This window comes from Microcoleus sp. S13_C5, from assembly GCF_036700845.1.
Taxonomy (GTDB): Bacteria; Cyanobacteriota; Cyanobacteriia; order Cyanobacteriales; family Microcoleaceae; genus Microcoleus.
The window spans coordinates 1-57,671 of the sequence record NZ_JAUBPR010000007.1 but is presented as its reverse complement, the minus strand read 5'-3'; the positions used below and the strand labels follow the sequence as shown (position 1 = coordinate 57,671).

Below are 57,671 nucleotides of genomic sequence, written 5' to 3'. Positions count from 1 at the left end.
AAGCTTTGGCTGCGATTTTGGTGATAATGGCTGCGATTATTTTCCGAAGTTTACGCCAACTTTCCCCTCTGGCAATTTATGCCTGGGCTTGGAGTTTGGAGTTGTTGACAGCAGTGGGTTTGAGTTTTGTCGATCGTACTACGATTAATTTGGCAGTTGCTAATATCGCTCTCGGATTGTTTACTCAATTATTGGGTGATGTGTGGCGGCGCCGCCACCCCGATCCAACAATTTTACCTAGCATTCATTTTATACCTTTGGTTTACGGGGTATTGGGTTTGATTTTCCGATCGCACACTTTTGCGAATTGGACTGGTTTAACTGTGTTGGGTGCGTCTTTAATTGCGATCGGCATTGGCAGACGGGAGCAAGAATTCAAACCTGTGGTTTATTTAGGATTAATTGGCGTGTCGGTTGCTGCTTACGAATCGCTACTCTATCAACTTTTTCAAACACCAGGAGGAGTTTTTGGCGACGGCTTAATTGTCCTGGCCACTCTCGGCACAACTTTAACCTATATCTATCGCATTTTATCTCCTTGGCTGAGCAATTATTTACATTTAACCAATGCTGAACTAAAAATATTTACTCACCTGCACTGGGTTTTGAGCAGTTCGCTCCTGATTTGGGCTTCGGCAAATGATATTAAATCCGGCCTCAATTTAGGATTAGTCACTGGTGCCTTATTAATTCAATACGCTTTCTTGCAAGGGCGCAATAATGTCGATCGCCAATGGGCAGAAATTTGGATTTACTTGGGTTGGCTAGAAGCTTTTGCAATCCGGCTTTACTGGATCAATACGCCTTTAGTTAAGTATATTTCCGGGCCACTGGGGCCTTGGAAAGTTGCCCTCGCTTCTCTATTTGCTTATTTCATTTACATTTTGCCTTGGGACAACTGGGGTTGGTCAAAAAAACCTTGGCAGGTAATTGCTTCGCTGATTCCAATAGTTACTATTTTGGAAAGTCCGGCTAAGTTTTATCCTATTAGCTTGCTGATAGCTGCTACCTTCTATTTTTTCCTGGCTTGGGACAGGGAGGAAGTCCGTTTTAGCTATGTGAGTGTGGCGATAATTGACTGGATAATGCTGCGGTGGTTCTGGCAAATAGGATTGACTCAGCCAGAGTTTTATGTTACTCCTTTAGGACTTTCTTTACTTTACATTACTCAGTTCGATCGCACTCTGAAATTACCAGCAGAAAAACCGCTGCGCCACAATCTGCGGATGCTCGCCACTGCGCTGATTTGCGGGATACCTCTTTTTACTCAGCAAAGCCACGGTTTAGTTGCGGGAGCTTTTAGTTTAGTGGCTATTGCAGCGGGTTTGGCGCTGCGAGTTCGGGCGTTTTTGTTTGTGGGAACGGCAGTATTTTTAATCAATGTTTTCTATCAGTTGGTGGTTCTGATCTTCGATTATCCGCTGATAAAATCGGCGATTGGTTTGGCTTTTGGGATTGTGTTTATCTGGATTGCTGCTACTTTTGAAACTAGGCGCGATCGCATTTCTGCTTTCGTGCAGCATTGGGTTGTGCAATTACAATCCTGGGATTAGATTCATCGATAAGTTGCTTTTTTTACGGGTATTATTTAATTAAAAACCCGGTTTCTTAGAGAAACCGGGTTTTTAATCAACAGTATTTATCCGTTGGTAGAGTGCATTAATGGCTTAATGCGAACTCTGGCAATTTTGGCTCAGATGGACCATCGGGTACTACCTTAACCTGACCGTTTTCATCCACATCAACGATCGCCTTTTGGCCGTCTTTCAGCTTCCCAGACAGCATTTCCTCAGCCAGTACATCTTCCAACAACCGCATGATTGCGCGGCGCAAAGGTCGAGCACCGTAGCTGGGATTGTAGCCTTCTGTAACTAACAAGTCCTTGAACCGGTCTGTCACCGACAAAGTAATACCCTGTTCGGTTAAGCGGCTGAAGACTTGCTGCAACATAATGTCCGCAATCTGCTTCACTTCTTCCCTGTTCAACTGGCGGAAGACGATAATCTCATCCAAGCGGTTGATAAATTCAGGACGGAAAAACTGTTTCAGTTCTTCGTTTACCAGGCTGCGAACGCGGTTGTACTGCCCGTCTGCGGCACTTTCAGCAAACTCGAAACCAAGACCGCCGCCACCTTTTTCAATCACTCGCGAACCGATGTTTGAGGTCATGATCAGCAGCGTATTCTTAAAGTCAACTGTCCGACCTTTAGCATCAGTCAAGCGGCCGTCTTCCAAGATTTGCAGCATCATGTTGAAGACATCGGGGTGAGCTTTTTCGATTTCGTCGAACAAGATGACCGTGTAAGGACGGCGCCGGACTGCTTCTGTTAGTTGGCCGCCTTCATCGTAGCCAACGTAACCCGGAGGCGAACCGATGAGTTTAGAAACCGTGTGGCGTTCCATGAATTCGGACATATCTAACCGAATCATGGCTTCTTCGGAACCGAAGAAATAAGTTGCCAGGGCTTTTGTAAGTTCCGTTTTGCCGACGCCTGTGGGGCCGGAAAAGATGAAACTGGCGATCGGGCGATTAGGATTTTTCAAGCCAACGCGAGCGCGGCGGATGGCCCGAGAAACTGCGGTGACAGCTTCTTCTTGACCGATCAAGCGCTGGTGCAAAGTATCTTCCATGTGCAGCAGCAATTCCGATTCGGATTCTGTCAGCTTGCTGACTGGTACTCCCGTCCAATTAGCCACGATATGGGCGATGTCTTCTTCGGTGACGATAGGAGAAGTTTTGAGTTGGCTTTTGTTGATCGTAGCTTCGGCGATTTCGGCTTCAATTTCTAATTCGCGATCGCGCAATTTTCCAGCTTTGTCGAAGTCTTGCTCGCGCACTGCTGCATCTTTTTCTTTTGTTACTGCCGGCAGTTGCTTTTTGAGCTCTTTAACTTCAGGCGGGGTTTGTGAATTCATCACGCGGACGCGGGAACCTGCTTCGTCAATTAAGTCGATCGCCTTGTCTGGCAAAAACCGATCGTTAATGTATCTGTCTGACAGTGTAGCCGCTGCTTCTAAAGCTGCGTCGGAAATTGTCAGTCTGTGATGCTGTTCGTAAGCCGATCGCAACCCGTACAATATTTCTATTGTTTCAGCCACGCTCGGTTCACCGACTTTGATCGGTTGGAAGCGGCGTTCTAAGGCAGCGTCGCGCTCGATGTGCTTACGATATTCGTCCAAGGTAGTTGCGCCGACACACTGCAATTCGCCTCTAGCAAGGGCTGGTTTGAGCATATTGGATGCGTCCATGCTGCCTTGAATTGCGCCTGCACCGACTAAGGTGTGAATTTCATCAATTACCAGAATGATGTTGCCGGCAGCGCGAATTTCGGCCATGATTTTCGTCAGCCGTTCTTCAAATTCGCCTCGGAACTTTGTACCTGCAATCAGCGAACCCATATCGAGGCTGATTACTTGTTTGTCTTCTAAAATTTCCGGGACGTTTCTATTAACAATGCGCTGGGCTAGGCCTTCGGCGAGGGCTGTTTTGCCGACTCCCGGTTCGCCTACTAACACTGGATTGTTCTTCGTGCGGCGGCCGAGCACTTGGATCACGCGCTCGATTTCATTTTCGCGGCCCACTACGGGGTCGAGTTTGCCTGCTGCGGCTAACTTGGTCAGGTTTGTGCCGAATTCTTCTAAAGTCGGGGTTTTGCGATCGCCGCTATCTCCCCTACCTCCGGGTACCGCCGCGACTTCTCCCACGGCACGAATTACCTGCGTGCGGACTCTCTGGCGATCGATCCCCAAGTTTTGCAGCACCTTCGCCGCCACCCCTTCATCGTCCTGAATCAGCCCCAGCAAGATGTGCTCGGTGCCGATGTAATTGTGGCCTAACTGCCGCGCTTCGTTCAGCGCCGTCTCAAAAATGCGCTTGACGCGGGGCGTAAAAGGAATTTCCGGCGGGAGGAACCCGGAACCTCTACCGATGATATTTTCAATTTCATTGCGCGCCTCTTTCAAGTTGAGGCCCATATCCAGTAATACTTTTGCAGCGATGCCAGTGCCTTCGCCGACGAGTCCCAGAAGAATTTGCTCGGTGCCTACAAAATTGTGACCGAGGCGTCGCGCTTCCTCTTGGGCTAGCATGATTGCTTTAATGGCTTGTTCTGTAAAGCGTTCAAACATATTTTTTCTATCCTACTGTCTGGGCGAGGGCTGTATCGCTGCTGGTGAGGAGCGATTTGGAACACTACACAAATTATAGATGTAAATTTTTGTGTATTTCCTTCTCTAACAATGTATCTTGCTAAGGGAGGAGGGACAGTGGGGAGACCCGAATAGTAGGGGTGTGGTTGCCGTCCGCTGTCGATCGGATATTAATTGAGAATAATAGTAGCAAAATGGCTTGATTCCATGAATACTATCATTTTATCTATAAATAGATTCTTGTCCGAGTAAATAAAGCTTGATTTTTGTTGGCCTAAGTACATGGTTGAATAAAGCATATAACAGTTGCCATGTCAAGAGTTTTGACGGTTGAGGGTGGTCGTGCCGTCAGCTAACAGCCAACAGTCAACAGCAAACACCGACTAGAATCAGATATATTTTCAACTTTGAGCAGAACTCCATGCAATTTCTCTCGCAATACCAAATCCACTCCACTCTCCACGAAGGTATAGAAACGATTATTTATCGAGGAAAAATTCCCACCCAGCAGGAGACAACTGTACTCAAAATCCTGAAAGCTGAATATCCGACCCTCGATGCAATTACCCGGATCAAGCACGAGTATCGCATTCGCCAACATTTAAACCATCCGGGCCTAGTTAAAGTCATTAGCATAGAAACCTTTGATAATCGTCTCGGCTTGCTTTTAGAAGACTTTGAGGGCGAATCTCTCGATCGCCTGATGTCTCGACAAAAGCTCGAAGTCATCACCTGTTTGAGGTTTGGCATTCAACTCATAAAAACCTTAGAATATCTACACCTTCAAAAAATTATTCACAAAGATATTAAGCCGAGCAATATCATCATCAACAGCCAAACAGGAATTATTAAACTGACCGATTTCGGAATTGCTTCACGATTGTCCAAAGAAAATCCCCACATTAATAATATTAACTCGATAGTCGGTACTTTTGCTTATATGTCTCCCGAACAAACCGGGAGAATGAACCGCACCCTCGACTACCGCACCGACTTTTATTCCCTCGGAATTACCTTGTATGAAATGCTGACAGGTCAATTACCATTTATGAGTAACGACCCGTTAGAAATAGTTTACAGTCACATAGCCTCTCAAGCAATTTTACCGCATAAAATTAATTCAGACATTCCACCACCAATTTCACAAATTGTGATGAAATTGATGGCAAAAAATGCCGAAGATAGATATCAAACAGCCGGCGGATTGTTAGCCGATTTAGAAATTTGTTTAGATCAGTTAGAAAGTACAGGCAAGATAGTCGATTTTACGCCCGGAAACTTAGATATATTGAGTCAGTTGTTGATTCCTCAAAAATTGTACGGTCGGGAAACACAAGTCAGCGAACTATTGGCAGCATTTGAACGAGTAGCTAATCCTTGCGAGGAAAATTCTTCCCCTTCCCAAATTGAACTGATACTAGTGTCTGGTTATGCAGGTATAGGCAAATCGGCCGTAGTTAGCGAAATTCAAAAACCCATCACCAGACAGCGGGGTTATTTTATTTCAGGTAAATTTGACCAATTCAAGCGGAATATACCTTACGCATCTTTAATTCAAGCTTTTCAATCTTTGATCCAGCAGTTACTTGCGGAAAATAACGAAAAATTACAAGATTGGCAACATCAACTTTTAGCCGCCCTAGGCGATGCCGGGCAAGTAATTATTGACGTAATTCCCGAACTAGAATTGGTAATTGGCAAACAGCCTTCCGTTGCGGAACTTTCCCCCACAGAAGCACAAAACCGCTTTAACAGGCTATTCAAAGAATTTATCCATGTATTCGCGCAAAAAGAGCATCCATTAGTCATATTTATCGATGACTTGCAGTGGTCAGATTCAGCGACCTTGAAATTAATGGAATTGCTGGCGACTGACCCAGATACCAAATATTTACTATTAATTGGAGCCTATCGAGACCATGAAGTTAGCTCTACACATCCTTTAGTGCAAACAGTAGAGTACCTTCAAGAAACGGGGATTATTCTCAACAATTTAGTGTTGGAACCTCTTTCTTTAGCCCAGGTGACTGAGTTAATTTCTGAAACCTTGAATGACTCAGAAAGAATTCAACCTTTAGCGGAGTTAATTTGGAATAAGACTGGTGGAAATCCTTTTTTCTTGACGCAATTGCTCAACTCTCTTTATCAAGAAAAACTTTTGAAATTTGACTTTTCCCGGCTGCTGTCTCCCGGAAGAAGAGGGGAGTGGCAGTGGAATATTGAGGAGATTCACGCTATTGGCATCACAGATAAGAGTGTAGTTGAACTGGTAGCCAGTCGGATTCAACAATTGCCAGAGACTACACAACAAGTTTTAAAATTGGCGGCTTGTGTTGGGGACAAATTCACTTTAGATGTTCTCTCTACTGTCAACACAAAATCTCCATCAGTCACTGCGACTGAACTCTGGGATGCTTTGCAAGCGGGGTTAATACTTCCCTTGAATGAGAGTTACCTCATTCCTTTATTTTTAGATGGAGAAGCAGGAGCTAATTTAACTTTCGATTCTTCGCGAATCAGCTATAAATTTTTGCACGATCGTGTCCAGCAAGCTGCATATTCGCTGATTCCTGATGATCAAAAGAAAGCCACTCATCTTAGCATCGGTAAATTGCTGTTTGAAAATACGCCCGCCGATAAAGTAGAAGAGAAAATTTTTGATCTTATCAACCAGTTGAATGTAGGAATTGATTGTCTGCTCCTGCAATCAGAAAAAGATGAATTAGCAGGATTAAATTTAATCGCTGGACATAAGGCAAAAGCAGCTAACGCTTATGAACCCGCTGTTAAGTATTTGAATGTGGGAATTGCGTTATTAGCACCTGATAGCTGGGATCGCAACTATAGCATGACGCTGCGGTTGTATGTAGAGACGCTGGAAGCGGAATATTTAAACACCAACTTCGAGCAAGCAGAACATTTGGCGGAAGTGGTTTTGCGATCGGCTAAAAACCAGCTTGACATAGTGAAAGTGTATCAGCTAAAGATCCAATTTTATCAGGCTCAAAGCCAGATGCTAAAAGCTGTTGAAACAGGTTTAGAAGTGCTGGAAATGCTGGGAGTAAACCTATTAGATAGCCCAACCATTGCAGTGCCAAAATTGCCGCGAATTGAGGAATTAGAAAACCTGCCAGTTATGACAGATCCTTATCAACTGGCAGCTATGGAAATCCTGACAGCCCTCTATCCTCCTGCTTATATTGCCAAACCAGAAATTGTGTCGTCCCTCGTCTTGACTATGGTCAATCTTTGTATCGATCACGGTCATTCAGCATTAGCTACTTTTCCCTATACTCTTTATGGAATGATGCTGTGCGGCATCGAAGGCGACATCGAAGCTGGCTACTACGCTGGACTAATCGCTTTAAAGCTGCTCGAACAATTTAATGCTAGCCAACAGAAAGCTAAGGTTTATGTAATGTTTAATGGTCATATAAGAATCTGGAAAGAGTCTACTAAAAATACACTTGCTTCCTTTCTCGAAGGAAGGAATTTTGGTTTGGAAAGTGGTGACTTAGAATGGGCAATTTATAATTCTAAGCACTATATTACCAATTTGTTTTTGGTGGGAGAACCCCTAGAATATGTCAAAGAGAAACAAAGCATTTATATGGAATTTTTGGTAAAAAATAAACACGAATTTGCCATAGGTTATGCTAAAATTTGGCAAGTAATTGCTTTAAGCTTAAGAAGCCAAACAGCAGAGCAAGTACGATTAGTTAGCGACAGGTTGGATGAACCTGCTGTGATGTCGCGTTGGCAGAAAGAAAATAATCGAATGTCGCTGTTTGCAGCTTATGTTGCTAAATTGATGCTGCTTTATTTATTGAAAGATTATGCCGCGGCTGTTGCCTGCGGTAAATTAGCGGCAGAATACGCAGATGGGGCGATCGGCTTAATCACTGTTGGGGTACACAATTTCTACTATTCGCTGGCCCTCCTCGCTCACTATCCTGACAGTGACAATCAAGAAGCATACCTAGCTATTGTTAACTCTAATCAGCAAATTATGAAAAAGTGGGCCTACCATGCACCCATGAATTATCAGCACAAGTACGAGTTAGTTGAAGCTGAGAAAGCTCGACTTTTCAGCGAAAAACTTGCAGCAATGGATGATTATGACTTAGCTATTAAAGGAGCGGCTGCTAACGGTTACATCCAAGAAGAAGCATTAGCTTATGAATTAGCTGGAGAGTTTTATCAATCTTTGGATAAAGAGATAATTGCTCAATCTTATCTAACAAAAGCTTATTATGCCTACATCCGCTGGGGAGCTATAGCAAAAGTTAAATACTTAGAATCCCGCTATCATTATTTAGTCGATCGCAATCAAGGAGCAATATCTAAAAATGTTGAGCTCATGACTGCTACCACTACTGTTGACAATAGCTTGATGCTGGATTTACCAACTGTTGTCAAAGCATCTCAAGCTGTTTCGAGCGAAATAATTCTCAGCCGCTTGCTAGAGAAACTCGTACAGCTTGTGAAGGAAAACGCAGGCGCTCAAAAAGTATTATTTCTTGCCAAGACAGGTAATGAGTTATTCATAGAAGCTGGAATTACAGGTCAGTTTAATGATGTAACTCTCTTACAATCTCTCCCGATTGCCGAATCAGAAATTCTCCCAATTTCCTTAATTAACTATGTAGAAAGAACCCAAAAATACTTGGTTTTAGATGATGCTACGCGAGCCGAGCAATGCCAATTTGACCCTTATATTGCGGCAACTCAACCCCTATCTATCCTGGTATTGCCAATTATCCATCAAGGCCACCTTACGGGAATGTTTTATTTAGAAAATAATTTAACCAAAGGTGCTTTTACTAGCGACCGGCTAGAAATTTTGGGAATCCTGTCTGCACAAGCAGCTATTTCTCTAGAAAATGCCCGTTTTTATACTATTCTGGAAACGCGAGTAGCGCAAAGAACTGAGAAATTGCATAATGCATTGGAAGAACTTCGCCACACTCAATTGCAGCTAATTCAAAGTGAAAAAATGTCCAGTTTAGGGCAAGTGGTGGGGGGAATTGCTCACGAAATTAATAACCCGATTAACTTTATTTATGGAAATTTATATTACACCAATGAATACGCGGAAAACTTACTACATTTACTACGTTTATACCAAAATAATTACCCAAATCCAGTGGAAGAAATAGTCAATGAAACAGAGCAAATAGATTTAGATTTTTTGATGAATGATTTCACTAAAATGATAGATTCAATGAGAGTTGGTGCTGCGAGAGTTCGCGATATTGTGCTGTCGCTGCGAAACTTTTCTCGGCTAGATGAATCAGATAGAAAATGGGTTAATCTCCACGAAGGTATCGACAGCACGTTGATGATTTTATCTCAAAAATTAAGTGCCATTCAAGTGATGAAGGAGTACGGCAATTTGCCTTTAGTGAACTGCTATCCGGGAGAAATTAATCAGGTATTTATGAATGTACTTACCAATGCGATTGATGCTTTGTCTCGCGAAAGAGGGAGGGAAGTTGACTCGACAATTCAGATTTGGACTGAAGTCGCCGAAGGAAATCAAGTAGCGATTCGCATTGTAGATAATGGTGTGGGGATGAGTTCGGAGGTATTGGGTAAAATATTTGACCCGTTTTTTACTACTAAAGAGGTAGGTAAGGGGACGGGTTTGGGATTGTCTATCAGTTATCAAATTGTGGTAGAACAACATGGAGGAAAGTTAATTTGCAAGTCGGAACCTGGAGAGGGCAGCGAGTTTACTATACTGCTGCCGTATTGATGAATTACAGCCATCGTGAAAGCAACTGTTCAACTACTTTCACAAAGCCGATCGCAATTTGGATCAATGGCCAACCCACAAAACAAATTAACACCGCCCAGCGAGTTTGAATATCCAAACCTTGGCGAACCGCCACAATTACAGCTAGCAAACTCCACACAGATAATATCCGCTCTATTCCTTCTCCCAGCAAAGGAATTAGAGTTAAAAAATTCAGGACTTGGGGCGCGTAAGCAAACCCGATCGGAACCAACAACTCGCGATAAGTTACGTGCCCCGGCTTCAGCCACTCCCCGATTTTAAAGATAGTGAAAGTCCAAAAATAATAACCCCCTGCGACTGCCAAACCATCTATCCAAAGTGCTAAAAATAACACTGATAGCTCAGTTCGATTGATTAACAAAATGACAGCGCTGCCCAAAACGCGGGACAGCGCAGCTAAAATTACAATTGTTAAAGCTATCCCCTTAGTTCTGCGAGTGTACGGAGTTTTTTCGTAAAAATTGCCGTTCAAAGAAAGTGCGTTCCAAAGCGTTGCGCCCAAACCTGCAATTGAATCTTCTCCCTTCACTTTGAACTCCTGCGCCTCAAGATAGTTGACAACTTTTACAAAATAAGCTCTAATACAGCAGAATCACCGAACTAATTCTAGGTAATTAGGTAATTAATTGGCATTCTACCAGATTTTATTAAATGCTAAGATTGATTTTACGGATACTTGCATGGCTGCGCGGGGGAAGTTTAAATTTGTTGCTCATCGCAGGTGTAATTTTGATAATTTGGGGCATTCTTTCGCCGGTGGGGACTGTTATATGGTGGCTGAATCAAAGTGCCGAAACTTTTGGTATCAAGAAAAATCCGCCGACGATATTGCCCCCTAAGAAGGGCAATCTAGAAGCGCGTCAGTCTTCGCCACTCAATTGCTATATCATCTTTTTACCGGGAGTTGGCGATTTTTCAGGGGATGAATTAACCCCTGGTGAAGAGTTTTTTCTCAAGCGTTTAGTTAAAAGTCACCCGCAGTGCGTAGCAGTGGGCGATGTTTTTCCTTATTCAGCGTCTAACAAAAGTTTAGGAGGAGAGCGGTGGCTAGCTCCTTTTTGGCGGTTTGCAGAACAGGCAAAAAGCGGGCCGATTGCGGGGGATATATTCATCAAAATTCGCAATCTCTGGAGGTTTGCAATTTCTCTAGATTATCGCTACGGCTTTGCATACAATCAGGGAATTGCTAATGCAATTATCGATCGCATGAATGCTCAATCTCCCATTTCAGTTAATCCTCAAAAACCTTTGAAAGTTATTTTAATTGGCACTAGCGGCGGCGCACAAGTTGCTTTGGGTGCTACTCGCTATCTTAAAGAATGGCTGAAGGCAGAAATTACGGTTGTTTCGGTTGGGGGCGTGTTTTCGGGAGAAAATGGTTTTGCACAGGCCGATCGCATTTTCCACTTTCGCGGCACTCGCGATTCTATTGAGGATATCGGCGGCATAGTTTTTCCGACTCGCTGGTACTGGTACGCTACTTCTCCTTTCAATCAAGCTCGTTTGCAAGGCCGCTATGCAGAAGCTGTGAGCGGCCCTCACAAGCACGACGGCGATGAGGGATATTTTGGGGAAAATCTAGCAGCGGATGGTAAAAAGTATGTAGATATAACGCTGGACAAAATTAATCAATTGCCTGTTTGGTCTGAGGGCGCGCACGATTGATGAGTTCTTGCATATTCGATAGTCATTAGTTATTCATTGTGTCATTGTTGGTTGTGCGTCGCTTGAAGCTTGGCCTTGTTGCCTTTCAGTCTCTACCTCCAATTCCCGATGCCCGATGCCCAATTCCCCATTCCCCATTCCCTATTATAAATGTCTCGACCAACATTATATATTGCCATCACAAATCACGGATTCGGTCATGCTGTCCGAGTTGCGTCCGTAGCTGCAAAAATTCAAGAATTAAATCCAGATATCTTACTAATTATCACAACAACAGCACCTCGCTGGCTGCTAGAATGTTATATTGGTGGCGACTTTATCCACCGTCCCCGCGCTTTTGATGTGGGTGTGGTGCAAGCTGACAGTTTGAATATGGATAAAGACGCGACGCTGGAAAAATTGCGGGAAATCCGGAAAAAGCAAAATTCCCTAATTGCCAGCGAAGTTAATTTTATCAAGCAAAATCGGGTGGGTTTGGTGCTGGCAGATATTCCTCCTTTGGCAACGCGAATGGCGGCAGCGGCTGGGGTTCCCTGCTGGATGATGAGCAATTTCGGGTGGGATTTTATCTATCGCGAGTGGGGCGGGGAATTTGTAGAAATGGCAGATTGGATTGGTGAATGTTTCGGAATGTGCGATCGGCTTTTTCGTCTTCCTTTGCACGAACCGATGACAGCTTTCCCCAATATTCAAGATGTTGGCTTGACTGGCGGCAATCCTCGCTACAGTAACGAGAAAATTCGGGAAGTATTCGGAATTGAAACACCCCTGGAAAAAACTGTTTTGTTGACTTTCGGCGGATTGGGTTTAGAGGAAATTCCTTATCAAAATTTACAGCTATTTAGCGACTGGCAATTTATTACTTTTGATGCGGGAGCTCCCGATTTGCCGAATTTGATTAAAGTCAAAAATCAGGAGTTTGCAAAATCTCTCCCGATTTTACCCCGTCCGGTTGATATTATGCCTGTCTGCGGGCGCTTAGTTTCTAAACCGGGATACAGCACTTTTGCGGAAGCTTTGCGCTTGGAAATACCTGTCGTTTCTATAATGAGAGAAGGTTTTGCAGAAGCTGGGGTGTTGCTGGAAGGGATTCAAAATTATGCGGAACATCAAATCTTGACGGCGACGGAGTTTTTTGAGGGGGATTGGGAGTTTTTGCGGCAACCGCTGCATCCGCCCCGTTTGTCGGGTAAATTGGATAAAAATGGTACGGAGGATCTCGCCCAAGCTGTTGTAGACTATTTTTCATAAGTGCGATTAGAAATCGATCTTACACAAACAAAGTCTACCTCCGCCGACAGAAGACTTTTGCATCAGTCTCATCCAAAATCTAAAATCTAAAATCGAATGAATCACTATCAACAGATACTCAAGATTCAAACTACAGGAAAATCTCTGTCCAAAATCACTCCTAAGATAGAAGATGTGGTGGCGAATTCAGGTATTAAAACGGGACTTTGTAGTTTATTTTTGCGCCATACTTCTGCTAGTTTGGTGATTCAAGAAAATGCTGACCCGGATGTACTTAAGGATTTGGCTAACTTTTTGGCTAAACTGGTACCGGAGGACGATCGCTACATTCACGATGCGGAAGGCCCAGACGATATGCCGGCGCATATTCGCACTGCGCTGACTCATACTTCTGAACAAATCCCGATCGACCGCGGCAGGTTGCTGTTAGGAACTTGGCAGGGAATTTACCTGTGGGAACATCGTCAGCGGGGTCATATTCGCGAATTAGTTGTTCACGTCAGCGGCACTTGATCGGAATTTGTACCTCGCTGATTTTAGTTGCTTCCGGCGTCATCGGGGAATTGTAAAAAAAGCGGCGCGGCGGCCCGACTATTTCGTATTCAGGATGTTCTTGAAGCCAATCTTTGAGTTTCTGGAGGTTATTTTCGTAGCTTTCCCAAGTGTAGGCCCCGCCCACGCCGATGCTGACAACCATCATGGGCGAAGTATCCGTAACTTCTACAGCGGAGTTAACGCTGCTGGGGGCGATATTTGGTGCGGGATAGAGGAACGAAACTTCAGCTTGAGGAACTGCATCGATTTGCCCGGAAGTTTTCGTGTAGCGCGCTTCTACTGGCGTTGTCATCGCAATTTGGTTGTTGCTGATGTGTTGAAATAAGGGATTGAAGGCGATGCCAGTTGCTTGTCGCAAATCGCCCGCGTGGGTGTAGGTGACAGCGCGGTAGTGAGGATATTGCTTAACTTCTATGACCCCAATCTGTGCGGGTTCAGGGAATCCAGTAGGTAATACCATTTGAGATTTAAAAGTTGAGATTTTACATTGAAAAATGGGGGAATACTTACTCCGCAAGGGTTTGGAACTTGCTTGCAGTTGCATTATTTTTGACAACTGGTATAAATAGACTGAGATTGTTTGCAGACAATCGTTCAGGTGGCACAATTAGTTTAGCAGTTATTTAAGGCGCTGCTAACTATCGATCGCCTAGAATTAGTTGAGAGATTATTAATTAACCTCATAATAATACGGACGGCACTGAGTAAGCAGAGAAACATTAATCTAGTTGTGCTTGAAAAATTAGCGTTTTTCAGGTGTTTGCTATTTGTGTCGGAAAATATTCGGCTGTTGGGCCGATCGAGCTGTGCGTTCTCAGTTATTGCCACGCTTATCGCGTTCAATAACGCCTATCAATTATACCGCTTTCAGGGAATGACGTATGAAAAAGATTCTAGTGATTGAGGACGAGCAAGTAATTCGGGAAAATATTCTCAAACTCCTCAAAGCTGAAGGTTTCGACGTGACGGGTGCAGAAAATGGAGCAAAAGGTTTAGATGCGGCGGTGTCAAATGTTCCCGACGTGATTATTTGCGACGTGATGATGCCAGAACTTGACGGGTATGGGGTGCTGGTGGCCTTGCGATCTAATCCGGTTACTGCTACAGTACCTTTTGTTTTTCTGACCGGTAAAGCCGATCGCTCTGAAATGCGGCAAGGTATGGAATTGGGAGCAGATGATTACCTGACTAAACCTTTTAGTAAAGCTGAACTTGTGGGCGCGATATCGAGCCGCTTGAAAAAACAAGAAGCTGTCGCCGAACAGTACAATACTTTGCGATCGCCAAGCAGCGAATTCAACCAAGATGCCACCGACAAATTAGAGCAGATAAAAACAAGTTTGCGCGACGCACTGGAACGAGAAGAATTCCAAGTTTACTATCAGCCACAAGTCAATGTCCAGACAGGTAAGATTATGAGCGCCGAAGCTTTAGTGCGCTGGGTACATCCAGAAAAAGGGCTGATTTCGCCTGCAGAATTTATTCCCCATGCCGAAGAAACTGGCTTCATTGTAGAGTTAGGCGAGTGGGTTTTGCACACAGCTTGCAAGCAAATGCAAGTTTGGCAAAATGCTGGTTTTTCGCTTCGGATAGCGGTGAATCTGTCGCCGCGCCAATTTCACCAACCGGATCTCAGCAGCAGAGTTGCCCAAATTTTAGCAGAAACTGGTTTGCAAGCGAGCAGTTTGGAATTAGAGCTGACAGAAAGTTTGATGGTAGAAGATGCCGAAAGTGCGATCGCCACTTTGCAACACTTGAAAAATTTGGGAGTTTGTATATCTCTTGACGATTTCGGAACGGGGTATTCTTCTTTAAGCTATCTGACGCAATACCCCTTCGATACTTTAAAAATAGACCGCTGTTTTATCAGCAATATAACCGATGGTTGCACAAATGCAGCGATTGTGAAAGCTATTATTGAAATGGCGCACAGTCTCTGTCTTGAGGTAATTGCCGAAGGAGTTGAAACGGAAGCCGAAAAAGATTTTCTATGGCGCTATAAGTGCGATATAATGCAAGGATATTTGTTTAGTCCTCCTTTGGCATCAGCGGATTTTGAACAATTGTTGATAGCAGGAAAATAGAATATCTATTAAGTCAATATTGAGCAGAGAATTAAGTGCGATCGGGGTGGAATATGGTTGTAGAATCCAGCAAAAACGTTGACTCACTCAAATCAAGCAATAAAAAAAATAAGGATTTTTACCTAGCTATTCAACTAGCTCTATTGATAGTGTTTTTAGCTATTTTATCCAGATTTTTTATCATTGTCAACGCTGGAGAACGAGGCGTGCTGATGCAGTTTGGTAAAGTGCAAGAACAGGTACTCGGAGAAGGACTTCACGTAATAGTCCCCACAGTTTATAGTGTAAAAAAGTTGAGCGTCAGGGTACAAAAACAGGAAAGTTCCGCTGAAGCTTCCTCAAAAGATTTGCAAGATGTTTTCACGGATGTAGCGCTCAACTGGCATATTATCCCAGAAGAAGCCAATGCTATTTTTCAACAAATAGGTGACGAGAAAGAAGTCGTGGCTCGCATTATCGAGCCGGCTGTTGAAGAAGTATTAAAAGCAGTTATGGCTAAATACACGGCTGAAGAAATTATTACTAAGCGGGGAGAAGTTAAAGCCGCAGTTGATGATTCTTTGACCTTGAGGCTAGTTACATATCACATTGCCGTTGACGATATTTCTTTAGTACACGTTCACTTTTCTGAGCGGTTTAGCGAGGCGGTGGAGGCGAAACAAATTGCCGAACAGGAGGCAAAAAGAGGGGAGTTTTTAGCGCTAAAAGCAGCAAAACAGGCGGACGCTAAGGTGAATTTAGCCAAGGGAGAAGCCGAAGTGCAAAGGTTGCTGCGGGACAATTTGACTCAGGAACTTTTGGAAAGGCAGGCTATAGAAAAATGGGATGGGAAATTGCCGCTGATTGTTGGTGATGGGGGTAAAAATATATTGGACTTGAGGAAATTGGTTGAGAGATAATTATAATCCTGCACGCAGGGGTAGCCAGAAACCGGGTTTCTTTACGAAAATACACGGGGTTTAGCTTTTGATGTCGGTAAAAAACCCGCTTTCTTGAGTATTGGTGCGTAAGTCCTGAATTACCAATTACCAGCACCTTAAGTTAATATCTGTTCAAAAGCTTTAGTAATTCCAGTTTGAAAACGCTGTCGGTGCTTCAGTTTTAAAACGGGTTTAATTATTTCCAAACATACATTAGAACTTGGTTGGCTATCTATAATTTTAATCGCTCGTAGTGTAGATAGCTGCAATTCTTTTTTTACCATCAATTCAGGAATAGCCGCTGCACCTGTGCCACTTTCCACCACTGCTTTTACCATTTCACTGCTGTTCAAAACTAAAGTTACATTCAATTCATCGGGATTAACGCCCCAACTTTGCAAAGCTTGTTCCAACATTTGCTGAACTCCAGAACCAGCTTCTCGCATCACCCAATCCGTTTTCGCAATTTCCGTTAAACTCACTTCTGCACGTTCAAACCAAGGGTGAGATTGGCCAACTACAATCAGCAAGCGTTCGCTGCCTACAACTTCTTCCTCCAGAGTGTTCTTAAGCGAAGCTTTAATATCTCCCGTTACTAAACCCAAATCAAATGTTCCCGTCGCCGTACCCGCACAAATTTCTTCGGCATTTGCCAAAGTACAATGCACGGAAATACCAGGATATTGTTGTTTGAACTTGCTAATTTTATCAGGCAACCAATAATTGCCAATGGTCAGACTGCAACCCAATTTTAAATCGCCTCGCTGTAAGTCGTTCAACTCCCGCAAACCTCTCTCAGTCAAAGCAACTTGGTCGAGAATTTTCTGCGTTTCCATTTGCAGCAACTTCCCGGCTTCCGTGATTTCGATGTGGCGGCCAATGCGGTGAAATAGTTTTACTCCATATTGCGCCTCTAAGCTTTGGATTGCCGCACTAACAGCGGGTTGAGTAATGTAAAGTTCCTCGGCCGCGCGACTGAAGTGCAGGTGTTCCGCGACAGCTAGAAAAACTCGAAGTTGGTCAAGTGTCATTCCGGCCATGCTGAGTACCCTTTTACTAAATATAGTGATTTTTTGACATTAAAATCTCTGGTGGCTAAGCTTTTACCTGAACTTTTCGATCGAGTCTCTGGTATAGGTTGGAATTACCCAAAAAGCACGGTTGCCAGCCGCTATTTAAAGTTTCCTTTTAAGGTCAAGGGTTTGAGCTAGTGGCGACAGATACGTCTGGTACTCCAACAGTTCTTTTGTGGCGGCACTGCATCACTTGTATTTATTAATTCGATAAAAAACAACATTTGATTCTACCTCAGAAGGGGATTACAGTTATATTCAAGCTTCTCATGCAGGGCCCAATGCTGAAGCAGCACCGACAAGTTTAAGCCGATCGCCAAAAGTCGATCGACAACAAGAGAGAAGATAAATGACTAAGAAAACGCCAAAAAATCAGAGTGCACACGGCTTAAAGCCGGACTGCCTCTCCTTCGGGGAGGTTTTAGCTCAATCCTTTGCCGTCATTGCACCTACAACTATACCCGCATCTAATCTAGGGTTAATTGTCGCTCTTTCGGGTAACGGGACTTGGCTAAGCTTTCTCATCGGCTTGATGGGCCTAGTATTTGTCAGCATCAATATCAACCAATTTGCGAGTCGATCGGCTTCTGCTGGTTCTCTTTATTCTTATATTGTTAAAGGACTTGGGCCGACTGCCGGCGTAATTTGCGGCTGGAGTTTGGTACTGGCTTATCTATTTACTGCGATGTCCGTTTTGTGTGGTTTTGCCAACTTTACGGGTACTTTTATCGGTCATTTAGGCATCCATCCGTCACCGATTACGCTGTTAGCGATCGGGGCGGGGGTTGCTTGGTATGCAGGTTATAAAGATATCCAACTCTCAGCTATGGCAATGCTGTGGCTGGAGGGGGCATCAGTGGCAGCGATTTCCATCTTGGGCATCATCATCTGGGCGCACAAAGGTTTTGCCCTGGATATGTCCCAATTAACTTTGGAAGGCGTAACTCCCGGCAACATAGCGACGGGACTTGTATTAGTCATGTTTGGTTTCTCTGGTTTTGAAAGTGCTACATCTCTGGGGGACGAAGCGAAAAAACCCTTAAAAAATATCCCCAGAGCTGTCATGGGCAGTGCTGTCATGGCAGGCTTATTCTTCATTCTGATGACCTATATTGAGGTTTTGGGTTTTAGCGGTACTGGAGTTTCTATTACCAATAGTGAAGAACCTCTGACTTTTCTAGCGCAACAAATCGGTATGGGTTGGCTGGGAGAGTTAGTGGCTTTCGGCGCTTTATTTAGCTTTTTTGCTTGCGTGCTCGGCAGCATCAATCCAGCGGCGAGAGTGTTTTTTATGATGGCGCGGCACGGTTTGTTTCACTCTTCATTAGGTGTAGCGCATTCATCTAATAGAACTCCCCACGTTGCAGTAACGATGTGTACATTTCTGACATTTTTGGTGCCTGCTGTGATGTCTATGTTTGACATCAAACTGTTCGATTGTATGGGTTATTTGGGGGCAATTTGCAGCTACGGATTTTTAACCGTGTATGTCTTAATTTCGATCGCCGCCCCGGTTTACCTGCACAAAATTGGTAAATTGCGCCTGCAGGATGTAGCATTTTCGGCTGTGGCGATCGCATTTATGATGATTCCGATTGCGGGCAGCGTGGGCATTCCCGGCAGCACTATGTTCCCACCTCCAGAAGCTCCTTACAATGCCTTTCCTTACTTGTTCTTGATGTACTTGGTGGCTACTTGCGGATGGTTTTTCTGGCAGCGGCTGCGTTCTCCTGAACTGGCGGGATCGATGCAGCAGGGTATTGACGCAATTCATGCCAAGTTCGAGGAAGAAAATGCAATTTACGGCGGTGTTCGATTGAAAGCGGTTCCCTTTGACAGCGAGCGTTTTTGATTAACAGTTACCAGTTCGCTGTTCGGAGAAAGAGTTTTTAAGCAACGGGGTTTTTACTGAGATATTGCAGCATTATCAATAAGCATTTCAAAGGCGTTGCTCCGAGCAACAGCCCACAATAAAATTTAATTTTTGTGGAACGGGCATCTTGCCCGTTCCGAAGATACGAGCCCAGCAATTACAACGAAATAAAAAATCTGAGGAGACACAGAAATGAATGAATTACTAACAGCAATTTCTACGGGGATGACAGCTTTTACGGCTACCAACCTTGACGATATTCTGATTCTGCTGCTGTTTTTCTCGCAGGTGAATGCAGTATTTCGGCGCAGGCATATCGTCTTCGGTCAGTTTCTGGGCTTTACTGCACTGGTTTTAGCTAGCCTTCCCGGCTTTTTTGGCCGCTTAATCTTTCCGCCAGATTGGATCGGAATGCTGGGTTTGCTGCCAATTGCGATCGGGCTTAGCCGCTTGCTGAATCCAGAAACTGAGGATTCGGAAGTTGAGGCAGAATTAGAGCAATCTGAGAAATCTTTTTTTAGCAGTTTCCTGTCTCCTCAAACTTACAGCGTAGCAGCGGTGACGGTGGCCAATGGGGGCGACAATATCGGGATATATGTGCCACTTTTTGCTAGCAATACTTTAGAAAGTTTGGCGGTGGTTCTCACTGTATTCTTCGGGATGGTAGGCGTTTGGTGCTACGCTGCTTATCGGTTAATTCAAATGCGGGCTATCGCGGATACTTTGACTCGCTACGGCAATCAATTAGTACCTTTTGTTTTGATCGGATTGGGAATGACGATTCTGGTTAAAAGTGGCACTCTGGCAAGCCCAACTTTAAGTATAATATCTTTAGTCGGTTGCGCTTTCTGTTTGATAACTATGAGCAGAGGTAACGCCAGGGAAACGGAAGTCTAGAAAAATTGCAGGGACAGCACATGAATTGGATTGCAGCAGCGATTATTACCGGGATTACATCTTTTGCCGCAACCAATATCGACGATATGGTGATTTCGATGCTGTTCTTCGCCCAGGTAAATGATACTTTCCGCCCCCGGCATATCTTTGTCGGTAAGTACCTCGGATTTGCAGCACTAATCGCTGCTAGTTTGCCCGGTTTTTTTGGCGGTTTAATTGTGCCGAAAGCTTGGATTGGTTTGCTGGGTTTGGTTCCGATCGCGATCGGCATCAGTCACTTAGTCAAGAAAGAAAATGAGGAAAATGACGTACAAGCGGTATCGGGCGAATTTAAGCGGGAATCTAATTCACCTTTGTCAAAGTTAGCAAATCTTTTAAACCCCCAAACTTTGAATGTGGCTGCGGTAACAGTCGCCAACGGGGGTGACAACATCGGTATTTATTTGCCGCTGTTTGCTAGCAGCGATTTGCCGAGCTTGGTAGTGATTTTGGCTGTTTTCTCGGTGATGGTAGGTATTTGGTCTTATGCCGCTTATCGGTTAACTCGCCAAAGGGCGATCGCCCGTATTTTGACTCGGTATAGCCAGGCTGTTGTCCCTTTTGTATTAATTGGCTTGGGAATATTTATTCTGATTGAAAGCGGTACGTATCGCCTGCTCCCGGCATTTCAATCTAACTAAGGATTAGCCAATTGTCCGCTACTTTCCTCCCTCTATAGGTAGATAATTTGCCATAAATCATAAGTCCTAACTCATCACTTTCCCCTTAACAATTGTTTGCTTAAAATTTGCACTATATCGCTTGAATTTTATCAACAAATATGCTAAGTTAATAATGAAGTGAGTGACCAAGCTAAAAGCAGCTTCAAACTAATTTAGCCTCAAGTATTCACGAAAGTTGAAACCATCTTTTGAGCTAGCCAATTGCCAGACTTAGGCAACAATATACCTTTTGTCTCAATAAATTCTGTAGTAGTGGTGAATCAAACCAAGCTAAAAACTTGAGGATTAATCCATAAAATATCGCCCGAACACTTCGCCCCTACTCTACGCAGAGCGACTTTGACAATAGGTAGAATGCTGAAAAAACCGATTTTTCGCTTCTGCACAATTTGGTTTTTCCGACAAACCAGTTAAAGAGATATCGTTTTTGCCTAAGTCCTAAAATAGCAAGCAAACAGAAAGTTGGAAAAAACCTGACCATCTAGAAAAGGAGAAAAATTGTGAAAATCTTCAAATTTGTTTTAGTGCTCTTGGTAATGGCTGCCAATTTAGTATTCGTTTCCCCCTCGTGGGCCGACGCTCCAAAAACGCCAAAATATGCGACAAATCCCGATTACATAGAGGTGACTCAAGCTCTAAACACTCTCAGGACAGCGAAAGATGCACCCAATCTCGCCCAGAATTATACCCCTGAGGAACTCCAGAAAAAAATCTCTCAATTGGAGTTTCAAAAATACACTTTAGAAACGGGAAAACCTTGGGGTCAGTGCCGCAACGAGACCGGAAAAACCCTGGCTGTCTACGGCCCGAAACGCAAAAAAGCAGCTTCCTCTTCTTACGAAAATGCCCTTTATTTTCTAGCTGACGGCCAAACAACTGAACATAAATGGGATTGCGATGGAATTTATCTACCCAGCGATATCAAAGCAACGGATTTAAGAACGACCGATCAACCTTCAGAAGAATTGACTGGCGGTCTCGCGGTTAAGATAGTTGACGGAACTCAAGTTGTAGCCAGAGCTAATCCCGATACGGGGGCTGTAGAATTCAACGTTCCTACTGCTAAAGTTTTCCAGCCGGGGGATGCTAATTGGTTTGTTCCTGACGTGACTCAGGCGTACATAGATACCCAAGTTCCCAACGCACCAACTGAGGAAAATGATTAGTTTTGGTGTTGTAAGGCGATCGGCTGTTTAAAGCCCGTTGCAACGCAAAATCCGCCGGGGAGCGCTCCCCGGCGGATAATCGTCCCAGCGAAAATATATCGGTTTCCCTTCTTAATTTGGCGTTAAAATTAAAACGTTTATCTATGCTATTAAATTGGAAATCCACGAAAAAAAATACAGAAAAGACTAAGCGACCAAATCCGTCGCGGGTGCGGGATCACTTGGCAAACGAGCGCACTTATTTAGCATGGATGCGGACAGCAATATCGCTGATGGGTTTTGGCGTAGTTATCGTGCGCCTTCGCACCTTTCATCCCCCTCTACTCCCAACTCCCGGCAATGGCTGGAAGTTGGGTTTGCTTTTTTCAGCAGTGGGTTTGCTGACGGTGTTATTCTCAACTAAGCACTACTTTGGCGTCCGTCACGATATCGATTACGATACTTATGAACCTACCGATCGCTGGGTAATTCTTTTCAGCCTCGCGATCGCAATCCTAGGGGCTGGGGTAATTTATTATATGTTCACCGTTCCTTCTAGCTCATTTGGTTTGATGGCACCTGAATAATGGTGGCGGTTTAATATGAATATTAAAGAGTTCGATCGCGTGCAATTATCGTTCCAACCGATGCAAGTAGATGATGAGAAACCAAAGCAGCAAAATCTGTCGCGGGCGATCGATCGATCGGCAAATGAGCGCACCTTCTTAGCATGGATGCGGGCCGCGATCGCCCTGATGGGTTTTGGCGTCGTCATCATCCGACTTCGCGTCGTGCAAATGCCCGTACATTACCGCCAGGCGATGGGGTGGAAGTTGGGTTTAATCTTCTCTCTAATAGGTTGGGCGACAGTCTTAATCTCAACTAAGCACTACTTCACCGTTCGCCACCAAATTGACCACGATACCTACAATCCCCCAGACGCCATGGTTTTATTTTTCAGTTTTGCTGTGGGCTTATTGGGGATTGGAGTAATTTATTCGATTTTGGCAGCCGCCCTGGGCCCAAGTAGTCTTGTAATACCCGATTGATTGCGAACAGGAGTTAACCATGAACAGCGATACAGTTGCCACGATCGCTTCCATTCTCATCTTAGGTGCGGCTATCTGGGCCGCATTCGTAGTGCTGGAGACGGTCGCGAAAATAGTCCCTAAATTGCTCGGCGTGACAGTCGCGATCGGGCTTTTGCTTGTTTACCTGCAATATTACTGGGGCATCGACACTGCATATCTTTTGCAAACTGTCAAGCATTTGCCTGAAACTTTCAATTTCTCGATCGGCGCATAAAAAATTAGCATCAGCCAGCATTCTCAACAACCTCTCCCGGATAGATAGTTTGGTACCGGAAACAAAGTATATTTAGCCGAGTCCACAAAATACGGTAACTAGATTGACTTACTAGACATAAACGATTTGGGCTGTTAAACTACGGTAAGTCGATCGAGTAATGAGCTATTAACGTGGAAAACGCTAAAAAAGTCATTGAAGAGTACCAGCTTGCAGGACAACTCACCCAACAGTTGCCAGAAGCTAAGGGCTTTAACGAAGTCTGGTTTAAAAAGATCCGAGGCGGCTTGCTTCTGGCAATTGGATATTTGCTATCACCGCTGTGTTGGTGGAACGACATATTTTTCAATCTGCCAATTGCCTACGCCTTTGGGTATATCTTTAGTTGGCTTTCCCCAGATTTATTGTTTCCTTGCACAATTGTCGGCTACTGGCTTTCCAATATTGTGGGAATTCTGTTGATGCAGCTAGGAACTTTAGATGTTTTTACAGACAAACCCAAGGAAAAAAACCTCAAAAAAGAGTTATTGACGGGTTTAGTTTCCTCAACTGTCTTCACTGTTGTCATTGTGGCATTAATTCATTTTAATGTTCTCGATACTCCCGATTTCTTTTCCGGCCAAGAGCCGGTTAACCTCAGCTCTGCTTTACCTGTGACGAGCGTCACTTCAAGGTAGAAGGCAGAATATAAAGCACACAAATCAATCCAGGGTTTTTAATCAGTTACACAGGTACATTTAAGAAAATCAGGGAGCTTTTACACTACAATTTCTGTAGTTTTGTTTATTTGCATTTACTTACTTTTACCAAGAATATTGTTGCAGAAAACGCGGCAACTCTACAGCCTTGAAGAGACAAATTTTTGGTAAAAAATATTGAAATGCAAGTGAGATTTAGCCTGTGTAGCTGTGTTGCAGGAGCCGCCCAAGTTATCTATTTGTGGGTTGGCCGCGCTTAAATACACAGTTTTTGGGCATAACAGTGAACTACTTATTACTATCCTCTCTCAGCTTTTTTGTGGGCATTATCGTTGGTTTGACCGGAGTTGGCGGAGCGTCGCTCATCACCCCAATGTTAATTTTTGTGTTCCAAATTCCAGCATCAATTGCTATTAGTTCTGATGTTGTAGCTGCCACACTGATGAAAGTTGTTGGGGGCTTCAAACACTGGCAGCAAAAGACCCTCGACTTGCAAATAGTTAAGTGGCTGGCTTTGGGCAGCGTGCCCGGTTCGCTGACTGGCGTGTGGATTTTACACTGCATCAAATCCAGCGAAAGTCAGGACTTAGACAGCATATTGCTGCGCGTTCTCGGAGTAGGGATCGCACTAATTGTCGCTTTATCCCTGACGCAATTAGTGGTCAAAACATTTTTCCCTAAATTTAAATTTCCATCGCCCCCTAAATGGGACTTAAATACTAATTATGGCCGTATTTGTACTGTGAGTGCGGCAGCAATTTTAGGCTGCATAGTGGGAATCACTAGCGTGTCTTCCGGTTCGATGTTTGCACTGTTGCTGATTGCTTTTTTCCGCCTGGATACTTCTAAATTGGTGGGTACAGATATTTCGCAGGCGGCAATTTTGTTGATGTTTACATCTCTGGGACACCTCAGCCTCGGAACAGTAGACTGGAGTTTAGTTTTGCCGATTTGGTTGGGTTCGGTGCCGGGAGTTTTGGTAGGTGCTAAATTCTGCCAAATTATGCCTCAACGCCCGCTTAAGTTTGTGATTTACGGAATGTTGGCGATGGCTAGTTGGAAGTTGTATCAAGTCTGAAAAATAGAGGCGATCGCCCGGTGCCTACCCCAAATTGGCAAGGGGCAACCACGGGGCGATCGCCCAACCTACAATTTAATAATTGCTGACTAATGATTCGAGTTCGCGGATCGTCGGCAATTCTAAATCTTTGAACAAGGCTGTACTGAGGTAGCGTTCGCCATAAGAAGGCTGGACAAAAACTATCAATTTTCCAGCATTTTCGGGACGCTTGCCGATTTGAATTGCGGCAAACAAAGCGGCGCCTGCTGAAATTCCTGACAACAATCCTTCTTCTCTGGCAAGTCGGCGACTGTAGGCGATCGCATCTGCGTCGCTAACTGCGATCACCTCATCAATTAACTCTGGTTTCAACACTTCCGGGATGAATCCTGCACCAATTCCTTGAATTTTGTGAGCACCAGATTTACCTCCAGAAAGCACGGCGCTGGTGGCTGGTTCAACTGCGATCGTCCTAAAACTCGCTTTGCGCTGTTTAATTACCTCAGCAACTCCAGTAATTGTACCGCCGGTGCCAACTCCAGCAACTAAAAAATCTACTTTACCCTCTGTATCTTCCCAAATTTCCTCGGCCGTTGTCTCACGGTGAATTTTTGGATTAGCGGGGTTGCGAAACTGTTGCAGCATGAAAGCATCGGGGGTTTCTTCTACAATTTCTTCCGCACGCGCGATCGCGCTTAACATCCCTTCATGTCCCGGAGTTAATTCCAACTGAGCTCCGTAAGCTTTTAACATCGATCGGCGTTCCGTACTCATCGTATCCGGCATTGTTAAAATCAGACTGTAGCCTTTCGCCGCCGCGATCATTGCCAAAGCAATTCCAGTATTGCCTGAAGTCGGTTCAACTAAAATAGTTTTTCCGGGTTGAATTAACCCCGCCTCTTCTGCCGCCTGAATCATGCTCGCTGCAATCCGATCTTTCACCGAAGCAGCCGGATTCATCCCTTCCAATTTGGCCACAATTTGAGCAACTACTCCTTCGGATTGAGGAATTTTATTGAGCTGAACTAAAGGAGTTCTGCCAATTATCCCTGTAACATCCTTAGCTATTCTCATGGCTTAATTTCTCTCCCTTTAAATGTAGTACATGGGATGTGCTTGTTTGCGAACATCCCGCTGTTCGCACAAATCTTGTAATGTGTATTTCCCCAAAACAGCCCAAGATGCCTGTTGAGCTTCCTGCCAGATTTCTAGGACCGCAGTTTTTTCTATTGTTACAGATTCCGAAACTTTTTGGGTCGGGCCGCTGCCGTCGCCTTCGAGTGTCGAAAACACCTCTAGCAAAGTAATCTGCCAAGGCTCTTTCGCCAGCAAATAACCGCCTTTAGCACCCCGCAAACTCTGGACAATACTTGCACGCCGCAGCACGGCAAGAATTTGGTCTAAATAGCGTTCCGGTATCTCTTGAGAAGCAGTAAGTTCGCTTACTGTTAGGGGCGAATCCTTCGGGTGGTGGCTCGCCAGTTCCAAGAGCGCTAACAGGGCATATTGTACTCTAGAAGATAGTTCCACATTCCCCACTGGCGATCGAGTTTAAATTGTACATTATATCATAGTACACAATTCCGGTAGGTGTACAGGTGTTAGTATATTTTTATTACAAAAACGGTTGGAGAAATCCCGTGAGCAACGTAAATGTAGGTTTAAGCTGTCGGCACTGTCGGTATTACGAGCAGCACGGGCACAGGGGCGGAAACTGCCAGATGCTCGGCGTGGGTGTACAGGGTGGGTGGAAAGCTTGCTCCTTCTTGGTTCCACCCTTTGCACCGTCTTGGGAACACCCCGAAGGGGGTAGAGCCAGAAACTCTCAAATCTTGCAGGGAGCGAGTATTTTAGAGGCAATACCCCCGCCTTAAAGTAAGTGCTAAGTAGGTAGGCGGATATATGCTGTGTCATCGTTAAGTTTATTCATACTCACCTACTTGGCGGCAGTCAATACGTGCGAGATATCGCATCTGTTGGCAGTGAGAAGAAAGAAATCAGGATAAACAGAAAAGCAAGGGCGATTATCGCACTTGCTTTTGAACTTATTGACCAGTCGATGAGAAAATTTAATTAACGCACATTCGATACAAATTATCTGTTGCCCAGACCATTCTGAATTTGATCGAAGATTGCACCGTCACCAAAGAACTTGCTTTGCGCCCCCTTCCAGCCACCCATATCACTGACTGTAAACAGTTTACCAATTCTGGGAAACTGACTGCTAAATTGTCCGGCTACCGTGGAGTTAACAGGTCGAAAACCCACTTTAGCAAATTCTCGCTGAGCTTCAGGCGTGTAAAGATATTTCACAAAAGCTTCCGCCACCTTAGTAGTTCCGTGTTTGGCTGCGTATTTATCAACTACAGCCACGGGGTTGTCAATGGAAATATTCACTTGGGGGATGATGAAAGGTTCAGCTTCGCCCTTCTGTTTCGCCAACAGAACTTCATTTTCGTAGTTGATCAGCACATCCCCTTGGTTTTGTTTGTAGAAGGTATCAGATGCTTCGCGGGCATCTTTGGGAAGCACGGGCACGTTTTTATAAACCTGGCTGACAAAGGTGCGGGCTGCTTGTTCGTTTCCTCCGTTTCGAGTTATCGAACCCCACAAAGCTAAGAAGTTCCAGCGCGCGACACCAGAGGTTTTGGGATTAGCAGTAATTACTTTGATACCCGGTTTGGCTAAATCGGCCCAGCCTTGTATTTTTTTGGGATTTCCGGCCCGCGCTACTAATGCTACGACTGATTTGCTCACAATCCCGCTATTTGGCACTTCTCGTTCCCAACCCTGTTTAATTAGACCGGCTTCTTGGATGCGATCGGTATCATAAGCTAAGGCTAAGTGTACAACATCGGCTTCCAAACCGCTAATCACAGCACGGGTTTGAGAACCTGAACCGCCGTAGCTTTGGCTGATAGTGACATTCTGGTTGTTTTCTCGTTTCCACTTGGCTACAAAGTCGGGAATAATCTTTTCGTAGGCGGATTTGGTAACAGAAAAGGAAACTAAGGTAAGTTCGACATCTTTTGGTTTTGCCTGGCTGATTGCAGGCTGAGGGATTAACCAGCTCAAGCCTAAACCTACTGCAAAAAAGAAAGTAAAAACTTTGAACAGGGACGATTCCAGCAACTTTGCTGACTTTAGAGAAAAACCTGCCGAAGCATTCTTTTTTCCCGATGGCAACAAAATTCTATCTTTTCGACGATGATACCACATTAACGAGGGTTCCTTTTGTTGTTTGAGTTTCTGGTGAATTGAGCGCAAAACTTAACGTAATGCGCTGGCAAGCAGTGCAAATGCAATCCGATTATATTTGCCAGGAAGATCTATAAGATTTCGCTATGGCACTAATTTTGGCCAATGGTAACAATGACACTATTGAGAGAGTTTTTTGCCCGTAGTTGGGCCTCGCACTTAAGTAGCGATCGCCAACTCTCTCTACCTAATTTAACAGACTACACGATTAAATACTTAATGTCTATAGGCAAACAGTAGTTTTTTGCTTTCTTAATTCTGGAGTCGGAGGAGCGATCGCAATATAATTCCCGCAACACTACCCACTTCATCAGCAGCAATCTACAGCCAACCGTGTAAACTGATGGAAGCAATGCCGCTAAAAAAAGCGCCGACATTGCAGCCAAAAGCTAGCAGCCCTCCATAGCCCATCACAAATACCTCACAAAGTCTATATAATTTTTTGTGAAACATGAGAAAATATCTGGAGTTGAAAAGGTTAAGAGTTAACTGTTAAGAGTTAATAACCTTTTATATTTCGTAGTGCCACACCTCAGAAGGTTGCAGAATAATCCGGTGGAGTGGCAGACGATCGATCAAGCCTTGCTGCTCAAAATGACCGAGTGTGCGAGTGACAGTTACGCGACTTGTACCGATGATTTCTGCAATGTCCTGATGCGTTAAAATCATATCGATCAGATGTCCTCGCTCTACCTCAGAACCAAACCTCTTAGCCAGCCAAGTTAATAGTTGATAGAGCATAAAATCAACTCTTTTGTAACCTCGCATTACCATAAAGTCTTCAGCCTGCTGAATGTGAGTGAGCAAAATATCTCTATTTAGCCAGCGCTCGCCCGATAGTAAAATTGCCTCGACTTTAGTAAGGCATTCAATTTGAAAAGGATCGCATTTTGATATCGGTTTGCCGATCGTATCACCAGGCCCCCACAATCCCAAGGTGATAATTGTGCCATCTTCAAGCCACGTTACAGTTCGCACTACTCCACTTTCAATTCGCCACAGAGCATTGCTTCTGTTGGGCAAGTGCGAGCGGCGAGGAAATATATGTCGGCTCGTTTCATCAAAAGTTTTAGTGGAAAGAGAAGCAATAGTCATAGCGAGTTACTTAAGGAACCAAAGTTAGTCTGTACAAGGGCAGCAGGATAGTGTTGCTGGAAAAAATCTATATAAATTCAAGCTTTACTAGATTCCGGCACCGTCTAAAAACTGTGTAATGAATAAATCAGAAGACATAAATAATTCATGTTTTTCGACCTCTGCTTGCTCTGATTGAGTTGTTTTGAGCGGATATGATTGAGATTTTAAAAAATTAACCTGCTCTTCTAAATCCTTAATTCGATCGAACAAAGCTCGAATAGCTTGAGCTTCCAAATCCGGTAGGCCTTGAGAATTTTGGGCATCTTCCACCTGCTTTTTCCGAGAGATGATGCGGCCGGGAATTCCCACAACTGTGCAATCGCTAGGGACATCCCGTAGCACTACCGAACCCGCACCAATCCGAACATTATTGCCAATTTGAATATTGCCTAAAACTTTAGCACCGGCTCCCACCACTACATTTTCTCCCAGCGTCGGATGCCGTTTTCCTATTTCTTTACCCGTGCCGCCAATGGTCGCTCCTTGATAAATTACAGCATAATCTCCCACGATCGCAGTTTCGCCAATTACCACCCCCATGCCGTGGTCGATAAACACCCCCCTACCAATTGTCGCTCCTGGGTGGATCTCAATACCTGTTAAAAAGCGACTTAGTTGGGAAATCAAGCGCGGTACAAACGGCAGGCCAGCGGAATAAAGCCAGTGTGCTATCCGGTGCAAAAAAAGTGCTTGCAGTCCGGGATAGCAAAATAATACTTCCAGCCAGTTGCGCGCCGCGGGGTCGCGTTCGTAAATAATTTGCAAGTCACTGAACATATTTAGTCTCGCCGTGTTTGGGTTATACAGTATCGGCAGTGCCCACGGTTTAAGCTGCATAAAGCAGTATTGGTTTTGGCATTATTACATATAATACTATAACCAGACCGAATTACAGTAGTTAAAGGGAAAAAAATTTTCCTTCCCCAGCCATTTCTAAGCTGCCTCCGATATTTTCCGGGAAACAAACGGTACAGCTTGTCTGACTTCTTGCCGGAGCGGAATCTCGATCAAAAATTCCGTCCCCAATCCCGGTGTCGAATCGCAGCGCAGCGTACCCTTGTGCTTTTCTACGACAATTTTATAGCTGATTGACAGTCCCAATCCCGTCCCTTTTCCGGCTGGTTTCGTCGTAAAGAACGGGTCGAACAGCCGTTTTTTGACATTTTCTGCCATACCGGGGCCGTTGTCAGATATCCGCACAATTATTTTATCGGGGATCGTCGAATATTCTGTGGTTATGGCGATCGCGATCGGATTAGCTTTCGCCACTGTGGGCCCGCGATCGAGGTTGTAACTCTCCAGGGCGTCGATCGCATTAGCCAGAATATTCATAAACACCTGATTTAATTGTCCGGCATAGCACTCTACTAAAGGTAAATGGCTGTAGTTTTTAACAATCTCGATCGGCGGGCGATCGGCTGTAGCTTTCAGGCGACTTTGCAGAATTAGCAAAGTGCTGTCAATGCCTTCATGGATGTTGACAGGTTTCATTTCGCTTTCATCTAAGCGAGAAAAATTCCGCAAAGATTGGACAATTTGAACTATGCGATCGGCTCCTATTTTCATCGAAGACAGCAGTTGCGGCAAATCTTTGCTGAGAAAGTCAAAGTCAACATTTTCTAAATACTTTGAAATTTCCGAGGGAGGGGATAAATAGTATTTTTTGTAGAGTTTTACCAACTCCAACAAATCCTTACTATATGCGCTGGCGTGGTGGATATTGCCGTAAATAAAACTAATAGGATTGTTAACTTCGTGGGCTACACCAGCAACTAATAAACCCAAACTAGACATTTTTTCCTGCTGAATCAGTTGAGCTTGAGTTTCCTGCAACTCTTGCAACGTTTGCTCTAGCTGTTGAGATTTAGCCGTGCGTTCTGCTGCTACTTTTTCAATTCGGTCGGTATAATTCAACAAGCTTATTAGATAAAGTGCCGCCGCCCAACTTAAGATTGTCCCAAATATTAAAACAGTCAAAGAACGCCAAAATCTTAGAGGATTAATGTATTCTGGCGTTAGCCGTAGTTGCAGCAACCACCTGCGATTTTCAATATTGAGAATGCGGGTGCAACTGCTGCCGTCCGGGCAGTAAGCTCTTTCCCCAAGCTGGAGTTTATTTTTGATATTTTCGTCGGTAATTATCCTTTTTGTCTTCGCTTCGTAAAACGCCAGAAATCTTTCTGCTTCAGGAGCCATAGCATCTTGAAGATACACATTAACAAAATTGAGTTGAGTTTCCTGTAAAGCCGACTTAACAATAGCATCAACGAGCAAAATTCCGAAAGCAAAACCTTTCAAGTTTTCTGTATTTCTAGAAAGTAAATTTTGCGGCAATTCGGCGGTATCGCCAGGATAAGTTGGACTAAAAATTGGCAGAAAGACGAAGACGCTGGGGTGATTTTGTGATGGCAATTTTTGGCGATCTGTCGCGGTAATTTCTTGTCTTTTTGTGGCATTTTCTAACGCTACCCGATTGGCAGTTAAATTTAAACCTAAATCTATTTCCTCTGTTAGGAATTGCGGAGAGTCAGAAACACCGGGCAGCCAAGCGATCGCCTTCAGGCTCGGATGGCGGTAGAGGGCTGAACCAACAAATGTCTTCATTTCTGGTTTTTTAACGCCGTCAAATACGCTGTAGAATGCTCCCGCAGCCCGAATTATTTCTAAATTTCCGCTAACATCTTTCTGAATGTCTGTAGCTATTTTGTCCAGCCGATCTTGCAGTTCGGCTTGCATGGATTTGTATTCCCAATTGTACGCAACTGAAGAGGCGATCGCAGACAGTCCCAATCCTGCACAAAGTGTTAATCCTGCCTGGATGTAACGGCGATAACTAAGTAAAGTGCTAGTTGCTAAATTCAAGAATTTGTTAGCAGTCATATTCTTCGCTGACCTTTTTTTATCGTTCCCACTCAAAATTTCAGGAGGAAGCTCTTTCTCGTTCTCAGGCTCTGCCTGGGAATGAATTTCAGGAGGCTCTGCCTCCGATTTAGAGCCACGAGACAGCATTACCAGGCACGAGCCTGGTAACGATGTGAGAGCAGTGTTTTGTAGAAGATCCCGGATAGTATTTTGCGTAAGATGCAGTCGCTGATTTAAATTGAATAAGCAGGAAAAGTCATGGCGTGTTTGGGCTTGACGTAAACCTGCTGATCTCGCGTTAACTGTAGAGAATCGAAGCGCTCGCGACTCACGTAAGCTGTTACTACCTGCTGCGATTCTAACACTAACTCGGTTTGTATTTCCCGTCCTAAATGAATGATGCGACTGACTTTTGCTAATGAAAAACCCGATTCCGGTTTAGTTTTAATTTCCACGTCGTGGGGGCGCAAAAACACTACGTCCGAATGAGCGGCTCCATTATGGCGAGGCGTTGTGGCGTTGCTGGCGAACAAACCCGCAGTATTCGACAGCACATTGACAGGCCCAATAAAACTCATCACAAAAGCTGATGCAGGTTTGTCATAAATTTCAGCAGGAGTGCCAACTTGTTCGACTCTACCTTTGTTCATCACCACAATTTCATCGGCTACTTCCATAGCTTCTTCTTGGTCGTGAGTCACAAAAACTGTGGTGATGTTAACTTCTTTGTGAAGGTTGTGCAGCCACGATCGCAATTCTTTGCGGACTTTAGCATCTAATGCTCCAAAAGGTTCGTCTAGCAGCAGCACTTTCGGTTGAACTGCTAGAGCTCTGGCCAAAGCAACCCGCTGCCGCTGGCCGCCGGAAAGTTGCGAAGGATAGCGATCGCCCAAACCTGTCAACTGCACTAAATCCAAAAGTTCATCAACCCGCCTGCTAATAGAGCCTTTAGGAACTTTGCGAATCTCCATCGCAAAAGCTATATTTTTCCTAATACTCATGTGTTTGAATAAAGCGTAGTGCTGAAACACAAAACCGATATGCCTATCCTGCACCGACTGATGAGTAGCATTTTCACCGATCAGGTAAATCTGACCGCTGTCCGGCGGTTCTAGCCCCGCGATCATCCTCAGCAGAGTCGATTTCCCGGAACCGGAAGGTCCCAACAGCGCGACTAAAGAACCCTTTTTAATTTCCAAATTCACGTTGTCAATTGCGTGGAAGGAGCCGAAGTGTTTCGATACGTTCCGAATTGTAATGCTCATGAGTTTATTTACCTATTTTCGGAGTTAACTTGGCTAACTCCGCTTATCTGACCGATTTACAGTAGTATATCTTTAAAAGAATATTTTGCAACACCTGTAACTTTTTGTATTGTATTTCGAGGCCCTCCTGATGGAGACGGCGCTTCAAAGTTGACGCTGGCGGGCCGTCCGAGTTAACCCGTGAGCGTTTCGATATGTGGCTGTAGCGGTAAATGCGATCGTCCCAGAGTAAGCGATGCTGAAATTACGCAGAAACCGGGTTTGATGGACGAAAATACTGCATCAAAACCTTTAAAACCTTTAATCCCCGTAAAAAACCCCGTTTCTTTACTGTAGCTCTATATTTTACGGCTGGCGACAATTCCCCGACTCCCAGCGATATTGAAGATTTCAGGTAGGAATTGCTCAATCTGAGGTGCGATCGCCCACAATTTATATGACAATAGTTAGTTCATAAGCATACAGGCTTCAGCTTTGACAAACTACCAGAATAGTAAATTCTAACCAGAACACCACTATGGGAAAACCAACAGGCTTTATCGAATTCTTGCGCGAATTGCCCTCCGAACTCTCACCAGTCGAAAGAGTCCACAACTGGGACGAATTTCACCTACCGATGGAGGAGGACAAACTCCGCACCCAAGGCGCGCGCTGCATGGATTGCGGTATTCCGTTTTGCCACACGGGTACAATCATCAGCGGCATGGCAAGCGGCTGCCCGATTAACAACCTCATCCCCGAATGGAACGACCTAGTATATCGCGGACTCTGGAAAGAAGCCCTAGACAGACTCCACAAAACGAACAACTTCCCGGAATTCACCGGCCGCGTCTGTCCCGCACCCTGCGAAGGCGCTTGCGTGCTCGGCATCAACAACCCGCCGGTCACGATTAAAAACATCGAAGCCGCAATTATCGATAAAGGCTGGGATGAAGGCTGGATTACTGCCGAACCGCCAGCCAAACGCACCGGCAAAAAAATCGCCGTCATCGGTTCCGGGCCCGCAGGTTTGTCCGCCGCCGCGCAACTCAACAAAGCCGGTCATTGGGTAACTGTATACGAAAGAGCCGATCGACCAGGCGGCCTGCTAATGTATGGCATCCCCAACATGAAGCTAGACAAAGAACAAGTCGTCATGCGCCGCCTGAAAGTCCTCGAAGACGAAGGCGTGACATTCGTCTGCAACACCGAAGTCGGCAAAGACTTGCCAGCGGAACAACTGCTAAAAGAATACGACTCCGTTGTGCTCTGTACCGGCGCCACCAAACCCCGCGACTTGGGCATCCCCGGCCGGGAATTGAAAGGCATCCACTTCGCAATGGACTTCCTGACAGCCAACACCAAAGCAGTTTTAGACAAGAGCACCAACGATAACTTCATCTCCGCCGAAGGCAAAGATATAGTGATTATCGGCGGTGGCGACACCGGCACCGACTGCGTGGGCACGTCCATCCGCCACGGCTGCAAAAGCCTCGTACAGCTAGAAATACTGCCCAAACCGCCCTCAGAACGCGCGGCCAACAATCCCTGGCCCGAATGGCCAAAAGTCTACCGTCTCGACTACGGCCAAGAAGAAGCCGCAGCCAAATTCGGCGACGACCCCCGCGGCTATCTCACGACGGCGACCAAGTTTGAGGGCGACGAAAACGGCAATGTCAAAGCCGTGCACACCGTTGAGGTGGAGTGGGCGAAAAACGAAAAAGGACAGTTTATTCCGAACCACATCCCGGGCACCGAAAAAGTGTTGCCGGCACAGCTTGTGTTGCTAGCGATGGGCTTCCTCGGCCCGGAACAGCCCTTGCTGGATGCCCTGGGATTGGAACGCGACGCCCGCAGCAACGTGAAAGCCGAGCACGAAAAATATACAACCAGCATTCCGGGAGTTTTCGCGGCTGGTGACTGTCGCCGGGGACAAAGTTTGGTGGTTTGGGCGATTAATGAAGGGCGGGGCGTGGCGCGGGAGTGCGACCTTTATCTGATGGGGAGCACGGATTTGCCTTAGTTTTTAGGATTTACAGTACGGACACGGCGCCGTGCCCATTAGTGTCAACTTAAGCTTTTCGTCCGCCAGTCCTCCCGCCTACCCGGCAGTCCGCCAGGGAATGAATTCCCTGTCTAATAGCGAAAGTCCTCTGAAGAGGACTAATCAGTTTACAACTCTTTTTGTCAGTCCTCTTAAGAGGACTTTCGCTTTGAGGCAGGGGTTGAAACCCCTGCCGGACTGAGGGTTTAACGCGCTTGTTGACAGGATCAAGGACACGGCAGTGCCGTTTCCCTACCGTTGACAGATAAAGGACACGGCAATGCCGTTTCCCTACCCCAAAATAATCGTAGGGGCGGTGCCCCCGTGCCCGCCTTCTCCTGTGCCCGATCGCATTTCTCCACCACCAATCAACCAAAATTCAACGGATCGACATCAATAGTTAAACTAACAGAACGCGGCGTACGATCGCGCAATCCGATCAAATCCGACAAATCCACCGACTCATCCAAAGGCAACTTCAGCAAAATCTGCCACCGATAGCGATTTGCCACCCGCATAATCGTCGCAGGTGCAGGCCCCAACAACTCACAGCCCGGTACAGACAATCGCTCAATATACTCCTGACAAACAGACGCCAATTGTACCGCCGTCACCGCCACTTCTGCCGCATCTACACTGCTCAATCGCAACAATACCAGCCGCCCCGAAGGTGGATAATTCAGCGCCGCTCTTTCTGCTAATTCTGTTTCCACAAAACCCGCATATTCGTGCCGCCTAACTGCTTGAATAACCCGGTGTTCGGGAGTGTAAGTTTGAATAATTACCCGCCCCGGATCGTCGCCTCTGCCCGCACGACCCGCGACTTGAGTTAATGTTTGAAAAGCTCGTTCGCTTGCCCGATAATCTGATAAGTTTAGCAACCCGTCAGCAGACACAACTCCCACCAATGTTACTCCAGCTAAATCTAACCCTTTCGTCAGCATTTGCGTACCCAACAAAATATCAGCTTCCCCATTGGCAAATTGCGTTAACAATCTGCGGTGGTCGCCCTTCTTTCTAGTCGTATCGCTGTCAAACCGAATTGCCCGCAATTCTGGAAACAATCTCGTTAATTCCTGTTCTACTCGCTGAGTGCCACTACCAAAGTTTTTGAAGTAAGGAGAACTGCATTCCGGGCAGTTTTGAGGGTGTCTTTCCGTGTGGTTGCAGTAGTGACAGCGCAATATTTCTGCTGTTCCTTCGCCGACGTGGTGATAAGACAGGGAAACATCGCAGTTCGGGCATTCCATCACATAGCCGCAACTCCGACAAGAGACAAAGGTACTGTGTCCTCTTCTGTGAATAAACAGGATACCTTGCTGTTGTCTTGCTCGCAATTGTTCTAGGGCGTTTTGCAGGGAAGCACTGAAAATTGAACGGTTTCCTTGCCGCAATTCTTGGCGCATATCCACTATTTCCACAGGCGGCATGGGGCGGGAATAAATGCGATCGGGCAAGGATAAATAATGGATATTTGGTAACGAGTAATAATCTCGGCGCGTCCCCACCAAGGTCTCTAATGCTGGCGTTGCGGAACCTAAAATTAAGGGACAATTTTCTAATTCGGCGCGCCATTTGGCAACGGTGCGGGCGTGGTAGCACGGCGCTGGTTGGTCTTGTTTGAAGCTGCTGTCGTGTTCTTCATCGAGGATAATTAAGCCGAGGTGAGGTAAAGGCGCAAAAATAGCCGATCGCGTGCCGATGACAATTTGCGGGGTTCCAGTCAGCATCTGACGCCATGTATCGTAACGTTCGCCGTCGGATAGGGCGCTGTGGTACACGCAAATTTGCTCGCCAAAACGAGCTCGGAATCGATCGGTAAGTTGTGGTGTCAAACCGATTTCGGGAACGAGTACGAGGGCGGATTTGCCGCTGGCTAAGATTGGGGCGATCGCCTGCAAATACACTTCGGTTTTCCCGGAACCTGTAACGCCGTGCAGCAGCACTTGACGAAATCCCGAAAAAGAGTTAATAAACGCTAAGGCTTCAGCCTGAAAATGAGTTAAAGTCTTCGGTGCATCTGGCAATTGAGAAATTCCGCGATCGCCCCTGAGCACTTCCCTTTGATCGATAACAACACAGCCTTTTTCTTCTATTTTTTTGACAACCGAAGAACTTGCGCTGCAAATCCTCAGTAAATCATTCATCCACATTTCACCGCCACCCCGGCGCAAAACTTCCAATACTTCTTGTTGCCGCTTGGTTAAATCTGTGACAAATGCACTAGCAATTAATGTCACTGCCGGTTTGAGTTGTGGTTTGGGAGGATGGGGAGGTTCTAAATAACTTTCTACCCAACCCCGTTTCAACAAATCTTTCAATCCCCGATAACTTCCCTTAACTTGGCGCTGGAGATATTGCCAAGTGTAATCGCCGTTTTTTTGAGCTTGCAGCAATTGCAAAATTTGACTGGCGGCGGGATTGAGAAATGTTTCGGCATTCGGAGAAATTGCGTCCTTAATTAAGCGAATTCGGCGCACGGAACGGCTTAACAAACCGGGCGGCAAGGAGGCTCTAATTACTTGAATTAAAGGTGTGCAATAATAGGTGGCGGTGCGTTCGAGTAATTCCCAGTAATTAGGCGGGAAAAATCCCGTACTGACAACATCTTCGACATCTTTAACCCGCGCCGGATCTAAGTCGGGCGGCAGTTGAGAAATGAACCGAATCGCGATCGCCCCTACCTGTTGACTGCCAAAGGGTACACTCAAAATATCCCCTGGTTGCACGGTAAGTTCCGCAGGTAAACGATAGGTAAATAACTTATTTTCCTCCCCTGGGGAGTCCCCCGCAACCCTGAAAGGAGAGTCCACCAATACCTCGATCCACTCTGCTTGCACGGTGTGGCGCTGTGGCGGTTCGCTGCTGCCGTAGGATGCCCCGGCCTCTGCCGCTATAGGGGTTGACAAACCAAAAGTGACAGTAGACATAGGGTTGCACATCAAACTAGGAGGAGCCGCGGTCAAAGGGAGTTTTCATTATCCCTCAGTTTAGCTCGATCGATCGCTCTTAGCTGCGGGAATTGGCGATCGGAATCTCGATCGCGAATTCAGTCCCTTCTCCAATTGCGGATATGCACTCCAACCTCCCGCCGTGTTTGTCCACAACAATCTGATAGCTAATTGACAATCCCAAACCCGTCCCGTGACCAACTTGTTTGGTGGTGAAAAACGGATCAAAAATTTTCGCTTTTACAGATTCATTCATTCCCACACCGTTATCTTTGATGCTAATTTTTGCCCAATTTTCGGAAATAATTGAAGTAGTAATTGTCATCTGGATAGGGTTGGCTTCTATCTCCTCCTGCGAAGACTTTTGCTCTCGCTCCCGCAGGGCATCAACAGCATTATTAATGATGTTCATAAACACCTGATTTAATTGTCCAGCATAACACTCTACCTTGGGCAAAGAGCCATAGTTTTTAATTAATTTTATAGCCGAATGACCGGGTTTCTCTTTGGTTAGATGCTGCAAAATTAACAATGTGCTGTCAATTCCTTCGTGAATGTTAACTGGTTTCTTTTCACCTTCATCTACCCGCGCAAAGTTGCGTAAAGTCAACACAATTTCGCGGATGCGCTCCGAGCCAACTTTCATTGACGAAAGAGTTTTCAACAAATCTTCGCGCAGAAAGTTGAGGTCAATTTTTTCAATAAAACTTTCAATCTCTACATCTGTTTCGGGATACCGATCCTGGTACATTGCGAGCAATTTTAAAAGGTCGCCAGCGTAATCATTGACATAGGTAATATTGCCGTAGATGAAGTTAACGGGATTGTTAATTTCGTGAGCAATACCAGCTACCAAAATGCCCAAAGCCGACATTTTCTCAGCTTCGATCAATTTGAGCTGCGTTGTTTGCTGGTTTTCCAGAGCTTTTTCCAGTGTATAGATTCTTGCTTTTAAAATATTTTCGGAATCTCTAAATTCCTCACTGAGTGTTTTTAGTAAAGATTCTTTTTTTTGATTAAGGGCTTGTAATTGGCTGCGTTCGGTTTCCGAATTTTCGACTTTTTCCCGCAGGATTCGATTTTCCTTTTCCAGGTCTTTGATTCTGTTGTGCCAGTCTGTTGGTTCCATCGGCTATTATTTTGAACCTAAAAATATTGTCAGAACAGTTTTATTAGTAAATTTAGTTGCACACTTTACCTAGTTAGAATCTCGGCGCACATCGCCTAGCCAATTTTGTCCGAAAATTTCAACACTTCCTTTATTTTGGTAGATCTAAAAATCTTATCTAAGATACATTCAAAATGTCAACATATTAATGACAAATCTGGTTAAAACCGATCGCTACTTTTCTTCCCCGTACTCGCATTTGTGGGCTTTTCATCCGATTCTTGATAAATAAGCAGGGCGATCGCCAACTTATAAAGGCGGGCCCCAGCGCGAAAAATTGCCCGATTCAGCCAATATCTGTACAAAACCCGCCGACTTTGCGGGCCAAAATATTAAATGTGAGTGCTATCGACGGGGGACGACGGGAAAAGTGCGATCGACGGCGCGCCCCATCGCCCACAAGCAATCTCAACTAACAAGGCCATGCCTCTATCCCAGAACGCAATCACACTATACCATTCCTCCGAAATCTCACTGCAATGTGTCGATCGTACTCACACACCCGCACCATTGTGTGCTAATAACTACTACTTGTGACAACATCGACACAGCAGTTTATATTTGGAGAGTAATTGATGTCAGGTAGCGAAGTTCGTGCAGACTTTTGGATGAGCGAGTACATTACCCCTTGGGATATTTACGTTCACGGCGTCATCGCGGTGCTCGCTTACAAGAAAACAGCCTATCAAGAAATGTACGTAGTTCAGACCGGTACCTACGGCAAAGGCTTAGTTTTGGACGGCAAATGGCAATCTTGTACAGGCGACGAGTTTCTGTACCACGAACCCCTGGTGCACCCAGCCATGATTTGTCACGGTTCACCCAAAAAAGTCCTCGTTCTCGGCGGCGGAGAAGGAGCTACAATTAGAGAAGTGCTGCGCTGGAAAACCGTTGAAAAAGTCGTGATGATCGACATTGACGGCGAAGTAGTAGAAGCTTGCCGCGAACACCTGCCCGAAATGCACCAAAATGCCTTTGACGACCCCCGCTGCGAAGTAGTAATCGGCGATGCTTTGGACTATTTAGATAAAACTGACAATGATTGGGATATTGTCATTTCTGACTTGTCCGATCCCATTGAAGAAGGCCCATCTTTCCAGTTATTTACCAAAGAGTATTTTGAGAAAGTTCGCAAGGTAATGTCGCCTAACGGATATTTCGTAGTCCAAGCGGGCCCAGTTTCTCCAGCAGAAATGAAAATGCACGCTCGCATTGTAAATACCCTGAAATCTGTTTTCCCCAATGTTCAATCCTGCACCAGCTTTATTTCTACTTATGGAGCTCCTTGGGGTTTTGCGATAGCTTCTAATCAAGAAATAAATACGCGGCCCGAACCCGAAGTTACTGACAAATTACTCGCCGAGAAAACAACTGGCGGGTTGCGGATGTTAGACGGAATTACACTGTTGGGTTTGATGCAAGTTCCCGGTCACTTGCGGCAGGTAATCGCCGCTGAAACCGAAGTTTACACTATGGCAGCACCACCTAAGTTTTTCGGGAAAGGTTCGGTTGGTCAGTGAAGTTAAATTGAAAGAGAAATGTAGTTTGGAGTAACTGAGATGAACAATTTAATTCGCATAGTCGCTGCCATTTTTCTTCCCCCGCTGGGCGTATTTTTGACTGTCGGCATCGGTACTGATTTTTGGATCAACCTGGTTCTCACGTTTTTGGGCTTTATTCCCGGCATCATTCACGCTGTTTGGGTGATTGCTAAGCACGATCGAGCTTAACTTGAAAGCAAATTGAGTTTTGGGATAATAAACAGGCAAGAGAAAAAAAACTTTTTTTTGCCTGTTTTCACCAATTAATCTGGATTAAACCTGCGTTCATCCGCGTTCCTCTGCGGTTAAGAATAAAAAAATCTAATTCATCTTAGATTTAGATTGCACCTCAATTTCTTCACAAACCAATTCAGCAATTTTTTTCGACGCCCCCGATTCTCCTCGAACCGCACGCAAACGATCGCCCATTTGTGCTAATTTATCAGGATGGCTCAAATAGTCGATCGCCAATTGGGCAATTACTTCCGGTTCCAGCTTCCCAATTAACTCCGGCACAATCTTTTCCTGTGCCCAAATATTCGGCCAAGCATAAAGCTTTCCCTTCCCCAATCGCCAGATTAGCCAATTAATCACCGTCGCAAAAGCTGAACCGACTAACGGCAAATTTGCCAGTAATCCCGGCAATCCGTCCCAAGCTTTCATCGCATCCAATTGCTGCGTCGGAATCAAAACAATCATCGGTACGGCTAAGGAACCCAATTCGGCAGTATTCGCTCCCACAGTAGTTAAACACAGGCTGCATTCTGATAGCAAATCGTAAGCGGGCGTCTGCGTCCAAAGTTCTACTTGCAAGTTATTTGCTGTCTGCAAAAACGGCGTTTCTGTTAAATGAAGTTCGGCGCTGGCGTTTTCAAATAGATGCAGGCAAGGATTGTGTTCAGGGTCGGCAAAACGTGCTAGAGTTTGCACATCTATGCTAGGAGCAACGGGAATTACAAAGCGAGTTTGAGGACGGACGCGGTGGATGGATTGGGCGATCGACAAACATAACGGTACACCTAACGCTAATTTGGCGGCTTTAGAACCGGGCAACAATCCAATTAATTCTATTTTCCGTAGGGGCGGTGCCCCCGTGCCCGCCCTGCCCGATTTCCCGTTCCCTACTTCGGCGATCAAATCTCCGACAACTGTAAATTTCTTAGCATATTTTTCGGGAATTTTAGCAAAAACTTCCGGTTTCATCGCTGCAAATTTGTCAATCCAGCGATACCACCGCGCGTCCCATTCAGCATAAATAACAGTGCGATATTTTAGCCTTTTGCCAATCACAACTGTAAAAAATTGATCGCCGCCTAAAAATAAAACAACTCCTGTTTCGTGCCAATCCCAATTTTCAGCAGTTTTGCCCGACAATAAGAATGGAAAAAAATGCTCCGGTGCTTGCACTCTGTCAACTTCTGGGTAGGAACAGGCTATTTCTGCTTCTTTCCCGGTGGCGTGCGGACAGGGGGACAGCACCACAGAGATTCGCGCTTGAGTGCCCGCGTTTCGCAATTGCTCGCGCAAAGCTTGCACGGCGGGACGCACCCAAGTTGCCAATTCTCCGGGGCCGTTGGAGAGGATTAAAATATCGACTGTCATAGGATTTAATATTTGAGAGGATACAAGGGAGAATTTATGACAGATTTAATTGATGCCGTCAAGACGGGTGATGTTGCGGCTGTAGAAAGTGCGATCGAACAGCGTGCAGATATCAATGCCAAGGATGAGGAAGGTGCGACGGCTTTGACGGCTGCGGCTGAGGCTGGCAATTCGGAGATCGTCAAAAAATTGCTGGCTGCAGGTGCGGATGTCAACAGTCACGATAATGACGGGTGGACGCCGTTAATGAGTGCCGCTGCTGCCGGACATACCGAGATTGTACAGCTTTTGCTGGAGGCGGGGGCAGATGTGAATGCTAAAACTAATTTTGGTTTGACGGCTTTGATGAGTGCAGCAGGTAGCGGGCGCACTCAAGTTGTGGAATTTTTAATCGATAAAGGAGCTGATATCAAAGCTAAGGATAATAATACTTGGACTGCGTTAATTTGGGCGTCTTCGGAGGGTCACAAAGATACTGTTGAGGTTTTGAAGCTAGCGCGCGATCGGGCTTAATTACTCACAGGAATTACGCATGGGGTGGCCAGAAACCGGGTTTTTGATTAAACCCGGCTTATGAGACTCTGTACGTAAGTCGCGTTTAAATTTCATTAACCTGGTTTCTAGCCAAGCAAGAAAGTAAAACTATAAAAGTCAACTGGAGGAAATGTTAGTTGTTTCAAAGTTAATCCAGCATATCCCTCAAGAATTGCAATTGTATCTCCTCTTTTTGAGATAACTAAATCTGCACCCACTGGAGATATTTGATAGTCACTGAGTTTTCCTGATAGCTGGAGTGCATCTCCCTGACTGGGGTTGAAGTCGCGAATGATAGCGTCCCCCGGGCCTAAATACAAATCTTGAGTGGTGCGGCGGAAGCTGCTAGTAGCCGAAAGCTGACTATTGTCATAAGCCAAAATAAAAGTATCAGCACCTTGGCTCCCAATCAAGGTATCAACTTCGTTGCTACCGTAGCTCAAATAACGGCCAGCAAAGTCAACTCCAATAATTGTCGATTTTCCCTTGCCAAAAGCAGTCACAACATCATTCCCAGAAGTCCCGACAAAAGTTGCAGAGCGATTTGTTTCAAATTGCCCAACTTTTGTATACTGATCGAGACCTGAAGCAAAACTTCCTGCTTGAACAGCCGCATCAACATCGGGATTGTTTGCTAAATATCCAGCTTCCCAAAAGTTATCCAATACAGAAACTTGCTCGAAAATCAAGAAATCAGGTTCCCGATTTTCTAGAAACGGCATATTCGCAACACCCTCGACTTCAGCAATCACTGGGACAACGCTAGAGCTTGGTAGTCCCTCAATCTCAAAATTTCCAGAAGCGTTAAACTGATAATTGTAGCCGCCTCGCGTTCCGGCTAGGCGGATCTTATCGGCTTGCGGGTCAAAGTTTTTAATCGTAGCGGCGCCAGTGGCGGCGATATACGAGCTGTAGAATCGATCCTCCTTCACACCGAGAACGAAAGTATCACTACCTTGACCGCCAATGAGCGTATCGCGATCGTTACGAGGGGGTCTTTTTTCATAAACTCTATTTCCCGCTGCATCTAAAGATACTTCAACGCCAGTGATTTCAACTTTTCCTACACCAAATCCCGTTACAATGTCAGTGTCTTTAGTCCCGACAAATGTAGCCGATCGCGCTGGCTCAAATTGTCCAAATTTTCGGTAGTGTTCCCCACCTGTTTTGAAAACTCCCGCCTTGACTGCTGCTGCTACATCGGGGTTTTTCAGCAAGTATTCAGGTTCAAAAAAGGTGTTCGCATAAAGGCCTTCTTTGGCTCCGAATTTGATAAAGTGTTCCAAACCCGATTTGAAAGTGCCGTTCTGTACAAACGGCACAAGTACGGGGTATCGTTTTAAATAAAATGCTTCGTCGTAGTCAGGCGATACTTGGGTGCGGCCTTCATCGTAACCAAACTGGATAAAGTGGTCTAAACCAGACGCAAAAGGCGCGTTTTGATTATTGGCCGTGCGAACAAAGGGAGCAATATCTGGATTTTGAGCTAGATAGGTTTCTTCGTCAAAGTACCGCGATACTTGGGTGAGACCGGCGGCTTGACCGAACTTTTCAAAGTGTTCTCTCCCAGATTTTATAATTCCTGCATCAATAGCCGGTTTCACCCAAGGATATTGCGCCAGGTAGTATGGTTCGTCAAAAAGGTCATAATTAGTCATAATTATTTCTCCAAGCTTAGTCTGCTTACTTGTCGATTAAACTTGACCCACTATAACTAACTCTACTAACTCACTATGTCAAGTTAATTATTATTAAGCCTGTTTTATTATTTTTATGGCAAACACAAATGTGCGATCGCTCATTTTGCGAATGTGCGATCGCTGCAACCAAATTGAAAATCCACTCATGAATAGCTTCGGGATTTCTAGCCCACAAAAGTGCTAATATTAGTCGGTATAAACAATGGCTTCAAAGTTAGATTTCCCCCACCTTCAATTACAGCGATCGTATCACCATAACTAAGTTGGTTGCCTCCATTTGGTGTATAGTACGGCAAGCCGTTTGTTTGGATTGCTAAATCTCGATTATTGTTGATGGGAAACACAATGTATTTATCGAATGATGTAGAGCCGAGCAGGATCGTATCCTGACCTTGGGTAAAGTTTTGAATTGTAGCAAAACCTGGTCCCTGGTAAAACTGTACGCTGACAGGCGTCGGTCTGCTACCCCCTATACCTGGGACGGTAGCGGCCAGCACGAAGTTATCGCGACCGCTACCGCCAATGAGAGTATCGAATTCATTGCTGCCGTAACTTTGAAACTGCCGCGTGCCGTTAGCGTCTAAAACATATTGAACTCCAAATATGTTAACATTTTCGACCCCGAAACCCTGGACGGTATCATTACCGGAAGTTCCGAAAAAATTCACATCGACAAAGGGAAGAGCGGGCTCAAATTGCCCGAATTTTCGGTAGTGTTCTGCGCCTGTTTTGAACACTCCCACCTTGACTGCTGTTGCTACAGCGGGGTGTTTCAGCAAGTATTCTGATTCAAAAAATGTGTTTGCATCAAGACCTTCTTTGGCTCCGAATTTGACAAAGTGCTGAAATCCTGATTTAAAAGTTCCGTTATCTACAAACGAAGCCAGTACGGGATATCGTTTTAAGTAAAATGCTTCGTCGTAGTCAAGCGATACTCGCGTGCGGCCTTCCTCGTAACCAAACTGGATAAAGTGATCTAAACCAGAGGCAAAAGGTGCGTTTGGATTGTTTGGGGTGCGAACAAAGCGAGCAATATCTGGATTTTGAGCTAAATAGGTTTCTTCATCAAAATATCGCGATACTTTTGTGAAACCGGCGGCTTGACCAAACTTTGTAAAGTGATCTCCCCCGGATTTTATGATTCCTGCATCAATAGCAGGTTTAACCCAAGGATATTGTGAAAGGTAGTATTCTTCGTCAAAAATGTCATAGTTTGTCATAGTTTTTACCTTAATCTTAGTCTGCTTAATTGTCGTTAAAGTTGACCCCAATCTTACTAACTCTACTAACTCAGTATCTCAATTTAACCATTGTCTATGGCTTTTAATTGTTTTGGTAGCCGACACAAAACCACGATCGCCCACAAAAACTCAAAAGTCATCAATCATCAGTATTAACTAATGACTAATGACCAATGACCAATGACCAATGACCAATGACCAATGACTAACCAATTAAGAAAGTACCGTTACCGTTAGATTCTTGGAAAGTCAAATTCAAACTTGCTCCTCCTTCAATCACGCCGAGCGCATCTCCAAAACGCTGGATTAACAAATTGTTGCCAACCGGAGTCAGGCTGTAGCCGTTTAAAGAAGTTCCTTGCAGTTGGATAAAATCGTTTTCTATGTCGAAGTTGCGAATGGTAGCTTGACCGTTACCCAAATACAGCGGTGTCGGGGCGGCATTCCCGGCTGTAGCAGGAACTCCGAGTACGAATGTATCAGGTCCCGGGCCACCAATCAGGACATCGAACTCATTAGTGCCAAAGCTTTCATACTGCCGATTGCCGCTTGGATCGATACCTACTTCTACTCCAATCAGTTCGGTATTCCCCACACCAACACCAGTGAGAATATCGTTGCTGCGGCTGCCGACAAAAGTTGCGTCACGGCTTGGCTCGTTTTTCCCGAAATTGAAGTAGTGTTCCCGACCAGTTCTCAGGGCTCCAGAGTTTACAAACGGCACAATGTCGGGGTTTTCTTTTAAGTATTCCGGTTCAAAAAATGAAGTTCCAAAACGACCTTCTTTGGCCCCGAATTGAATGAAATGCTGGTATCCTGATTTGAAAGGTCCATTCGGGCCGATAAACGATCGCAGCTCTGAGTTATTTTTTAAATAAAAATCTTCGTTGTACTCAGGCGATACTTGGGTGCGGCGCTGTCCTTCGTCGTAACCGAACTGGATAAAGTGATCTAGGCCACTCGCAAAAGGCGCGTTTGGATTGACTGTGCGGACAAAGGGTGCGATGTCTGGATTGGCCGCAAGGTAAGTATTTTCGTCAAAATAACGCGATACTTTAGTTAGACCGGCGGCTTCACCAAATTTTTGAAAGTGTTCTAGTCCCGATTTGATGACTCCTGCATCAATGGCTGGTTTGATCCAAGGATAGGAGGCCAGGTAGAATTGTTCGTCGAAAATTGCGTAGTTAGCCATGTTTTCCCCTTAAGGTTTGGATGAGTTTGAGAGTTTATAGCAATTAGCTTTCCATGAACTCGATCGCCAATCAGGAACTTACACAAAACAGACGTTATCAAATAGTTTTAAGTTCCTGGGAACATATCTATTTTGGTGACTCAGCAATTATCGAAGGCTCGATTCTGCCTTCAGAATTTATGCCTTTTTTTCCTCTGTTAATTGAGCGATCGCAAGTTTGATCGATTATACAAAACTGGGAGCTTTTTTCAGGATTTCTTTCTCAATCGTTGGTTAATTTTTAATTATTTTTATCCAACTCATTAATCCTATACACATAATGTTTATTAAGTCAAGTAAATTTTTGTAAATAAAATATGGAGTATTTGCTCAAGGAATTTATAAAAAAATGTAACGAAAAGTTGGCCTAAATTTGTCGAATTGTGTCATGTGCAGGCTCAAATCGCCTAATGGCAAGCGTTTTCTGGTAAAAATGCTTATGGGATAAAAAAATTCCCGATTCGCGAAAACAGCATCTTAAAGGAGCCTAACCGGATGTTCACTCACGTCAAGCCCACCATTCGCCACGTCGTGCCGGAAAACTTGCAGGGGCGATCGCTCATGAAGGTGGTCTATGTCGTACTGGAACCGCAGTATCAAAGCGCCCTGTCGGCAGCGGTTCGATCGATAAACCAGAAAAATCCGAATTTGGCAATAGAAATCAGTGGCTACCTGATCGAGGAACTCCGCAGCCCGGAAAATTACGAAGCCTTCAAGCGGGATGTGGCGGATGCCAATGTATTTATTGCTTCTCTAATTTTCATCGAAGATTTGGCAGAAAAAGTGGTAGCGGCGGTGGAACCGCTGCGCGACAGCTTGGATGTCGCCGTCGTCTTCCCGTCGATGCCTGGGGTGATGCGGCTAAATAAAATGGGCAGTTTCTCGATGGCACAGTTGGGACAAAGCAAAAGTGCGATCGGCGAATTCATGAAAAAACGGAAGGAAAAATCCGGAAGTTCCTTCCAAGACGGAATGCTGAAACTGCTGCAAACTTTGCCGAAAGTGCTGAAATATTTGCCCATCGACAAAGCCCAAGATGCGCGCAACTTCATGCTGAGTTTCCAGTATTGGCTGGGAGGTTCCCAAGAAAATTTGGAAAACTTCTTGCTGATGCTGTCACATAAATATGTGTTCAAAGGCCAGGAACAGCTAACTTTCCAAGAGCCCGTTGTCTACCCGGATATGGGAATTTGGCATCCTTTGGCACCGTCGATGTTTGAGGATGTAAAAGGATACCTCACCTGGTACAACGCCCGCAAAGATATTTCGGCAGACCTCAAAGACCCCCTCGCACCTTGCATCGGCTTGGTGTTGCAGCGGACTCACTTAGTCACCGGAGATGACGCGCACTATGTAGCAATGGTGCAGGAATTGGAGGCAATGGGGGCGCGGGTGGTGCCGATTTTTGCCGGCGGTTTGGACTTCTCGAAACCAGTCGAAACTTTCTTCTTGGAAGTTGGAACCAAAGGTGTTGCACCCCTGCCGATCGTTGATGCGGTGGTTTCTCTGACTGGTTTTGCGCTGGTGGGCGGCCCGGCGAAACAAGATCACCCGAAGGCGATCGAGACTTTGAAAAAATTAAATTGCCCTTACATGGTGGCTTTGCCGCTGGTTTTCCAAACGACGGAAGAGTGGGAAAATAGCGATTTAGGCTTGCACCCGATTCAAGTTGCTTTGCAAATTGCCATTCCCGAGTTGGATGGCGCGATCGAACCGATTATTTTGTCGGGACGTGATGGCGCAACTGGCAAGGCGATCGCCCTACAAGACCGGATCGAAGCAATTTCCCAGCGCGCCATGAAATGGGCAATGCTGCGCCGCAAACCAAAATTAGATAAAAAAGTTGCGATCACAGTTTTCAGTTTCCCGCCGGACAAAGGCAACGTCGGAACAGCCGCTTATTTGGACGTTTTCGGCTCGATTTACCAAGTATTGAAAGCCTTAAAAGGCAACGGTTACGACTTGCCAGAACTGCCGGATTCCGCCGAAAAACTGATGCAAGAAGTCATCCACGACGCAACAGCCCAATACCAAAGTCCCGAATTAAATGTTGCTTACCGGATGTCGGTAGCTGAATATGAAGAATTCACTCCTTACTCGGAACGCTTGCAAGAAAATTGGGGTCCGCCTCCGGGACATTTGAACAGCGACGGACAAAATTTGCTGATTTTCGGCAAACATTTCGGCAATGTGTTTATCGGAGTGCAACCTACTTTTGGATACGAAGGCGATCCGATGCGGTTGTTATTCTCTCGTTCCGCCAGCCCGCACCACGGTTTTGCTGCTTACTATACATATTTGGAGCGCATTTGGGGTGCGGATGCGGTGCTGCACTTTGGCACTCACGGTTCGCTAGAATTCATGCCGGGTAAGCAGATGGGAATGTCTGGGGATTGTTATCCCGACAGTTTGATCGGCAAAATTCCTAACCTCTATTATTACGCCGCCAACAATCCCAGCGAGGCAACAATTGCTAAGCGCCGCAGTTATGCTGAAACAATCAGCTATCTGACTCCTCCGGCTGAAAATGCTGGTTTGTACAAAGGTTTGCAGGAACTCAGCGAGTTAATTGCTTCTTATCAAACTTTGAAAGAGACTGGGCGCGGTGTGCCGATTGTTGATGCGATCGTCGAAAAATGCCGTTTGGTGAATTTGGACAAGGATATCGCCCTACCTCCGGAACAAGAAAGAGGGGTTGCTGCGGGAATGACTTCGGAGGAACGCGACAATTTAGTTGGCTTGGTTTACCGCAAGTTGATGGAAATTGAGTCGCGGTTGTTACCTTGCGGTTTGCACGTTATCGGTAAGCCGCCGACTGCGGAAGAGGCGATCGCAACTTTGGTGAATATCGCCAATTTAGACCGCGAAGAAGACGGACTGATCAGCTTGCCACGGATTATCGCTAACAGTCTCGGACGCGATATTGGCGAAATTTACACTAACAGCGACAAAGGCATTTTAACTGATGTCGAATTGCTGCAAAACATCACCTTGGCCTGTCGGGATGCCGTTGGCGCTTTGGTGAAGGAACAAACCGATGCTGAGGGCAGAGTTTCCCTTGTTTCTAAGTTGAATTTCTTCAACATGGGCAAGAAAACACCTTGGGTTGAAGCCTTGCACGCCGCAGGTTACAAAAAAATCGATCCAGAACCGATTAAACCGCTGTTTGAGTATCTGGAATTCTGCTTGCAGCAAGTTTGTGCCGACAACGAATTAGGCGCTTTGTTGCGCGCGTTAGAAGGCGAGTATGTTCTGCCTGGCCCCGGTGGCGATCCGATTCGCAACCCGGATGTTTTGCCGACGGGCAAGAATATGCACGCTTTGGACCCGCAGTCAATCCCTACAACGGGGGCGGTTAAGTCTGCTAAGCTTGTAGTCGATCGGCTGTTAGAAAGACAGCGCGTTGATAACGGCGGAAATTACCCAGAGACGATCGCCGTTGTGTTGTGGGGAACCGACAACATCAAGACTTACGGCGAATCCCTCGCCCAAGTAATGTGGATGGTGGGAGTGAAGCCAGTTCCCGACGCATTGGGCCGGGTAAACAAACTCGAATTGCTTTCTTTAGAAGAGTTGGGACGCCCTCGGATCGACGTAGTAATTAACTGTTCCGGCGTATTCCGCGACTTGTTCATCAACCAAATGAATTTGTTAGATAAAGCCGTGAAGATGGCAGCGGAAGCCGACGAACCCTTAGAGATGAACTTCGTCCGCAAACACGCCCTGAAGCAAGCCGAAGAAATGGGAATCAACCTGCGACAAGCAGCAACCCGGGTATTTTCCAATGCTTCTGGTTCCTATTCATCTAACATCAACTTGGCGGTAGAAAACAGCACTTGGGAAAGCGAAGCCGAGTTGCAGGAAATGTACTTAACTCGCAAATCCTTCGCCTTTTCTTCCGACAATCCCGGAACAATGGAACAAGACCGGAAGATTTTTGAATCATCCTTGAAAACTGCGGAAGTCACTTTCCAAAACTTGGATTCTGCCGAGATTTCCCTAACCGACGTGTCGCACTATTTCGACTCGGATCCGACTAAATTGATCGGCAGTTTGCGCGCAGATGGGAAGAAACCGACATCCTTTGTTGCTGATACAACCACAGCCAACGCGCAGGTGCGAACGCTATCAGAAACCGTGCGTTTAGATTCGCGGACTAAGCTGCTGAATCCGAAGTGGTACGAGGGGATGTTGTCGCACGGTTATGAAGGCGTGCGGGAGATTTCTAAGCGTCTGGTGAATACGACTGGATGGAGTGCGACGGCGGGCGCTGTGGATAATTGGGTGTATGAGGATGTCAACACTACGTTTATCCAAGATGAGGAGATGCAGAAGCGTTTGCTTAACTTAAATCCTCATTCGTTCCGCAAGATTGTCAGCACTTTGCTTGAGGTAAATGGCCGGGGTTATTGGGAGACTTCGGAGAACAATTTGGATCGTTTGCGTGAACTTTATCAGGAGGTGGAAGACCGGATTGAGGGAGTAGAATAAGATTCCCGAATTAGTGTAGAATGGTGTCAGGGCAAGCAATTACCCTGACACTTATTTTTAGAGTATTAAAGCAAAGATTATAATGAAAATAATTAATGGCTCAAATAGACAAACTAATAGCTAAGCTGATGCTTGGGGCATCTGATTCTAACTTTTCCTTGAGCGATTTATGTCAAATTCTCCAGATTTTAGGATTTGAGGTAAGAATTAATGGTAGTCACCATATTTTCAGCAAGGAGGGAGTCGCAGAAATTCTCAACCTCCAACCCCAAAAAGCAGATAAATCAAAAGCTAAAGCTTATCAAGTAAAGCAAGTTCGTGCAGTAATTTTGAAATATAAATTGGTTAACCAAGATGATAATGAAGTATGAAGTAATCATTTACTGGAGTGATGAAGACCAGGCATTTATTGCCGAAGTACCAGAATTGCCAGGATGTGCTGCGGATGGGGAAACTTATCAAGAAGCATTGCAAAATCTAGAGATTATTATGCAGGAGTGGGTTGAGACTGCTAGGCAATTAGGGCGATCTATCCCTCAACCTAAAGGTAGATTAATGTTCGCATAAGGGAGCAAGGTTCCTGCCCTTTTTAATTCTATCGGTTAGAAAGATACTGAGTTTTCACATACTGTTTCAACACGGGATTCAAACTAAACAAAGTTATCTTTTCCCGTTCTACAGCATCCAATAAAAACCGATTTGCGATGGATCGCACTGCATTTACTATTTCTGACGGCGAAAATGGTATTTTGTTGAAAATTTGCGACACAGCAAGGGGTTCAGGTTGATTAGCCAGGTGAACCATCACTGCTAACTCTGCCGGAGTCAAACGCCCAAAAGGTTGAGATAACTGAGATTGCAACCCTTCATCTAAAATCGGCATCTCGCAGTGCAAAAACTCAGAAACTCTTCCCCCAAACAACTCTTGAATCAGCGTTGCAGTGAACTCCAACCACAGAGGATTGCCTTGATAAATATCAATCAAAGTTGACCATGTTTCCTCATCTGATAATTTTTGTGAGTTCAAAATCTCTTTAGCTGCTTCTCCTAAACTTCCCAATACAAAACATCGCACGGGATGATTATCTTTTGATAATCTGGCAATTTCTCTGGGTTTTTCCCAACTATTCAATATCAAACAACTTTGATGACAAACTTCGGCAATTAGTTTAAAAAATAACTGATAATCTTCATATCCAGTTTTATATTGTCCCGCTAGTTGTCCGCTGCCCAAAAGCATCTGCACGTCATCAAGGACAATCAGACATCTGTACTTTCGCAGGTAATCGAGGATGTGGGAAATTTTGGTTTCGATGCTTTGGGGAGTTTCTGATTGTTGGGAAAAGATTTGCAGCAGGTTGGTGAGGGTTGCATCGAGGGTTGGGGAAAAGCCGAGGCTGCGATAGATGACGTAATCGAATTGGGTTTTGATGCGATCGATTAGGCTTAGGGAGAGGGTTGTTTTGCCGATGCCGCTGATTCCGAGGAGGGCGATGAGGCGAGTGCGATCGTGTGTTATCCAGTTTTCGAGGGTGGAGAGTGGGGAAGTGCGATCGAAAAACGTGAATATTTCGGGTGCGTCGCCTAAGTCTATGTGGGGTTGTTTAGAGGTTTGTTGAAAATTTGGGGTTTCTGTTGGACTTCTCGCCCTTTCTTGACAAATGTTGACGTTATGATTAACTGTTCCATAATTTTCACCAATAGCTGATGAATGATTATAAAATTTCGCTCTTTCTAGTATGGCTCTAACATTTCCTTTACTAACCTCTTCGCCTAATACCTCTGAAAGTATTTTCCACAGTTCAGCAGCAGCCACCCTAACATAACCTTCACTACAATCACGGTCTTGCGCTATTTTTGTTGCATATTTTCGACCTTGGAGCGTTTCTTTTAGAATAGCTTCTTGCAGGTCGTCTAAGTGCTTCCCTGTTTTAGAAAAAACTTTTTCATCGGCAAATCTTAAGACTTCCTGAAGCTCCATAGATCGCGTCTGGGGTAATTTTTAGTTATTATAACTTATTTTTTATAACTTTTTAGATAACAAAATATAACATTTTCTAAAGTGAGTGGGTGGGCGAGGGCGCAATGGGGTCGTTGTATGATTTTTGGAGTAGAGGTTGGTTGCACTGAGGGAGATCGGGCTACATCCGTTATTGTGGATATTTTGGGCATTTGCGATCGGAGTGTCCCGGGTAAGTCTCGACATTATCGGAGTCATCCTTTTACTATAGTGACGTTTAAGTGAGTAAGGTAACAAAAAATGGGTCAAAGAAATGAGGTTGGTGGGCCTGTATGTGGGCACTGCGGAAGCACCAAGATGAGTTACGTGCGCTCAAGAGTAATCAATAAATACACAGAAAGAGTTGTATATCAATGCCAGGATTGCAAAGAAGAAACTGCCATTGATACCGATTCACCCCCATAAAAGTTTGACTGAGTGACCCTCACGCGCTAGTGGAAAGGATGGAATAGGGTGCAGGGGACGATCGTTTCTTAAGCTCTCCGTTATACATAAAATATTTGTCGATAAAAATTGATAATGATGACATTAATTCTAATTGTAATTGTGATTGCCACTATTGCTTACTTTGTCTTAGTTAATAAAAATGAAAATCAAACTCCTAGCCTTCCTAATCGTAATGAAATAAGATACCCGACTATTGATGAAAGTCAACTGAATGACGATCTGAGTTCAGCAGTAGGGATAGATTATCGAAACCTGCGGAAGTGTCTAGCAGTTAAAGATTTTGAATCCGCTAATAAGGAAACTAAATCTATTTTTGAAAAAATTTCCTATATGGACATTACCCTAACCAATCCAGATCCTCAAAACACGAAAATACCAAGAATTCCTTGCACAGATATATTTACTATAGACAGGCTGTGGGTCAAATACAGCGAAGGACGTTTTGGTTTGAGTGTTCAATTTATAATTTGGAAGGATATTTATCTTCGTCTTTACGATGAGAAAGAAGAATTTAACAGGCGAGAAAAAATTGAAAGTAGCCACGACGAACTTGACTTCTTAGCTCAGTCCGATGCCTTCCGTAAATTCTATGACATAATAGGATGGGAATCAGACAATGATCGTCTAATTTATCAAGAGTCAGCACCAAAGGGTCATTTACCCGCCATATTTCGGCCTAGTAATGCACTTCATTACTATATTATAGTACGCTTGTTTTTTCGACTTATGAGCTGTCTTCAGTAGAAAAAAAGATACCTAGGCTCAGTCAACACATCGCCCAACTTAATCAAATGGATTCAACATTATTAACCCATCAACGCGCTTAAAATCCTCAGCATTGCGAGTTACCAAGACACTTCTCTAATTTGTAACTGGAATTCCAAAGCATCCACACGATACGGCAAAAAACCTCGCCATCTCTTTAAATTTTTCCTGGGCAATCTTTCACTGCTACCCTGAGTCTGGGTTGTTACCCGATCGCGAATCAATGCTGACAATACTTCTAAAAGCTGCTGTTGCTCGTCAGGAGTAAGATTTTGAGCCTGATTCCGTACCTCGCTATAAGTAGACATAGGCTTTATGTTGAGATTTTTTGGCTGATTGTTATTATAGCAATTTAGGATCGAAGGAATGGCGATCGCCCTGAGCTTCCCCTGCATGGCAATTAGTTTTGAGGAATGTTGGCAGTAACTTTAATGTTATCACCTACGCTTCAAGCTCAGCACACTGAGGAAAAAGCTCGACAAAACCATCTGCAAACCGACAGTCAGGCAAGTGAGCGAGGGAATAACTAAACGCAGAGTTTTAGAAGGATCGAGAGAACCGAAAGCCGTTTCGCTCCAGATAGTTAATGACAAGAACGAGCCAACTATTCCGATTAATATCAGGGTGACTCCGACAATCAATCCTGTCTCTAACGTGACATAGCGAAATATTTTGTTGAGTTTGGGGTCTTCGGGCAGAAATTTCTCGCTGATGGCAAAAATCTTGGTGAAAAAAGCGAAAGTTACTGCTTGGAAACCGATGATAATTGCGATCGCACCATACAGCAGCGTGTGTACATCAAAGCTGATACCCCCGATTTTTTGAGTACCGGGCAACAGCCAAATGCTAACAATTAGACCCCAAATCATCAGCGCAGTACCCGGATACAAAAACAGCCACCGAGGACTGTAAAGTAGCAAAAATCGCAGGTGGCGCCAGCCATCTCGCCAAGTTCGCAAGTGCGGCGGACGGCTGCGGCCGTCGGGAGAAAGTACCGTTGGGATTTCAGTTATCCGCAGCTTGTATACAGATGCCTTGACCACCATTTCGCTAGCAAATTCCATCCCCGTTGTTTGCAAGTCGAGTTTCAAAATTGAGTCTCTCCTAAAACCTCTGAGTCCGCAGTGAAAATCGCCGACGGGACTTGCAAAAAATAGCCGCCCAACCCATGTCAGCACCGGATTTCCTAAATATTTGTGCAGCGGCGGCATTGCACCCGGTTTGATTCCCCCTTGAAAGCGGTTTCCCATTACTAAGTCGAAACCTTCTCGCAATTTGTTGACAAAAAAGCCGAGGTTGGAAAAATTGTAGCTGTCGTCAGCATCGCCCATGATAATATAAACTCCGCGCGCTGCGATGATGCCTCCCATCAGGGCGCTGCCGTAGCCTTTGGCTGCTACGGGTACGACTCTCGCTCCCATTCTGGTAGCGATATCTTGAGAACCGTCAGTGCTGCCGTTGTCTGCTATGATGACCTCGCCTGCAATATCAAGTTCGCGCAGGGACTTCTGTGCCTTCTCGATGCAGATTTCTAAAGTTTCTGCTTCGTTCAGACAAGGCATGAGTATCGATAGTTCTAGAGTATATTCTCCGCTTGGGTTGGTCTGCTCTGCCATATATTTGTTCCACTCTCGATCGCGATCGACCATACTTGATTTTCCCGTATCTCTGCTTAAAATATTAGTGGTGAAAAAAACCTAGCCAAACTTAATTAAAGTTTTTCAGGTTTTTGGGAACGGCAATTTTTGATTGTACTATAGGTTAGTAAATTTATGAATAGAAGCGTTTTTATGTTACTGCTTGCTGCAATATTGTGCGGCGTCGCAGGTCAATTCAGCCTGAAGGCAGGAGCTAAAATATTAGGGCCTATTGGCGCTGCTAATTTAATAGAAAAAATTCTAGCAATGGCTACTCAGCCTTTGATAGTAGGCGGTCTTTCTTTGTATGCAATTTCTTCGATCGGCTTTATAGTAGTTCTGTCGCGGGCAAACCTTAGCATAGTCTCGCCTTTACTGTCAATTAGTTACCTGTTTACTGTTTTAGGCGGCAAACTTATATTTCATGAACCTTTACCACCACTGCGGTTGGTAGGCGTGGGGCTAATTATGACTGGAGTAATTTTTGTACTCAGAGGTCAAGCTGGGGGAGTGACTGGAGGCAACTAGTACAGCTCGGCGTAAGTAGACAGACTATATTTGTGGTAGAATAACATAGTTAGTTTAGACCAGTTCCGGTAGG

50 protein-coding genes (1 of these 50 running past the window's edge) are annotated in these 57,671 nt (G+C 45.1%); 28 read left to right on the top strand and 22 right to left on the bottom strand.

The window, feature by feature from the left end:
• Positions 1 to 1,553: the final stretch of a hypothetical protein gene (locus QUA04_RS03715; protein ID WP_333253889.1), read on the top strand. Its footprint begins 2,497 nt before the window's first position; 1,553 of the gene's 4,050 nt are visible here — the last part of the coding sequence; the start codon falls outside the window, past its left edge; its stop codon occupies positions 1,551 to 1,553.
• 106 nt (positions 1,554 to 1,659) lie between these two features.
• On the opposite strand, the gene QUA04_RS03710 is transcribed toward QUA04_RS03715, so the two are convergent.
• The gene (locus QUA04_RS03710) at positions 1,660 to 4,128 is read right to left on the bottom strand and encodes an ATP-dependent Clp protease ATP-binding subunit (RefSeq protein ID WP_333253886.1); all 2,469 of its coding nucleotides are present in this window, start codon (positions 4,126 to 4,128) and stop codon (positions 1,660 to 1,662) included.
• Between the two features lie 442 nt (positions 4,129 to 4,570).
• On the opposite strand from QUA04_RS03710, the gene QUA04_RS03705 reads away from it, so the two are divergent.
• Positions 4,571 to 9,907, top strand: coding sequence for an AAA family ATPase (locus QUA04_RS03705; protein WP_333253884.1), 5,337 nt, complete (start codon positions 4,571 to 4,573; stop codon positions 9,905 to 9,907).
• A gap of 4 nt (positions 9,908 to 9,911) precedes the next feature.
• On the opposite strand, the gene QUA04_RS03700 is transcribed toward QUA04_RS03705, so the two are convergent.
• Positions 9,912 to 10,478, bottom strand: coding sequence for a hypothetical protein (locus QUA04_RS03700; RefSeq protein WP_333253881.1), 567 nt, complete (start codon positions 10,476 to 10,478; stop codon positions 9,912 to 9,914).
• 122 nt (positions 10,479 to 10,600) lie between these two features.
• Between QUA04_RS03700 and QUA04_RS03695 the strand changes: the two genes are divergently transcribed.
• The 3 genes from QUA04_RS03695 (at position 10,601) to QUA04_RS03685 (ending at position 13,378) form a co-directional block, all read left to right on the top strand.
• Complete coding sequence (locus QUA04_RS03695; protein ID WP_333253879.1) at positions 10,601 to 11,614, top strand: hypothetical protein; 1,014 nt, start codon at positions 10,601 to 10,603, stop codon at positions 11,612 to 11,614.
• 150 nt (positions 11,615 to 11,764) lie between these two features.
• On the top strand, positions 11,765 to 12,865 hold the full coding sequence (locus QUA04_RS03690; RefSeq protein ID WP_333210151.1) for a glycosyl transferase: 1,101 nt from the start codon (positions 11,765 to 11,767) through the stop codon (positions 12,863 to 12,865).
• A gap of 96 nt (positions 12,866 to 12,961) precedes the next feature.
• The gene (locus tag QUA04_RS03685) at positions 12,962 to 13,378 is read left to right on the top strand and encodes a secondary thiamine-phosphate synthase enzyme YjbQ (protein ID WP_333210149.1); all 417 of its coding nucleotides are present in this window, start codon (positions 12,962 to 12,964) and stop codon (positions 13,376 to 13,378) included.
• On the opposite strand, the gene QUA04_RS03680 is transcribed toward QUA04_RS03685, so the two are convergent.
• On the bottom strand, positions 13,365 to 13,880 hold the full coding sequence (locus QUA04_RS03680; RefSeq protein ID WP_333210147.1) for a heme-binding protein: 516 nt from the start codon (positions 13,878 to 13,880) through the stop codon (positions 13,365 to 13,367). The genes QUA04_RS03685 and QUA04_RS03680 overlap by 14 nt on opposite strands.
• 421 nt (positions 13,881 to 14,301) lie before the next feature.
• Between QUA04_RS03680 and QUA04_RS03675 the strand changes: the two genes are divergently transcribed.
• Both QUA04_RS03675 and QUA04_RS03670 read left to right on the top strand, forming a co-directional pair.
• On the top strand, positions 14,302 to 15,504 hold the full coding sequence (locus tag QUA04_RS03675) for an EAL domain-containing response regulator (protein WP_333210145.1): 1,203 nt from the start codon (positions 14,302 to 14,304) through the stop codon (positions 15,502 to 15,504).
• Between the two features lie 53 nt (positions 15,505 to 15,557).
• Positions 15,558 to 16,403: a prohibitin family protein gene (locus QUA04_RS03670; protein ID WP_333253877.1), complete on the top strand. Its 846-nt coding sequence runs from the start codon at positions 15,558 to 15,560 to the stop codon at positions 16,401 to 16,403.
• A gap of 137 nt (positions 16,404 to 16,540) precedes the next feature.
• On the opposite strand, the gene QUA04_RS03665 is transcribed toward QUA04_RS03670, so the two are convergent.
• A complete protein-coding gene (locus tag QUA04_RS03665) occupies positions 16,541 to 17,455 on the bottom strand; it encodes a LysR family transcriptional regulator (RefSeq protein ID WP_333253875.1) in 915 nt (304 codons plus the stop codon).
• A gap of 391 nt (positions 17,456 to 17,846) precedes the next feature.
• Between QUA04_RS03665 and QUA04_RS03660 the strand changes: the two genes are divergently transcribed.
• From QUA04_RS03660 to QUA04_RS03620, 9 genes are all read left to right on the top strand, one after another.
• Positions 17,847 to 19,349, top strand: a complete 1,503-nt coding sequence (locus QUA04_RS03660) for an APC family permease (protein WP_333253873.1) — start codon at positions 17,847 to 17,849, stop codon at positions 19,347 to 19,349.
• Positions 19,350 to 19,562: 213 nt separating this feature from the next.
• Positions 19,563 to 20,267 (top strand): cadmium resistance transporter, encoded by a 705-nt coding sequence (locus tag QUA04_RS03655; RefSeq protein ID WP_333253871.1) that lies wholly within the window; start codon positions 19,563 to 19,565, stop codon positions 20,265 to 20,267.
• A 20-nt stretch (positions 20,268 to 20,287) separates the two neighbouring features.
• Entirely contained in the window at positions 20,288 to 20,947 is a 660-nt protein-coding gene (locus QUA04_RS03650; protein WP_333253868.1) for a cadmium resistance transporter, read from the top strand.
• A 542-nt stretch (positions 20,948 to 21,489) separates the two neighbouring features.
• On the top strand, positions 21,490 to 22,155 hold the full coding sequence (locus QUA04_RS03645) for a hypothetical protein (protein ID WP_333253866.1): 666 nt from the start codon (positions 21,490 to 21,492) through the stop codon (positions 22,153 to 22,155).
• A gap of 143 nt (positions 22,156 to 22,298) precedes the next feature.
• Positions 22,299 to 22,721 (top strand): DUF202 domain-containing protein, encoded by a 423-nt coding sequence (locus QUA04_RS03640; protein WP_333253865.1) that lies wholly within the window; start codon positions 22,299 to 22,301, stop codon positions 22,719 to 22,721.
• 15 nt (positions 22,722 to 22,736) lie between these two features.
• Positions 22,737 to 23,183, top strand: coding sequence for a DUF202 domain-containing protein (locus tag QUA04_RS03635; RefSeq protein ID WP_333253863.1), 447 nt, complete (start codon positions 22,737 to 22,739; stop codon positions 23,181 to 23,183).
• 19 nt (positions 23,184 to 23,202) lie between these two features.
• Positions 23,203 to 23,439, top strand: a complete 237-nt coding sequence (locus QUA04_RS03630) for a hypothetical protein (protein ID WP_333253861.1) — start codon at positions 23,203 to 23,205, stop codon at positions 23,437 to 23,439.
• Between the two features lie 173 nt (positions 23,440 to 23,612).
• Positions 23,613 to 24,116 (top strand): hypothetical protein, encoded by a 504-nt coding sequence (locus tag QUA04_RS03625; protein ID WP_333253858.1) that lies wholly within the window; start codon positions 23,613 to 23,615, stop codon positions 24,114 to 24,116.
• 304 nt (positions 24,117 to 24,420) lie between these two features.
• Entirely contained in the window at positions 24,421 to 25,215 is a 795-nt protein-coding gene (locus QUA04_RS03620) for a sulfite exporter TauE/SafE family protein (protein ID WP_333253856.1), read from the top strand.
• 75 nt (positions 25,216 to 25,290) lie between these two features.
• Here the strand turns inward: QUA04_RS03620 and cysK are convergent, their stop codons facing one another.
• Together cysK and QUA04_RS03610 are read right to left on the bottom strand one after the other, a co-directional pair.
• Positions 25,291 to 26,271 carry a cysteine synthase A gene (gene cysK / locus QUA04_RS03615; RefSeq protein ID WP_333253854.1) on the bottom strand — a complete coding sequence of 327 codons (981 nt, stop codon included), beginning with the start codon at positions 26,269 to 26,271 and terminating at the stop codon, positions 25,291 to 25,293.
• Between the two features lie 18 nt (positions 26,272 to 26,289).
• Positions 26,290 to 26,727: an Rrf2 family transcriptional regulator gene (locus QUA04_RS03610; RefSeq protein ID WP_333045935.1), complete on the bottom strand. Its 438-nt coding sequence runs from the start codon at positions 26,725 to 26,727 to the stop codon at positions 26,290 to 26,292.
• Between the two features lie 110 nt (positions 26,728 to 26,837).
• Between QUA04_RS03610 and QUA04_RS03605 the strand changes: the two genes are divergently transcribed.
• Positions 26,838 to 27,071 carry a hypothetical protein gene (locus QUA04_RS03605; RefSeq protein ID WP_333253851.1) on the top strand — a complete coding sequence of 78 codons (234 nt, stop codon included), beginning with the start codon at positions 26,838 to 26,840 and terminating at the stop codon, positions 27,069 to 27,071.
• 220 nt (positions 27,072 to 27,291) lie between these two features.
• Here QUA04_RS03605 and QUA04_RS03600 read toward each other — a convergent pair whose 3' ends face one another.
• Positions 27,292 to 28,416 carry a sulfate ABC transporter substrate-binding protein gene (locus tag QUA04_RS03600; protein ID WP_333253849.1) on the bottom strand — a complete coding sequence of 375 codons (1,125 nt, stop codon included), beginning with the start codon at positions 28,414 to 28,416 and terminating at the stop codon, positions 27,292 to 27,294.
• Positions 28,417 to 28,569: 153 nt separating this feature from the next.
• Here QUA04_RS03600 and QUA04_RS03595 point away from each other — a divergent pair, with 153 nt between their 5' ends.
• Entirely contained in the window at positions 28,570 to 28,695 is a 126-nt protein-coding gene (locus QUA04_RS03595) for a hypothetical protein (RefSeq protein ID WP_333253846.1), read from the top strand.
• A gap of 81 nt (positions 28,696 to 28,776) precedes the next feature.
• On the opposite strand, the gene QUA04_RS03590 is transcribed toward QUA04_RS03595, so the two are convergent.
• From QUA04_RS03590 to QUA04_RS03570, 5 genes are all read right to left on the bottom strand, one after another.
• Positions 28,777 to 28,908: a YeeE/YedE thiosulfate transporter family protein gene (locus QUA04_RS03590; protein WP_333253844.1), complete on the bottom strand. Its 132-nt coding sequence runs from the start codon at positions 28,906 to 28,908 to the stop codon at positions 28,777 to 28,779.
• Positions 28,909 to 28,965: 57 nt separating this feature from the next.
• The gene (locus QUA04_RS03585; protein WP_333253842.1) at positions 28,966 to 29,550 is read right to left on the bottom strand and encodes a Crp/Fnr family transcriptional regulator; all 585 of its coding nucleotides are present in this window, start codon (positions 29,548 to 29,550) and stop codon (positions 28,966 to 28,968) included.
• 87 nt (positions 29,551 to 29,637) lie between these two features.
• Positions 29,638 to 30,369 (bottom strand): serine O-acetyltransferase, encoded by a 732-nt coding sequence (cysE, locus tag QUA04_RS03580; RefSeq protein ID WP_445242281.1) that lies wholly within the window; start codon positions 30,367 to 30,369, stop codon positions 29,638 to 29,640.
• Positions 30,370 to 30,525: 156 nt separating this feature from the next.
• Positions 30,526 to 32,472, bottom strand: a complete 1,947-nt coding sequence (locus QUA04_RS03575; protein ID WP_333253835.1) for an ATP-binding protein — start codon at positions 32,470 to 32,472, stop codon at positions 30,526 to 30,528.
• A 215-nt stretch (positions 32,473 to 32,687) separates the two neighbouring features.
• Positions 32,688 to 33,719: a sulfate/molybdate ABC transporter ATP-binding protein gene (locus tag QUA04_RS03570; protein WP_333253833.1), complete on the bottom strand. Its 1,032-nt coding sequence runs from the start codon at positions 33,717 to 33,719 to the stop codon at positions 32,688 to 32,690.
• A gap of 517 nt (positions 33,720 to 34,236) precedes the next feature.
• Here QUA04_RS03570 and gltD point away from each other — a divergent pair.
• Entirely contained in the window at positions 34,237 to 35,721 is a 1,485-nt protein-coding gene (gene gltD, locus QUA04_RS03565) for a glutamate synthase small subunit (RefSeq protein ID WP_333253831.1), read from the top strand.
• Positions 35,722 to 36,110: 389 nt separating this feature from the next.
• On the opposite strand, the gene priA is transcribed toward gltD, so the two are convergent.
• From priA to QUA04_RS03550, 3 genes are all read right to left on the bottom strand, one after another.
• Positions 36,111 to 38,672: a primosomal protein N' gene (gene priA / locus QUA04_RS03560; RefSeq protein ID WP_333253828.1), complete on the bottom strand. Its 2,562-nt coding sequence runs from the start codon at positions 38,670 to 38,672 to the stop codon at positions 36,111 to 36,113.
• A gap of 79 nt (positions 38,673 to 38,751) precedes the next feature.
• Positions 38,752 to 39,822, bottom strand: a complete 1,071-nt coding sequence (locus QUA04_RS03555) for an ATP-binding protein (RefSeq protein ID WP_333253826.1) — start codon at positions 39,820 to 39,822, stop codon at positions 38,752 to 38,754.
• A 200-nt stretch (positions 39,823 to 40,022) separates the two neighbouring features.
• Entirely contained in the window at positions 40,023 to 40,166 is a 144-nt protein-coding gene (locus QUA04_RS03550; RefSeq protein ID WP_333253824.1) for a hypothetical protein, read from the bottom strand.
• 270 nt (positions 40,167 to 40,436) lie between these two features.
• Between QUA04_RS03550 and QUA04_RS03545 the strand changes: the two genes are divergently transcribed.
• Both QUA04_RS03545 and QUA04_RS03540 read left to right on the top strand, forming a co-directional pair.
• Positions 40,437 to 41,381 (top strand): fused MFS/spermidine synthase, encoded by a 945-nt coding sequence (locus QUA04_RS03545; protein WP_333253822.1) that lies wholly within the window; start codon positions 40,437 to 40,439, stop codon positions 41,379 to 41,381.
• Positions 41,382 to 41,420: 39 nt separating this feature from the next.
• On the top strand, positions 41,421 to 41,591 hold the full coding sequence (locus QUA04_RS03540; RefSeq protein WP_333071975.1) for a YqaE/Pmp3 family membrane protein: 171 nt from the start codon (positions 41,421 to 41,423) through the stop codon (positions 41,589 to 41,591).
• Positions 41,592 to 41,723: 132 nt separating this feature from the next.
• Here the strand turns inward: QUA04_RS03540 and QUA04_RS03535 are convergent, their stop codons facing one another.
• Positions 41,724 to 43,004 carry a lipid-A-disaccharide synthase gene (locus tag QUA04_RS03535; RefSeq protein ID WP_333253820.1) on the bottom strand — a complete coding sequence of 427 codons (1,281 nt, stop codon included), beginning with the start codon at positions 43,002 to 43,004 and terminating at the stop codon, positions 41,724 to 41,726.
• 36 nt (positions 43,005 to 43,040) lie between these two features.
• Here QUA04_RS03535 and QUA04_RS03530 point away from each other — a divergent pair, with 36 nt between their 5' ends.
• Positions 43,041 to 43,517 (top strand): ankyrin repeat domain-containing protein, encoded by a 477-nt coding sequence (locus QUA04_RS03530; protein WP_333253818.1) that lies wholly within the window; start codon positions 43,041 to 43,043, stop codon positions 43,515 to 43,517.
• Positions 43,518 to 43,624: 107 nt separating this feature from the next.
• Here the strand turns inward: QUA04_RS03530 and QUA04_RS03525 are convergent, their stop codons facing one another.
• The 3 genes from QUA04_RS03525 to QUA04_RS03515 all read right to left on the bottom strand — a co-directional run bounded on the left by QUA04_RS03525 (position 43,625) and on the right by QUA04_RS03515 (position 47,671).
• Positions 43,625 to 45,196, bottom strand: coding sequence for a hypothetical protein (locus QUA04_RS03525; protein WP_333253815.1), 1,572 nt, complete (start codon positions 45,194 to 45,196; stop codon positions 43,625 to 43,627).
• 206 nt (positions 45,197 to 45,402) lie between these two features.
• A complete protein-coding gene (locus tag QUA04_RS03520) occupies positions 45,403 to 46,458 on the bottom strand; it encodes a calcium-binding protein (RefSeq protein ID WP_333253814.1) in 1,056 nt (351 codons plus the stop codon).
• 226 nt (positions 46,459 to 46,684) lie between these two features.
• The gene (locus QUA04_RS03515) at positions 46,685 to 47,671 is read right to left on the bottom strand and encodes a calcium-binding protein (RefSeq protein WP_333253812.1); all 987 of its coding nucleotides are present in this window, start codon (positions 47,669 to 47,671) and stop codon (positions 46,685 to 46,687) included.
• Between the two features lie 53 nt (positions 47,672 to 47,724).
• Between QUA04_RS03515 and QUA04_RS03510 the strand changes: the two genes are divergently transcribed.
• The 4 genes from QUA04_RS03510 (at position 47,725) to QUA04_RS03495 (ending at position 52,768) form a co-directional block, all read left to right on the top strand.
• Positions 47,725 to 47,892, top strand: a complete 168-nt coding sequence (locus QUA04_RS03510) for a hypothetical protein (RefSeq protein WP_333253810.1) — start codon at positions 47,725 to 47,727, stop codon at positions 47,890 to 47,892.
• Between the two features lie 313 nt (positions 47,893 to 48,205).
• Positions 48,206 to 52,201 (top strand): magnesium chelatase subunit H, encoded by a 3,996-nt coding sequence (locus QUA04_RS03505; protein ID WP_333253808.1) that lies wholly within the window; start codon positions 48,206 to 48,208, stop codon positions 52,199 to 52,201.
• A gap of 95 nt (positions 52,202 to 52,296) precedes the next feature.
• On the top strand, positions 52,297 to 52,572 hold the full coding sequence (locus QUA04_RS03500; RefSeq protein ID WP_333253806.1) for a type II toxin-antitoxin system HicA family toxin: 276 nt from the start codon (positions 52,297 to 52,299) through the stop codon (positions 52,570 to 52,572).
• A complete protein-coding gene (locus QUA04_RS03495; protein WP_333253803.1) occupies positions 52,562 to 52,768 on the top strand; it encodes a type II toxin-antitoxin system HicB family antitoxin in 207 nt (68 codons plus the stop codon). Before QUA04_RS03500 ends, QUA04_RS03495 begins: the two co-directional genes overlap by 11 nt.
• Positions 52,769 to 52,796: 28 nt before the next feature.
• On the opposite strand, the gene QUA04_RS03490 is transcribed toward QUA04_RS03495, so the two are convergent.
• Complete coding sequence (locus QUA04_RS03490; RefSeq protein ID WP_333253801.1) at positions 52,797 to 54,182, bottom strand: ATP-binding protein; 1,386 nt, start codon at positions 54,180 to 54,182, stop codon at positions 52,797 to 52,799.
• Positions 54,183 to 54,740: 558 nt separating this feature from the next.
• On the opposite strand from QUA04_RS03490, the gene QUA04_RS03485 reads away from it, so the two are divergent.
• On the top strand, positions 54,741 to 55,412 hold the full coding sequence (locus QUA04_RS03485) for a GUN4 domain-containing protein (protein ID WP_333253799.1): 672 nt from the start codon (positions 54,741 to 54,743) through the stop codon (positions 55,410 to 55,412).
• Between the two features lie 101 nt (positions 55,413 to 55,513).
• On the opposite strand, the gene QUA04_RS03480 is transcribed toward QUA04_RS03485, so the two are convergent.
• Positions 55,514 to 55,828, bottom strand: coding sequence for a hypothetical protein (locus tag QUA04_RS03480; protein WP_333253797.1), 315 nt, complete (start codon positions 55,826 to 55,828; stop codon positions 55,514 to 55,516).
• Positions 55,829 to 55,870: 42 nt separating this feature from the next.
• A complete protein-coding gene (locus QUA04_RS03475) occupies positions 55,871 to 57,082 on the bottom strand; it encodes a glycosyltransferase family 2 protein (protein ID WP_333253795.1) in 1,212 nt (403 codons plus the stop codon).
• Positions 57,083 to 57,223: 141 nt separating this feature from the next.
• Between QUA04_RS03475 and QUA04_RS03470 the strand changes: the two genes are divergently transcribed.
• On the top strand, positions 57,224 to 57,598 hold the full coding sequence (locus QUA04_RS03470) for a transporter (protein WP_333253793.1): 375 nt from the start codon (positions 57,224 to 57,226) through the stop codon (positions 57,596 to 57,598).
• Positions 57,599 to 57,671 lie beyond the last annotated feature (73 nt).

Coding starts and splice junctions, on each gene's coding strand:
- QUA04_RS03710 (WP_333253886.1), bottom strand. CDS start 4,128: ATGTTTGAACGCTTTACAGAACAAGCCATTAAAGCAATCATGCTAGCC.
- QUA04_RS03705 (WP_333253884.1), top strand. CDS start 4,571: ATGCAATTTCTCTCGCAATACCAAATCCACTCCACTCTCCACGAAGGT.
- QUA04_RS03695 (WP_333253879.1), top strand. CDS start 10,601: ATGCTAAGATTGATTTTACGGATACTTGCATGGCTGCGCGGGGGAAGT.
- QUA04_RS03690 (WP_333210151.1), top strand. CDS start 11,765: ATGTCTCGACCAACATTATATATTGCCATCACAAATCACGGATTCGGT.
- QUA04_RS03685 (WP_333210149.1), top strand. CDS start 12,962: ATGAATCACTATCAACAGATACTCAAGATTCAAACTACAGGAAAATCT.
- QUA04_RS03680 (WP_333210147.1), bottom strand. CDS start 13,880: ATGGTATTACCTACTGGATTCCCTGAACCCGCACAGATTGGGGTCATA.
- QUA04_RS03675 (WP_333210145.1), top strand. CDS start 14,302: ATGAAAAAGATTCTAGTGATTGAGGACGAGCAAGTAATTCGGGAAAAT.
- QUA04_RS03670 (WP_333253877.1), top strand. CDS start 15,558: ATGGTTGTAGAATCCAGCAAAAACGTTGACTCACTCAAATCAAGCAAT.
- QUA04_RS03665 (WP_333253875.1), bottom strand. CDS start 17,455: ATGACACTTGACCAACTTCGAGTTTTTCTAGCTGTCGCGGAACACCTG.
- QUA04_RS03660 (WP_333253873.1), top strand. CDS start 17,847: ATGACTAAGAAAACGCCAAAAAATCAGAGTGCACACGGCTTAAAGCCG.
- QUA04_RS03655 (WP_333253871.1), top strand. CDS start 19,563: ATGAATGAATTACTAACAGCAATTTCTACGGGGATGACAGCTTTTACG.
- QUA04_RS03650 (WP_333253868.1), top strand. CDS start 20,288: ATGAATTGGATTGCAGCAGCGATTATTACCGGGATTACATCTTTTGCC.
- QUA04_RS03640 (WP_333253865.1), top strand. CDS start 22,299: ATGCTATTAAATTGGAAATCCACGAAAAAAAATACAGAAAAGACTAAG.
- QUA04_RS03635 (WP_333253863.1), top strand. CDS start 22,737: ATGAATATTAAAGAGTTCGATCGCGTGCAATTATCGTTCCAACCGATG.
- QUA04_RS03630 (WP_333253861.1), top strand. CDS start 23,203: ATGAACAGCGATACAGTTGCCACGATCGCTTCCATTCTCATCTTAGGT.
- cysK (WP_333253854.1), bottom strand. CDS start 26,271: ATGAGAATAGCTAAGGATGTTACAGGGATAATTGGCAGAACTCCTTTA.
- QUA04_RS03600 (WP_333253849.1), bottom strand. CDS start 28,416: ATGTGGTATCATCGTCGAAAAGATAGAATTTTGTTGCCATCGGGAAAA.
- QUA04_RS03595 (WP_333253846.1), top strand. CDS start 28,570: ATGACACTATTGAGAGAGTTTTTTGCCCGTAGTTGGGCCTCGCACTTA.
- QUA04_RS03590 (WP_333253844.1), bottom strand. CDS start 28,908: ATGTTTCACAAAAAATTATATAGACTTTGTGAGGTATTTGTGATGGGC.
- QUA04_RS03585 (WP_333253842.1), bottom strand. CDS start 29,550: ATGACTATTGCTTCTCTTTCCACTAAAACTTTTGATGAAACGAGCCGA.
- cysE (WP_445242281.1), bottom strand. CDS start 30,369: ATGTTCAGTGACTTGCAAATTATTTACGAACGCGACCCCGCGGCGCGC.
- QUA04_RS03575 (WP_333253835.1), bottom strand. CDS start 32,472: ATGACTGCTAACAAATTCTTGAATTTAGCAACTAGCACTTTACTTAGT.
- QUA04_RS03570 (WP_333253833.1), bottom strand. CDS start 33,719: ATGAGCATTACAATTCGGAACGTATCGAAACACTTCGGCTCCTTCCAC.
- gltD (WP_333253831.1), top strand. CDS start 34,237: ATGGGAAAACCAACAGGCTTTATCGAATTCTTGCGCGAATTGCCCTCC.
- priA (WP_333253828.1), bottom strand. CDS start 38,672: ATGTCTACTGTCACTTTTGGTTTGTCAACCCCTATAGCGGCAGAGGCC.
- QUA04_RS03555 (WP_333253826.1), bottom strand. CDS start 39,822: ATGGAACCAACAGACTGGCACAACAGAATCAAAGACCTGGAAAAGGAA.
- QUA04_RS03545 (WP_333253822.1), top strand. CDS start 40,437: ATGTCAGGTAGCGAAGTTCGTGCAGACTTTTGGATGAGCGAGTACATT.
- QUA04_RS03540 (WP_333071975.1), top strand. CDS start 41,421: ATGAACAATTTAATTCGCATAGTCGCTGCCATTTTTCTTCCCCCGCTG.
- QUA04_RS03535 (WP_333253820.1), bottom strand. CDS start 43,004: ATGACAGTCGATATTTTAATCCTCTCCAACGGCCCCGGAGAATTGGCA.
- QUA04_RS03530 (WP_333253818.1), top strand. CDS start 43,041: ATGACAGATTTAATTGATGCCGTCAAGACGGGTGATGTTGCGGCTGTA.
- QUA04_RS03525 (WP_333253815.1), bottom strand. CDS start 45,196: ATGACTAATTATGACCTTTTTGACGAACCATACTACCTGGCGCAATAT.
- QUA04_RS03520 (WP_333253814.1), bottom strand. CDS start 46,458: ATGACAAACTATGACATTTTTGACGAAGAATACTACCTTTCACAATAT.
- QUA04_RS03515 (WP_333253812.1), bottom strand. CDS start 47,671: ATGGCTAACTACGCAATTTTCGACGAACAATTCTACCTGGCCTCCTAT.
- QUA04_RS03510 (WP_333253810.1), top strand. CDS start 47,725: ATGAACTCGATCGCCAATCAGGAACTTACACAAAACAGACGTTATCAA.
- QUA04_RS03505 (WP_333253808.1), top strand. CDS start 48,206: ATGTTCACTCACGTCAAGCCCACCATTCGCCACGTCGTGCCGGAAAAC.
- QUA04_RS03500 (WP_333253806.1), top strand. CDS start 52,297: ATGGCTCAAATAGACAAACTAATAGCTAAGCTGATGCTTGGGGCATCT.
- QUA04_RS03495 (WP_333253803.1), top strand. CDS start 52,562: ATGAAGTATGAAGTAATCATTTACTGGAGTGATGAAGACCAGGCATTT.
- QUA04_RS03490 (WP_333253801.1), bottom strand. CDS start 54,182: ATGGAGCTTCAGGAAGTCTTAAGATTTGCCGATGAAAAAGTTTTTTCT.
- QUA04_RS03485 (WP_333253799.1), top strand. CDS start 54,741: ATGATGACATTAATTCTAATTGTAATTGTGATTGCCACTATTGCTTAC.
- QUA04_RS03480 (WP_333253797.1), bottom strand. CDS start 55,828: ATGCAGGGGAAGCTCAGGGCGATCGCCATTCCTTCGATCCTAAATTGC.
- QUA04_RS03475 (WP_333253795.1), bottom strand. CDS start 57,082: ATGGTCGATCGCGATCGAGAGTGGAACAAATATATGGCAGAGCAGACC.
- QUA04_RS03470 (WP_333253793.1), top strand. CDS start 57,224: ATGTTACTGCTTGCTGCAATATTGTGCGGCGTCGCAGGTCAATTCAGC.